Annotated in this window: 30 protein-coding genes (2 of these 30 cut by a window edge); 24 read left to right on the forward strand and 6 right to left on the reverse strand. The window is 76.7% G+C overall.

Translation table 11 applies throughout. The features are described 5' to 3' along the window. From CBOVI_RS00185 to CBOVI_RS00225, 9 genes are all read left to right on the forward strand, one after another. Positions 1 to 2,549, forward strand: partial view of a Gfo/Idh/MocA family oxidoreductase gene (locus tag CBOVI_RS00185; protein ID WP_125187239.1) — the 3' portion only. 52 nt of this gene lie to the left of the window's left edge; only the last 2,549 of its 2,601 coding nucleotides appear in the window; its start codon lies off the left edge, out of view; it ends in the stop codon at positions 2,547 to 2,549. Continuing rightward, positions 2,546 to 3,589, forward strand: a complete 1,044-nt coding sequence (locus tag CBOVI_RS00190) for a thioesterase II family protein (RefSeq protein ID WP_125187238.1) — start codon at positions 2,546 to 2,548, stop codon at positions 3,587 to 3,589. The genes CBOVI_RS00185 and CBOVI_RS00190 overlap by 4 nt, the downstream gene beginning before the upstream one ends. Further along, complete coding sequence (locus CBOVI_RS00195; protein WP_010267012.1) at positions 3,586 to 5,568, forward strand: ABC transporter ATP-binding protein; 1,983 nt, start codon at positions 3,586 to 3,588, stop codon at positions 5,566 to 5,568. Before CBOVI_RS00190 ends, CBOVI_RS00195 begins: the two co-directional genes overlap by 4 nt. Next, a complete protein-coding gene (locus tag CBOVI_RS00200) occupies positions 5,565 to 7,451 on the forward strand; it encodes an ABC transporter ATP-binding protein (protein WP_010267009.1) in 1,887 nt (628 codons plus the stop codon). The genes CBOVI_RS00195 and CBOVI_RS00200 overlap by 4 nt, the downstream gene beginning before the upstream one ends. 144 nt (positions 7,452 to 7,595) lie before the next feature. Further along, positions 7,596 to 8,270 carry an MptD family putative ECF transporter S component gene (locus CBOVI_RS00205; protein WP_010267006.1) on the forward strand — a complete coding sequence of 225 codons (675 nt, stop codon included), beginning with the start codon at positions 7,596 to 7,598 and terminating at the stop codon, positions 8,268 to 8,270. Then, positions 8,257 to 9,075 (forward strand): energy-coupling factor transporter transmembrane component T, encoded by an 819-nt coding sequence (locus CBOVI_RS00210; protein WP_232625739.1) that lies wholly within the window; start codon positions 8,257 to 8,259, stop codon positions 9,073 to 9,075. Before CBOVI_RS00205 ends, CBOVI_RS00210 begins: the two co-directional genes overlap by 14 nt. A 200-nt stretch (positions 9,076 to 9,275) precedes the next feature. Beyond that, positions 9,276 to 10,955, forward strand: a complete 1,680-nt coding sequence (locus CBOVI_RS00215; RefSeq protein ID WP_125187236.1) for an ABC transporter ATP-binding protein — start codon at positions 9,276 to 9,278, stop codon at positions 10,953 to 10,955. Positions 10,956 to 11,292: 337 nt separating this feature from the next. Next, positions 11,293 to 12,699, forward strand: a complete 1,407-nt coding sequence (locus CBOVI_RS00220) for an MFS transporter (protein ID WP_010271686.1) — start codon at positions 11,293 to 11,295, stop codon at positions 12,697 to 12,699. A 25-nt stretch (positions 12,700 to 12,724) separates the two neighbouring features. Further along, complete coding sequence (locus tag CBOVI_RS00225; protein ID WP_010271688.1) at positions 12,725 to 13,702, forward strand: helix-turn-helix domain-containing protein; 978 nt, start codon at positions 12,725 to 12,727, stop codon at positions 13,700 to 13,702. Between the two features lie 15 nt (positions 13,703 to 13,717). Here CBOVI_RS00225 and CBOVI_RS00230 read toward each other — a convergent pair whose 3' ends face one another. Next, positions 13,718 to 15,085, reverse strand: a complete 1,368-nt coding sequence (locus CBOVI_RS00230; RefSeq protein WP_183273680.1) for a prolyl oligopeptidase family serine peptidase — start codon at positions 15,083 to 15,085, stop codon at positions 13,718 to 13,720. A 481-nt stretch (positions 15,086 to 15,566) separates the two neighbouring features. On the opposite strand from CBOVI_RS00230, the gene CBOVI_RS00235 reads away from it, so the two are divergent. Beyond that, positions 15,567 to 17,111 carry an MFS transporter gene (locus tag CBOVI_RS00235; RefSeq protein ID WP_185741554.1) on the forward strand — a complete coding sequence of 515 codons (1,545 nt, stop codon included), beginning with the start codon at positions 15,567 to 15,569 and terminating at the stop codon, positions 17,109 to 17,111. A gap of 138 nt (positions 17,112 to 17,249) precedes the next feature. Further along, positions 17,250 to 18,692 (forward strand): condensation domain-containing protein, encoded by a 1,443-nt coding sequence (locus CBOVI_RS00240; protein WP_010271151.1) that lies wholly within the window; start codon positions 17,250 to 17,252, stop codon positions 18,690 to 18,692. Positions 18,693 to 18,785: 93 nt separating this feature from the next. Here the strand turns inward: CBOVI_RS00240 and CBOVI_RS00245 are convergent, their stop codons facing one another. Further along, positions 18,786 to 20,162, reverse strand: coding sequence for a glycosyltransferase (locus CBOVI_RS00245; protein WP_010271579.1), 1,377 nt, complete (start codon positions 20,160 to 20,162; stop codon positions 18,786 to 18,788). 258 nt (positions 20,163 to 20,420) lie between these two features. On the opposite strand from CBOVI_RS00245, the gene CBOVI_RS00250 reads away from it, so the two are divergent. Beyond that, positions 20,421 to 21,965, forward strand: a complete 1,545-nt coding sequence (locus tag CBOVI_RS00250) for a hypothetical protein (protein WP_183273682.1) — start codon at positions 20,421 to 20,423, stop codon at positions 21,963 to 21,965. 63 nt (positions 21,966 to 22,028) lie between these two features. Here the strand turns inward: CBOVI_RS00250 and CBOVI_RS00255 are convergent, their stop codons facing one another. Next, positions 22,029 to 23,705 carry a hypothetical protein gene (locus tag CBOVI_RS00255; protein WP_125187233.1) on the reverse strand — a complete coding sequence of 559 codons (1,677 nt, stop codon included), beginning with the start codon at positions 23,703 to 23,705 and terminating at the stop codon, positions 22,029 to 22,031. Positions 23,706 to 23,873: 168 nt separating this feature from the next. After that, positions 23,874 to 25,559 carry a condensation domain-containing protein gene (locus tag CBOVI_RS00260; RefSeq protein ID WP_010267556.1) on the reverse strand — a complete coding sequence of 562 codons (1,686 nt, stop codon included), beginning with the start codon at positions 25,557 to 25,559 and terminating at the stop codon, positions 23,874 to 23,876. Between the two features lie 715 nt (positions 25,560 to 26,274). Between CBOVI_RS00260 and CBOVI_RS00265 the strand changes: the two genes are divergently transcribed. From CBOVI_RS00265 to CBOVI_RS00290, 6 genes are all read left to right on the forward strand, one after another. Next, positions 26,275 to 27,153, forward strand: coding sequence for an SDR family oxidoreductase (locus CBOVI_RS00265; protein WP_010267558.1), 879 nt, complete (start codon positions 26,275 to 26,277; stop codon positions 27,151 to 27,153). 171 nt (positions 27,154 to 27,324) lie between these two features. Continuing rightward, on the forward strand, positions 27,325 to 28,581 hold the full coding sequence (locus CBOVI_RS00270) for an MBL fold metallo-hydrolase (protein WP_010267560.1): 1,257 nt from the start codon (positions 27,325 to 27,327) through the stop codon (positions 28,579 to 28,581). A 160-nt stretch (positions 28,582 to 28,741) separates the two neighbouring features. After that, positions 28,742 to 29,737, forward strand: coding sequence for a pyridoxal-phosphate dependent enzyme (locus CBOVI_RS00275; RefSeq protein WP_010270169.1), 996 nt, complete (start codon positions 28,742 to 28,744; stop codon positions 29,735 to 29,737). Positions 29,738 to 29,880: 143 nt separating this feature from the next. Next, positions 29,881 to 33,489, forward strand: coding sequence for an FAD/NAD(P)-binding protein (locus CBOVI_RS00280; protein WP_232625741.1), 3,609 nt, complete (start codon positions 29,881 to 29,883; stop codon positions 33,487 to 33,489). 377 nt (positions 33,490 to 33,866) lie between these two features. Beyond that, positions 33,867 to 34,487: a DNA oxidative demethylase AlkB gene (gene alkB, locus CBOVI_RS00285; RefSeq protein ID WP_010271779.1), complete on the forward strand. Its 621-nt coding sequence runs from the start codon at positions 33,867 to 33,869 to the stop codon at positions 34,485 to 34,487. A 204-nt stretch (positions 34,488 to 34,691) separates the two neighbouring features. After that, positions 34,692 to 36,086 (forward strand): SidA/IucD/PvdA family monooxygenase, encoded by a 1,395-nt coding sequence (locus CBOVI_RS00290; protein ID WP_183273683.1) that lies wholly within the window; start codon positions 34,692 to 34,694, stop codon positions 36,084 to 36,086. Between the two features lie 1,007 nt (positions 36,087 to 37,093). Here the strand turns inward: CBOVI_RS00290 and CBOVI_RS00295 are convergent. Both CBOVI_RS00295 and CBOVI_RS00300 read right to left on the reverse strand, forming a co-directional pair. Then, complete coding sequence (locus CBOVI_RS00295) at positions 37,094 to 37,627, reverse strand: hypothetical protein (RefSeq protein WP_125187231.1); 534 nt, start codon at positions 37,625 to 37,627, stop codon at positions 37,094 to 37,096. Positions 37,628 to 37,800: 173 nt separating this feature from the next. Next, complete coding sequence (locus CBOVI_RS00300; protein WP_125186444.1) at positions 37,801 to 39,546, reverse strand: AMP-binding protein; 1,746 nt, start codon at positions 39,544 to 39,546, stop codon at positions 37,801 to 37,803. 29 nt (positions 39,547 to 39,575) lie between these two features. Here CBOVI_RS00300 and CBOVI_RS00305 point away from each other — a divergent pair, with 29 nt between their 5' ends. The 6 genes from CBOVI_RS00305 to CBOVI_RS00330 form a co-directional block, all read left to right on the forward strand. Beyond that, positions 39,576 to 41,051, forward strand: coding sequence for a salicylate synthase (locus CBOVI_RS00305; protein WP_125186445.1), 1,476 nt, complete (start codon positions 39,576 to 39,578; stop codon positions 41,049 to 41,051). Between the two features lie 399 nt (positions 41,052 to 41,450). Beyond that, positions 41,451 to 42,689 carry an MTB12 C-terminal domain-containing protein gene (locus CBOVI_RS00310; RefSeq protein ID WP_183273684.1) on the forward strand — a complete coding sequence of 413 codons (1,239 nt, stop codon included), beginning with the start codon at positions 41,451 to 41,453 and terminating at the stop codon, positions 42,687 to 42,689. A gap of 121 nt (positions 42,690 to 42,810) precedes the next feature. Then, the gene (locus CBOVI_RS00315; protein ID WP_010265316.1) at positions 42,811 to 43,836 is read left to right on the forward strand and encodes an ABC transporter substrate-binding protein; all 1,026 of its coding nucleotides are present in this window, start codon (positions 42,811 to 42,813) and stop codon (positions 43,834 to 43,836) included. A gap of 350 nt (positions 43,837 to 44,186) precedes the next feature. Next, the gene (locus tag CBOVI_RS00320) at positions 44,187 to 47,933 is read left to right on the forward strand and encodes a non-ribosomal peptide synthetase (RefSeq protein ID WP_139016691.1); all 3,747 of its coding nucleotides are present in this window, start codon (positions 44,187 to 44,189) and stop codon (positions 47,931 to 47,933) included. Then, positions 47,930 to 49,252: a GNAT family N-acetyltransferase gene (locus tag CBOVI_RS00325; protein WP_125187228.1), complete on the forward strand. Its 1,323-nt coding sequence runs from the start codon at positions 47,930 to 47,932 to the stop codon at positions 49,250 to 49,252. Before CBOVI_RS00320 ends, CBOVI_RS00325 begins: the two co-directional genes overlap by 4 nt. Before the next feature lie 133 nt (positions 49,253 to 49,385). Further along, on the forward strand, positions 49,386 to 57,671 hold the 5' portion of the coding sequence (locus CBOVI_RS00330) for a non-ribosomal peptide synthetase (RefSeq protein ID WP_183273685.1). Its footprint extends 7,074 nt past the window's final position; 8,286 of the gene's 15,360 nt are visible here — the first part of the coding sequence; it begins with the start codon at positions 49,386 to 49,388; its stop codon lies beyond the right edge, outside the window.

Below are 57,671 nucleotides of genomic sequence, written 5' to 3' on the forward strand. Positions count from 1 at the left end.
ACCAGCGCCGGACCGTGCTCGTGAGCGGGGCGACCGGGGCGGTGGGTTCCGCGGCGGCGGCGCGGCTGCTCCGGGTGCTCGGGCCCGGGGACCGCGTGGTGCTCCTCGGGCGGGACGCCGGGCGGCTCGCGGCGACTGCGGCGGCGCTCGCCGACGGGCGGGACGACGGACGGGACGGTGACCGGGGCGACGGCCGAACCGACGGGCGGGGCGACGGGCCGACCGTGACGACGGCGCTGCTCGACCTCGCGGTGGATCCCGCCGCCGACCCGGGGGCGGACCCCGCGGCGGCGCTCGGGACCGCGCTCGACACCGCGCTCGCGGACGGCACCCCGGACGCCGCCCCGGACCCCGCCGACCGTGGCACAACTGTGCTCATCAACGCGGTGGGGCCGTCGTCGACAGTGACCGTCCCACTGGCACAGGCGGCGCTGTCGCGCGGGCTGCACGTCGTCGACCCCGGAGGGTCCGCGCGGATCACCGCCGCCCTCGACGGACCCGCGCGCCGCGCCGGGCGCACCGTGCTCCTCGGCGCGGGCGTGCAACCGGGGCTCACCGGGGCGATGCTCGCGGCGGCGCTGCGGCTCGTCACGGACCCGACGCGCGCCCGGGCGGAGATCGCCGTCGGCGGCCGCCAGCCGCTCACCGCGGCGACCCTGCGCGAGTACATGGACTCGCTCTCCGCCGACGGCGGCTGGCCCGGCGCGGTGTGGCGGGACGGTGCCGTCGTCAAGGAGGCGGCCGGCGCGGGTGCCGGCGCAGGTGCCGGGGCCGTCCGGTCCGCGGCGGGGTGGCGGCCCCCGGAGGGCGCGTCGCTGAGCGTGCACCTCGACGAGGAGTACGTGGACCTCGCCCGGTCGTGCGGGCTGCCGCACCTGCGGGGCGTCAACGTCATGGACGCGCCCGGCACCGTGCGGGAGCTGCGGCGGGTCATCGCCGGGGAGGCGACGGTCGACGACGTCGCCACGGCGTCGCGCCGGGAGGCCGGGCCGGACGCGGGGCGGTACTTCCGCATCGCCGTGCGCGTCCGGTCGGAGGTCCCGGTCCCGGACGGGGCCGCGGGTGCCGGGGATGCCGCCGGGTCCGGGCGACCGGTCGAGACCGTCACCGCCGACCACCGGTGCACCGACAGTTACCGCGTGACCGGCGAACTCGCCGTCGACGCCGCGCTGACGCTCCTCGCCGGGGCGGAACCGGCGGGCGCGCGGTGGGCGGCGGCGAGCGGGGCCGCGGCCGCGTGGACCGGCGGCGGGGCCCGGGCCGGGGGTGCCGGGTCAGGTGTCGGGGGCTTCGAGGGTGTCGACGGTGACGACGACGTCGCCGGCGTGACCCTCACCTACGACCTCGGCCCGGTGCACGAGGCTGACGACACCGCCGCGCCCGACACCGCCGACACCGCCGCGCCCGACACCACCGCCGACACCGCCGCGCCCGCCACCGCCGCACCCGACACCGCCGCGCCGCGGGGCGCGGTCGTCGTCGGCGCGGGCTTCGGCGCGCGCTACGCGGACGCGCTCGCGCGACCCGGCTCGCCGGCACCGCTGACGGCCGTCGTCGGCACCGGTGGACGCCCCGGCCGCGACCTGGCCCGCGACCTGGGCGTGCGCTACCTCACCACCGCGCCGGACCCCGCGACCGGCATCCCGCACCTCCCCGGCGTCCCCCGGGACACGGCGGCGGCCGTCGTCGCCGTCCGCAGCGGGATGATCGGAGGGCAGGGCGACGACCTCGCCGCGGGCCTCCTCCGCGCGGGCGTGCCGGTTCTCCAGGAGCTGCCGGTCGACCCGGGCACCGTCACGGCGCTCACCGCCCTCGCGCGGGAGCACGGCACGGCGTACCGGGTGACCGGCTTCTACGAGCACCTCGGCCCCGGCCGCGCGTTCATCGACGCCGTCCGGTCCCTCACCCGGCGCTCGACCGTCACGCACGTCCTCCTGCGCACGAGCCACCAGGTCCTCGACCGGGCGGGGCTGCTTCTCGCCGAGGCGCTCGGGGCCGTGCCGGTGGGGGACGTGCAGGTCATCCCGGGTGCGGGCCCGGGCCGGTGGCTCATCTCGGGGACGTGGGGCCGCGTGCCCGTCGACGTCGTCCTCGACCACCGGATGGACCCGCGCGACCCGGACAACCACTCCCAGCCGGTCGCCGCCGCGGTCGTGGAGACGACCGACGGGGAGCTGACGTGGGACGGCGTCGGCTCCCGTCCCCGCTGGTCGCAGCGGCCGCACGTCGTCGACGGCCGGCTGACCGACCCGGACGGCGCGGTCGCGGAGGAGTGGGGGCGGGACGTCGCCCCGGACGGGACGGTCCCGCCGACGTGGGGCGAGGTCGTCGACGCCGCGTGGCCGGAGGGTGTCCACCGGGCGGTCGCGGAGCTCGTCGCGGAGGCCGCGGGGGCCGGCGACCGGGGCGAGGCCGCGCGCCGGGCCCGGCGGACGGTGTTCGTGCTGCGCTGGTGGCTGCGGGTGTCCTCCGCCCTGCCGGCCCCGGTGGACATCCGGTCGACGCCGCCGGTGCGGATGGTGCCGCCGGGGGAGGGGGAGGGGCTGTGACGGGGTCCGACGCCGCCCGCCGCGTCCTCGTCCCCGTGCCGGGGTCGGTGGCGGGGCGTGACGCCGCCGGGTCGGTGGTGGGGCGTGACGACCGCCCGACCGTCGTCGTCTTCCCCCACGCCGGGGGCAGCCCGCGGCAGTACGCGACGTGGGCGGGCGTCGCGGCGGCCGCGGGAGCTGCGGGAGCTGCTGGTACAGCGGGTACTGCGGGAGCAGCGGGTACTGCGGGAGCAGCGGGTACAGCGGGAGCGGCGGGTACAGCGGGTGCGGCGGGTGCCGCCGATGCAGTGGATGCCGCGACGCCGCGGGTCCTCGGCGTGACGTACCCTGGCCGGGACCACCGGCTGGGGGAGCCGCACCCGGCGACGATGCGGGACCTCGCGGAGGAGGTCGCCGGGGCGCTCGCCGCGGAGGTCGGCCCGGGCGCCGGACAGAGCGCCGGCACCGGGTCCGCCGGCACCGGGTCCGCCGGCCCCGCGGCCCCGCCGGTCGTCCTCGCGGGGCACTCGCTCGGCGCGGTCCTCGCGTACGAGACCCTCCTCGCCTGGCAGCGCGCGGGCGGCGGCGCGGGGGCGACGCTCGTCGTCAGCGGCCAGACATCCCCGGACCGGGCGGGCGGCGGCGCGGTGCACCTCGGGCCGGACAGCGGCATCGTCGCGGAGCTCGCGCGGAGCGGTCCGGACTCGGCCCGGGCGCTCGCGGACCCGGAGCTCGCGGCGTTGTACCTCCCGGCGATCCGGGAGGACTACCGGCTCATCGAGACGTACGTGCCACCACCTCCGGACAGGGGCGTCACACAATCGACAATCGTTGCCGTGAAAGGGTACGCTGACACAGAACTGACTGCCGTTTCTATAACAGGGTGGCGACGCCTGTCGCCCGACGTCATCGGGCCCGTCACCGTGCCCGGGGACCATATGCACCACATCCGCCGCCCAGAACTGGCACAGATGTGCTGCGGCGGGCTCCGCCGCGACGCCACCGCGCGCACCGCGCCGGGAACCGCCGCACACACCCCACAGAGAAAGGCACGCCCGTGACCTCACCCGCCCACCCGGTGACCCCGGGGACACCGGACGACCCCGGCGGACACGCCGGGGTCACCGGCACCGCGACCGCGACCGCTCCCTCGTCGGCGACCGCGGCCGGCACCGCGTCCCCGTCCACGCCCCCGTCCGGCGCGACGACCCGCATCCTCCGCCCCGTCCTCCCCGCCCTCACGGTCGGCGTGGTCCTCCAGGTGCTCGGCTCGGCGGTCTCCGTCGTGACCTACCTGGCCCTCGCCGCGCTCGCCGACCGCCTCCTCCGGGGCGGGACCGTCGTCACCGGCCCCCTCCTGTGGTTCCTCACCGGCCTCGGGTTCAGCGCCCTGTTCGGCGCGCTCGCCCTGCTCGTCACGCACTTCGCGGATGTGAGCCTCCAGGCGCGGCTGCGGCTCACCCTCGCCGCGAAACTCTCGCGGCTGCCCCTCGGGTGGTTCGACGACCGCTCCTCCGGGCGGGTGCGACAGGCCGTCCAGAACGACGTCGACTCCCTGCACCAGCTCGTCGCCCACACCGTCGTCGAGATCGTCGCCGGCGTGCTCACCCCCCTCGCGGGCGTCATTGTCTGCTTCATCCTCGACTGGCGGCTCGGCCTCGTCGCCCTGCTGCCCGGCGTGCTCTACCTCGTCGTGTTCAGCGTCCTCGCCCGCGGGTCGAACCGCGAGGTCATGGACCGCATCCACGAGGGCCTGGCCGGGGTGTCCGACGCCGTCGTCGAGTACGTCAACGGCGTCGCCGTGCTCAAGATCTTCAACCACGGGGAGGAGGGCTCCCGCCGGTTCACCGAGCGCTCGGAGACCTTCCTCCGCGAGTTCGCCGCGATGGTCGCGCCGCAGATGCGCGCCCAGTCCGTCGCCGTGATCTTCCTCTCCGCGGCGTTCGCCGGGGCCGTCGAGCTCGCCGCCGGCACGTGGTTCGTCCACGCCGGGTGGACCCGCCCCGCCGACGTGCTCGTCGTCACGGTCATCGCGATGCTGCTGCCGGCGAGCCTCCAGACCCTCGCCCTCGGCAACCAGGCCCGCACCCAGGCCGTCGACGCCGCCGGGCGCGTCGTCGCGATCCTCGACGAACCCGAGCTGCCCGTCAGCGCCGACCCGCAGCGGCCCCGGCCGGACACCACGGTCGACGCGGCGACGACCGGGCCGCGGTACAGCGTCTCCCTCCGGGACGTCACGTTCTCCTACGGGACGGGCGCCGGCAGCGGCAGCGACGGGAGCAGCGGCAGCGCTGACGCCCCCGCCGCCCCCGCCGTCGACGGCGTCACCGCGGAGATCCCCGCCGGCGGCGTCACCGCGCTCGTCGGCCCCTCCGGGTCCGGCAAGTCCACCCTCGCCGCGCTCATCGCCCGCTTCCGGGACGTCGACGCCGGCTCCGTCGCCGTCGGCGGCGTGGACGTGCGCGACATCGACCCGGAGGTGCTGCGCCGGACCGTCGGCACCGTCTTCCAGGACACGGGCCTGCTGTCCCTGTCCGTCATCGACAACATCCGGCTCAGCGCCCCGGACGCCCCGGACGAGCAGGTCGTCGAGGCCGCCCGCGCGGCGAACATCCACGACCGCATCCTCGCCCTGCCCCGCGGGTACGACTCGGTCGTCGGCGAGGACGCCCGCCTCTCCGGCGGCGAGGCCCAGCGCATCGGCATCGCCCGCGCGCTCCTCGCCGACACCCCGGTCCTCATTCTCGACGAGGCCACCTCCGCGACCGACCCCGAGTCCGAGACCGCCGTGCAGGAGGGGCTCACGCGCCTCACGCGCGGCCGGACCGTCGTCGTCATCGCCCACCGCCTCACGACCGTCGCGGACGCCGACCGCATCCTCGTCATGGACCGCGGGGCCGTCGTCGAGTCCGGGACGCACGACGAACTCCTCGCCCGCGACGGGCTGTACGCCCGGATGTGGGCGGACATGGAGCAGACGAGCGAGCAGGCCACGGGCCAGAACACAGCCCCGACCACGGACCAGGAGGTCACCCGGTGATCCGCTCACTGCTCGCCCTCACCGACGGCCCGGACAGCCGGCGGATGCGCCGGGTCCTCGCCCTCGCCGTCGCCGCCGGGATCACGCAGGGCGTCGCCGTCCTGCTCATGGTCCCCGTCCTCACCGCGCTGTTCCGCGCCGACTGGTCCGCGACGGGCCGCGCGCTCGTCGTGCTCGCCGTCGCGGTCGTCGTCCACTCCGTCGTCATGGCCGTCGCGACCGGCGCCGGGTTCACCGGCTCGCTCGGGGTCATCCGGTCGATGCACCGGGGCCTCGGGCGGACGCTGCTCCGCCTGCCGCTCAGCTGGTTCGGCCCGGAGTCGCAGGGCCGCGCGTCCCACTCGGCGGTGCGCGGGACGCTCTTCGTCGCCACGGCGGCGATGGACGTCCTCGTCCCCCTCACCGTCAACGTCACCGCCCCGGCGACGATCGCCGTCGGGGCACTGTTCCTCGACTGGCGGGTCGGGCTCGCGCTCGTCGTCGCCGGGCCGGTCGTGTACCTGTCCTCCCGCGTCGCCGCCCGGTGGGAGTCCGCCGGGGAGGAGCGGGTGCGGGAGGTCCGCGCGGAGACGGACTCCCGGCTGCTCGAGTTCGCCCGGGGCCAGCAGGTCCTCCGCGCCTCGGGGATCGCCGCGGACTACCCGCCGCTGCACCGGGCGGTCGACCGGCAGCGGGCGATGGGCCGCCGGGCCCTGTGGCTGTCCGTCGGCGGGATGGTCCTCCAGGGGTTCGTCATCCAGTTCGTCCTCGGTGCGGTGTCCGCGCTCGCGGTGTGGACCGTCGTCGGCGGTGCCGACGGCGGGGCCGGCGCGGGTGGCGGTGACGCCGTGACCGCGGTGGCGCTCGTCGGCCTCGTCGCGCTCGCCGCCGGGCCGTTGCGGGTGGTGTCGTCGATGTCGACGGCCCTGCACCAGTCGAAGGAGGAGATCGACGACGTCCGCGCGCTCCTCGCCGAACCGGGGCTGCCGGAGCCGGCCGACCCGGTGCCCTTCCCGGAGCGGGCCGACGTCCGCCTCCGCGACGTGCGCTTCAGCTACGGCGGCGAGGGTGACGCCGACCGCGTCGGCCGTGACGGTGACCGTGACGCCGACCGCGTCGGCCGTGACCGCGACCGTGACGGGACCGCCCCCGCACCCCGCGGCGACGACGGCGTCGACACCCCCGGGGGCCACCGCGTCCTCGACGGCGTGGACCTCACCGTCCCGGACCGGACGTACACCGCGCTCGTCGGCCCGTCCGGCTCCGGCAAGACGACCATCGTCCGGCTCATCGCCCGGCTGTGGGACGTCGACGGCGGATCCGTCGAGATCGGCGGCGTCGACCTGCGCGACATGACGACGTCCGACCTGTACGCCCACGTGTCGATGATCTTCCAGGACGTCTACCTGTTCGACGACACCCTGTGGGCGAACATCGCCCTCGGCGACCCGTCGGCGTCCCCGGAGGCCGTCCGCGCGGCCGCCGAGCGGGCGCACGTCACCGAGATCGCGGACCGCCTCGCCGACGGCTGGGACACCCGCGTCGGCGAGGGCGGCAGCCTGCTCTCCGGCGGTGAGCGCCAGCGCGTGTCCATCGCCCGGGCACTGCTGCGCACGGCCCCGCTCGTCCTCTGCGACGAGCCGAGCAGCGCCCTCGACCCCACGACCCGCCGAGCCGTGACCGGGGCGCTCGCGGAGCTGTCGCGCGACGCGACCGTCGTGGTCGTCGCCCACCAGCTGGAGACCATCCGCGGGGCCGACCAGATCCTCCTGCTCGAGGGCGGGCGGATCGTCGCCCGGGGCACCCACGAGGAGCTCGCCCGGGACGACGCACGCTACCGGCGGTTCTGGTCCCTCCGCGAGGAGGCCGGGCGCTGGAACCTCGCCGCGGACCGGAAGGGGTGACGGCCCACCGGCACCGACCCCGACCCTGTCCCTGACAGCGACCTGACCCTGTCCCCGACCCTGACCCTCACCCCGACCCACCCCCGGGAACCCCGACCCCCGGGGATCCGACCACTGACCTGCCCCTCACGAAAGGATCCACCCGTGACCACCCCCGAGAACACCCCCTCCGGCGCCACCGGCGCCGCCGGAACATCCGCCGCCGCCTCCGGCTCCGGCGAGGTCCGCTCCGGCCGCTCCGGCGGCGGGATCTCCGGCCGTGACCTCGTCACCGTCGGCATCTTCACGGTGATCCTCGCGGTCATCAACGTCGTGTGCAACATGATCGGTGCGTTCGGCCCGGAGGTCCAGCCGTTCGGTGCCGTCGTCGCCGTCATCGTCAACGGCATCCCCTTCGCCCTGTTCATCCGGCGCGTCCACGGCTTCGGCCTCGTGACGATCACCGCCACGCTGCTGAGCCTCATCTCCGGCCTGGCCGGCGACGCGTTCGTCGGCGTGCCGATCGCGTTCGTCCTCGGCCTCATCGCGGACCTCGTCATCCGCAGCGGCGGGTACCGGGACGCCGGGCGCACGATCCTCGGCTACGGCATCTTCGGCATCTACCCGGTCGGGTCCCTGCTGCCGCTGCTGTTCATGCGGGACGACATCATCGCCCGGTACGCGCAGAACTCCGACCCCGAGTGGGCCCGCCGCTTCAGCGACTTCCTCTCGACGCCGATGGTCCTCGCGATGATCGTCATCCTCTTCGTCGCCTCGCTCATCGGCGGGTGGCTCGGTCAGCGCGTCCTGCGGACCTACTTCTCCCGTGCGGGCCTCTGACCCCGCGGCGGTGAGCGGCGCGTCCGCCCGGCCCGCGCAGCCGGCCCAGCCCGTCCGGCCCGGAGCCCCCGCGGTGCCGGCGACGGGCCTGGCCGCGCAGGTCGCGGACGCCCCCGGGCTCGACGCCCGCGTCGCCGTCGTCTCCCTCGTCATCATCAACATCTCCCTCCTCACCGTCGGCACGGAGCTGCTGGAGGTCGTCGGCGCGGTCATCGTCGTCGTGGCCCTGCTCGCCACGCGCCGCCCGGTGCCGGCCGCGGTCGTCGTCGTCCTCGAGGTCGTGCTGCTCCTCGCCGTGCACGTCGTGCTCCCCGCGCTCGGGGCCGGTGCGCTGAGTCTCATCGTCTTCGCCCTGACCTTCACCTACCGGTTCCTGCTCGTGGGGTTGCTGTCGTGGGTGCTGCTCAGCGGCATCACCACGGGGTCGCTCCTCGCGGCGATGGGGTGGGCGAGGGTGCCGCGGGTGGTGGCGGTCCCCGCGGTCGTCGCGGTGCGCTTCCTCCCGGTCGTCATCGACGACGCCCGCACCATCCGCGACAACCTCGTCCTCCGGGGCGTCGTCCCCTCGGGGGCGGCGCTGGCCGTCCACCCGGTGACGGCGGTCCGCCGCGCGGTGCTGCCGCTCGTGGCGAGTTCCGTGCGCACCGGCGACGAGCTCTCCGCCTCCGCGCTGCTCCGGGGCCTCGGGTGCACGCGGACGCCGACGTCCGTCGTGTCCCTGCGGCTGCGGTGGGTGGACGTGCTGCTGCTCGTCGTCGCGGTCGCGGTCGGCGTGCTCGCCGTGCAGCAGTCCCTCGCCGGCTGAGCCGGCTGAGCCGACTGCGCCGGCGGCGCCGACTGAGCCGGCCGTGCCCGCTCTGCCCGCCCTGCCCGCCCGCCCGGCGGCGCGAGGCCGGCCCCCGGAGGCGACCCCACCCGCTGAGCCGCCCGGCGGCGGAGGAGGCCGTCGTCGACACCCACACCCCCCACACCCCCCGTGACGCGGGGGACCACCCCAGGAGACCCATGACCACCGACCCCGCCCCCGCCACCCCGACCGGCCCGGTCGTCGACGTCCGCGGCCTCACCCTCACCACCGACCCCGGCGGCGAGGAACTGCACGGCGACGCGCCGCGCGTGGAGCCCGTCGTGCTCCTCGACGACGTCACCTTCCGGGTCGAGCCCGGCGAGACCGTCCTTGTCACCGGGCACTCCGGGGCGGGGAAGTCCTCGCTGCTGCGCGTGCTCAACGGCCTCGTGCCGCACGTGTACCCCGGGCGCGTGACCGGGCACGTCGAGGTCGGCGGCGTGGACCCCTCGACGGCCGACCTCGCCGCCGCCGGGCGCACCGCCGCGACCGTGTTCCAGAACCCGCGGACCCAGTTCTTCGCCACCGACGTGCTGTCCGAGATCGCGTTCGGGGTGTCCAACGCCGAGCTCCCCCGGGACGAGATCCTCACCAGGGTCGACGACGCCGCCCACCGCTTCGACCTCACCGGGCTGCTCGACCGGGGCATGGCCGAGCTCAGCGGTGGGGAACGGCAACGCGTCGCGCTCGCGTCCGCGGTGGTGTCCCGGCCGCGGCTCTACCTCCTCGACGAACCGACCGCGAACCTCGACGCCGCGGGCACCCGGCACTTCACCGAGGCCGTACGGCACGTGCGCGCGGCCGGCGCGACCGTCGTCATCGCCGAACACCGGATGCACCACCTCGTGGGCGTGGTCGACCGGGTCGTGCAGATGGAGGGCGGGCGCATCGTCCGCGACCGGCCCGCCGACGAGTTCTGGGTCATGAGCGCCGCCGAGCGCGCCGCCGGGGGGTTCCGCGCGTTCGACGAGCCGGCCGAGGACGCGCTCCCGCCCGTGCCCGTGCCCGTGGGCGGCGGTGGTGACGGTGACGGCGACGGTGGCGGCGACGGCCTGACCGTGGAGGACCTCGCCGTGCGCCGGGCGGGGCCGGGGCGGCGTCGCCGGTGGGGGCTCGGGCGTGCCGGGCGGTCCGGCGGCGGGCGGGGCGGCGACGGCGACCTGCTGTGGTCCATCCCCGCCGCGCGGTTCCCCCGGGGGGCCGTGACGTGCGTGACCGGCCGGAACGGTGCGGGGAAGTCCACGTTGCTGCGGGTGCTCGTCGGGCTGCAGAAGGCCGACGGCGTCATCCGGCTCGACGGGGAGGAGCTGTCGCCCCGGCGACGGCGGGCGGTGTGCTCGGCGGTGATGCAGGACGTCAACCGGCAGCTGTTCGGGGAGAGTGTCGACGACGAACTGCAGCTCAGCGTGCGCGGGGCGCGGGCCGTCCACGCGCGGGGCGACGCGCCGGGTGGGCAGGCCGGTGAGCCCGAGGGTCGGCCGGCGGGTGGGCCGGCGGACGACCACGCGAATGAGCCGGCGGGCGGTCCGGACGACGCGGTGCCGGGTGGCGGCGAGCTGCTCGGGTCGCTCGGGCTCGCGGGGATGGGCGACCGCCACCCGCTGAGCCTGTCCGGTGGCCAGCGGCAACGGCTCGCGGTGGCGACCGCGCGGATCGCGGGGTCGGACGTCATCGTCTTCGACGAGCCGACGTCCGGGCTGGACCTCGGCGCGATGGAGCAGATGGCCGCGGTCATCCGCTCCTGCGCCGACCGGGGTGCCGTGGTCATCCTCGTCACGCACGACCGTGAGCTCATGGAGCGCGTCGGCGACCACGAGCTGCGCGTCGGCGCGGAGTGACCGGGGGCGGGCCCGGCGTCGGTGCGCGTCGGGCTGCGTCCGCCTGCGTCGGCCTGCGTCCGCGGGCCGGGGGTAGGTTCCGTCACCACGTCCTGAAGTGATCCTGAGAAACGGGGCGTGACCTGCGCCGTTCGACGTTCCGACGGCCGGTCGGTGCACCGCTTGCCGGACCGTGGTGACCTGCGGTGGTGTTGGGGGACCAGCGGTGACGGACCACCGCCGTCCCGCGGTCGTCCGGTTCCCGTCGTCCCCGCGGCCGGTTGACCACGGACCCCGGCCGGGGGCCCGGGCTCCCCACGCGCGGACCGTCGCGCCCCATCGTCGAACGGAACGTCCCATGAGTGACCCCACCCCGCCCACCCCGCCCGCCTCGCCCACGCCCCCGCCCCCGCCGGACGCCACCACCCCGCCCCGGACGCTCGGCCCCCGCGTCACGACCGTCCTCCTGCTCAGCGCACTCCTGCCGCTCCTCGACTCCAGCCTGGTCAACGTCCTCCTCCCGCCGATCGGCGCGTCGCTCGGCGTCGGCGCGGCCTCGGCGCAGCTCGGCGTGTCGACGTACATGCTCGCCGCCACGGCGGGGATCATCCTCTCGACGACGTCGCTGCGCCGGTGGGGGTCCCGCCGGGTCTGGCTGGCGTCGGTCGTGGTGTTCGCCGTCGCCTCCGTCGGCGTGGGCCTGAGCCCGACACTCCCGGTCTTCGTCGCGACCCGCGTCATCCAGGGCCTGGCCTGCGGGTTCATCATGCCCGCGGTGCAGCACCTCGCGTCGCAGATCGTCGGCCGGGCCGGGATGCGCGCCGCGTTGGCGACCGTCGGGCTGCCCGCGGTCATCGCCCCGGCGTTCGGCCCGCTGCTCGGCGGGGTCCTCGTCGGTGCGGTCGGGTGGCGCGCCCTGTTCCTCGTCAACGTCCCCGTCGCGGTCGTGGCGGTGCTGCTGTCGCGGGGCACGCTCCCGGACACCCCGGGCCGGTCGACCCCGCTCGGCCTCGGCCAGGCCGTCCCGGCGGTGCTCGGGATGGTCGGCCTGCTGTGGGCCGTCAGCGGCGTGGGCTCACTGCCGGGCCCGGTGGTCGCGGTGATCGCCGGGGCCGCGGTGGTGTGCGTCGGGACCTACTGCGTGTGCGACGTCCGCGCGGCGACCCCCCTGCTCGGGATGGGCCTCTACCGGAACCCCGCGTTCGCCACGGTGATGGTGCTGTGTCTCGTGGTGGGTGCGGTGTTCTACGGCACGTTGCTGTCGTCGTCGCTGCACGTCCAGGGGGATCTCGGGCAGCCGGCGTGGACGGCGGGCCTGCTGCTCGGGGTGCAGGGGGCGGGGGCCTGGGTGGCGCGCAGTCTCGTCAAGGGGCCGTGGAGGGAGGCCGACGCGTTCGTCGTCATCGCCGCCGGGCTCGTCGTCGCGGCGGTGGGGACGGTGGGGATCCAGGCTGTCACGGCGTGGTCGGCGGTGACGGTCGTGGTCGCGGTGGTCGGTGCGCTGCTCCGCGGCCTCGGGTTGGGGGCGTGCACGCTCCTGGCGCTGTCCGCGGCCTACGAGGTCGTCACCGACGACGACGCCCCCGCCGTCGGCGCGCACACCCGGCTCATGCTGCAGTTCGGCGGTGCGCTCGGCGCGGCGGGGGTCGGCGTGTGGGGCGGCGGTGCCCTGGCGTTGGGGCTGGGTGTCGCGGTGGTGGCGCTGTGCGGCGCGGCGGCGGCCGGGGTCCTGGTCCTCCGGCGGCGGTCCGTGGTGCCGTCGTGACGGTCGGCGGGTAGGCTCCCCGGTCATGGACGACGCGGACGCCCGGGAGCCGTACCCCGGGGACCGGTCCGGCCCCCGGGCGGGGTCGCCGTCAGGGGAGAGGTCCGGCGGCTTCGCCCGCCGCCTCCGCCACGCCCGGTGTGACCGGGGACTGTCGCAGGCGGGGCTCGCGTCGGGGATCTGTTCACCCAGCGCGGTGTCGCGGTGGGAGAGCGGCCGGGGGGTGCCGCAGCCGGAGGTGCTCCGCGCACTCGCGGACCGGCTGGGGATGGCTGTCCCGGTGCTGACCGGGGAGGGGTTCGACTCCCGCCTCGCCGAGTCCCCGGACGGCTTCGGCGCGGTGGTCGCGGCCGCGTTCGGCGGGGACACCGGTGGGTCGCAGTCGGCGATCGCCGGGTGGGTCGGCCGGGTCAGGGAGGTTCTCGACGCCGCCACCTCCGCGCCGCACGCCCGGGGGTCCCGGTCGGGTCAGCCGCCCGGCCCGCTGTCGCTGCGCGACGCGCGTCACACCGTCGACGACCTCATGGTCGACCCGCTCACGGCCGCGACACCGGTCGCCCTGGAGACCGTCGAACTCCTCGACGCCCTGGTCACGCTGGAGGAGGAGCCGACGGCCGGGAGCGTGGACCGGCTCGTGGACACCCTCACGTGGACCGGCGACGCGCCGGAACCGCTCCGTCGGACGGCCGTGGAGGTCGCCGTCGCGGCGCTCGTCGAGGCGGACATGCCGGTCGCGGCCCACGCCGTCGTGACGCGGGTCGCCCCGCCGCAGGTGACGCCGACGACCGCGGTGCTGCTCACGTGGAGCGGGATGCGCGCCGGGGACGTGCCCCCGGCCGCCGGTCGCGGCAGCGCGCGGGACGGTCTCGTCGCCCTGCTGGCGACGCTGCGCTCCCGCGGGGGCCCGGTGCCGCCCGGGGTGGTCGACGCGGTGGTGGAGGCGTCGCAGGGTGACCGCCTCGTCGCCCTGCTGGCGCAGCGCCTGCCTCCCGCCGCGGACTGACCCGGCCCCGCCCCGTCACCCCACCCCGAGGAACCGGGCCTGCGCGTCCCAGCTCGCGTCGACGGACTGCCGGTGGTCGGCGCCGGGGACGTCCTCGTAGCGGACGTCCACCCCCGCGTCCCGCAGTGCCGCGGCCGCGTCGGTGACGTTGTCGCCCTGCACGGTCGTGTCGTCGGTGCCGTGGAGCATGAGCACCGGACCCTGCGGTCGCATCCGGGCGATCTGCTGCCGGTCGAGGTAGTCCGTGACGGCCGTGAGGTCCGCGTCGGGGGCGAGGAGGTCGGCGCCCGTCGTCGTGTCCGGGATGTCGTCGCGGAGTTCGTCGATGCAGTCGTGCGCGGCGGTGGCGACGAGGTCGCGCCCGGCGTCATTCAGGAACGCGTCCCCGTCCAGCGCGGGGTCCGCGGTGAGCGCCCCGCCGAGCATGACGGGGAAGAACGCCAGGTTGGGGCCGGTGACCGCGCCGAGGACGTCCGCCGCCCCGAGGCCCGCCTGCTCCGCGCGCGGCGGCACGAGGGTGCTGTCCCCGGGGGCGACGGCGACCGTCCGGTCGAGCCCGGGCGCGGGCCGGTCGGCGGACGCGGCGGCGAGGGCCGCGAACCCGCCCTGGCTCCACCCGATGTTCTCCCACCGTCCGGCGAGGTGGAAGTGGTCGGTCGCGGCCGTCACGAGGTCGTTGACCGACGACGCGAGCGAGCCCCGGTCGAGGTAGGTGCCCGTGGGGCGGGCGGCGTCGTCCCCCCGGTCGTCCCCCTCGCCCCCGCCGACGCCGAGCCCCTCGAAGTCCGGCTGGACCACCGCGTACCCGCGGTCCGTCCAGCGCGTGAGGTACCCGGCGACCATCTCCAGCGCGTCCCCGTTCGGCCCGCCCGGCCGGTACACCGACGGCGCGCACCGCCCGCCGACGCCGGTCGTGCCGTGCGCCCAGCTGACCACGGGGAAGCCGCCCTCGGGGGCGGGGCCGTCGGGGAGCGTGACCAGCCCGGACATCGTCGTCGGGGAGCCGGCCGCGCCCGTCGCGGAGTACGTCACCCGCCACGTGTGCCCGCCGGCGGGGGCGGCGGCGCTGGTCACGGGGTCGGCGCCGAGGATCCGGCCGGGGTGGTCGGGGGAGGGGGTCCCGGGGGACGACGCCGCCCCCGTGGCCCGCGCCCCCGCCGACCCGGACGTGGTGGCCGTGTCCCCGGGTCGGGCGGGGTCCGGCGCGGACGAGCACGCGGCGGTGGCGAGGGTGAGTGCGCACACGCCGGCGGTCGCCGCCCGGCGGAGACGGTAGGGGTGGCGGGCGCCCGGCGGGGCGGGACGGGGCGACGTGACGGGACGGGGTGACGTGGTGGTGCGGGGTGACGTGGTGGTGCGGGGTGACGTGGTGGTGCGGGGCATGGCGGGGCTCCTTCGGGTGGCGGGGTGGCAGGGTGACGGGTCGGCAGGGTGACGGGTCGGCAGGGTGGCGGGGTGGTCGACACCTCCTGTCGTAGTCGGAGTCGCACAGTCGTGCCAGTAGCGGGAGCGGTGCCGGACCCTGAGGACGCCCCGGGGACGCGCCGGGACGCCCCGGGGACGCGCCGGCGGGGCCCGCCGCGGGGTGGGACGGGCCCCCTGGCTCCGGACATCCGGCATCACTGAATCGACGAAAGATGCCCCACGCCGGTGCATCCGGGTCGAACGGGCATGGCGACCGGCGCTCCGCCGCGCCATGATGGAGCCCATGCCACGCCGACCTCGCGATCCGGGACCGCCCGCCGACGCCTCGACCGCAGTCTCCGGCACACCCGCACCAGGGGCCCCGGCCCCGGGGACCCCGGCCCGCGGCACGGTCGCGGCGTCGACACCCCCCGCCGCGCCGGGCGAGGACCCCGACCCCGTGGACGCCGGCCCGGCCCCCGCCCCCGGCACCCGGATCCTCCCCGCGTTCATCGGCCTCGCGATGGCCATGTTCATGTTCTCGGCGAACCAGACGATGCTCAGCACCGCGCTGCCCACGATCGTCGGGGAGCTCGACGGCGGCCGCCAGCTGCTGTGGATCTCCACGGCGTACATGCTCGCCGCGACGGTCTCCGTGCCGGTGCTCGGCAAACTCGGCGACGTCTTCGGCGTGAAACGCATCTTCATGGGGGCGGTCGTGCTGTTCACCCTCACGTGCGTCGCCGGGTCGCTCGTGCCGACGATGAGCGCGCTCATCGCCGCCCGCGCGCTCCAGGGCGTCGCCGGGGGCGGGCTCGTCGTCCTGTCGCAGGCGCTCGTCGCCACCCTCATCCCGCCGCGGCGGCGGGGCACGTACATGGGCGCGATCGGCGGTGTCTTCGTGCTGTCGACGGTCGCCGGGCCGGTGCTCGGCGGGCTGCTCGCGGAGTCGGTCGGGTGGCGCTGGTGCTTCGGCGTGAACGTGCCGCTGGGCGTCCTCGCGTTCGTCCTGTGCTGGCGGTACCTGCGGCTGCGCCCGCCGGGGACGGACACCCGGCCGCGGCTCGACATCGCGGGGATGGTGCTGCTCAGCGTCGTGACGACGGGGATCGTCCTCGTCACCGCGTGGGGCGGGCGCACGTTCGCGTGGACGAGCCCCGCCGTGTGGTGCACCGCGCTCGTCGCTGTTGGTGCGGTCGTGCTGCTCGTGGGCGTCGAGCGGCGGGCGGAGGACCCGGTGCTCCCGGCGGTCATCCTCACGGACCGGAACTTCATCATGTCGACGGTCGTCGGCGTCGTCCTCGCCCTCGGCGCGTTCGGCGTGACGACGTACATGCCCACGTACATCCAGGTCGCCCGCGGCGTCGGCGCGTCCGTCGCCGGGCTCATCCTGCTGCCCATGATGGTCACGATGTTCGCGTTCTCCCTGCTCTCCGGGGCGGTCGTGAGCCGCACCCAGCGCTACCGGGTGAACCTGCTGATCGCCGGGGCGGTCTCGGCGGTGGCGTTCGTGCTCGTCGGCACCCTCGGGCACGACGGCGGCCTCGTGCCGCTCATGGCGGTCCTCGGGCTGCTCGGGGTGGGTCTCGGGTTCGGCACGCAGCTGACGGTGCTCGTCGTCCAGAACTCGTTCCCCGTGCGGGTCGTCGGGTCGGCGACGGGGCTGAACAACCTCTTCCGCGACCTCGGCGGCACGCTCGGGATGTCCGTCGTGGGCTCCCTGTTCACCGCGCGACTCGTCTCCGGCCTCGCCGAGACTGGTACGGGTGTAGAGGTGGACTCTGTCACGCCCGCTCTGGTGCGGGGGCTTCCCGACGCCGCGCGTGAGCTCGTGGCGCAGTCGTACGACAACGCGCTCATCCCGGTGCTCGTGCTCCTCGCCCCGCTCATGGTCGTCGCCGTCGTCGCGGCCCTGTTCATCGACGACGCGACGGTCCGCAGCGGCGCCTCCCGGCCGCTCGACGGCGGGGCCGGGGAGGACGGCGTCGACCCCGACGGAACCTGAGCCCGCACGGACCGTGACCCGGACCCGGACCCTGACCCCGACCACCGACCTGACCCCGATCCTGACCAGACCACCGACCTGACACCCCGACCCCGACCACCGACCTGACCCCGCCACCCACCCCACAGGAGGACACCGATGCGCATCATCGAGAGCTCAGACTGGCAGCCGGAAGGGCGCGTCGTCGCCTGGGCCGCCGCCCCCGCCATGACCGCCGCCGTGGAGGCCGCGCCCGACGACCCGACGCCGCCGTCGTTCCTCCAGCGCGACCACATCCTCTCCTGCGCCGCCGCCCGCGCCGCCGGGGGCACGCACCGCGCGTACACCGCGTCCATCGCGACGGTGAACGCGCCGCTCGACACCGCGCGGATGACGGCGGTGGTGGACGCGTTCATCGCGTCGCACGAGGGGCTGCGCAGCGTGTTCAGCACGGACGGCGAGTCGGTCCGGCGGCGGACCCTCGGCCCCGACGACGTCGCGATGGCCCCGACCGTGATCTTCGACCCGGCCGGCGACGCGGCGGGCGACGCGACCGGCGACGCCGCCGGTGACACCGCGACCGGCGACCCGGCCCCCGCGACGGCGGCCGAGGCGATCGACGCCCTCCTCCCGCGGCACGCCGTATTCGACCACGTGCCGGGCTGCGCGCTCGTCGCCGTCGACCGGGGCGACAGCTTCGAGCTGCTCTACGCCCTCGACCACGCGTTCGGCGACGGCATCTCCCAGGTCACGGGCATCCTCGAGCTGCTCGCCCGGTACGCCGGCGCGGACGTCCCGCCGCTCACCGACGACGAGCACCCGGGGTTCCTCGGCTACGTCCGCGAGGAGTACGCGCGCGCCGCCGCCGTCACCGACGACTCCCCGGGCGTGCGCCTGTGGGGTGAGCTCTTCGACCGCGTCGGCGGCACGCCGCAGTTCCCGCTGGACACGGGCATCGTCGACGGCGAGCCCCAGTGGGTGGGCGGCCTCTTCTGCGACCCGGCGCCCGCCGACCTCGACCAGGTCGCGGCGCTGCGGCGGCTCGCGGCGCAGCGCGGCGTGAGCTTCAGCACGGTCGTGTACGCGCTCATGGCGCTCGCCGAGCGGCGGACGGCCGGGACGTCGGAGTACGCGACCGTCGTCGTGTCCGCGACCCGGGGCGAGCGCTACCCCGTGTCGCAGGGCTGGTTCTGCAACTTCTCCCCGCTGTTCTTCGAGATGACCGGCGACACGGTCGAGGACATTCTCGACGCCGTCAGTGCAGCCCAGCACCGCATGAAGGAGGCCCTGTCGGACCCGGTGCACGCGTGTGTCGGCCGTCTCATCGAGCAGGGGAGGGTCGACGCCAGCGTCATGGCGAGCCCGCAGCTCATCACGTACATCGACCTCAGCTGGTTCCGCGAGCCGGGCGACCACGACATCCGCCTGTTCACCGGACTCGGCAAGACCCGCAACGCGAGCTTCTGGCTATTCCGCGACGAGGACGGGCTGACGCTCGGCTGCCAGGCGCCGGACAACCCGACCGCGGTGGCGTCGCTGGAGCGGTACTTCACGGCGCTGCGGGAGATCGTCGCGGAGACCGCGGCGCGCTACCCGGCGTAGGCCGGACCGCCGCGGCGGCCCGGTGGCGGCCGCGCAGCGCGGGGCCGGCGCGCGGCGGGCGTCCCACTGCGGCGCGGAGTGGCCCGCCGCAGGTCAGAGCGTCAGCTGGGCCTCGACGATGTCGGCCGACCGGCGCACCGCGTCCGCCGGGGACACCATCGCCCGCGCGACCTCCGCCGCGCGCCGGACCGTCTCCGGTGCCAGGGCGCGGTCGAGGTCCGCCCGGAAGGTGGCGGCGTCGAGACCCGAGAACGAGCCACCCGTGCCGACGCTCAGCTCAGCGACCCGGGCGGCCCAGAACGGCTGCTCGAACCCGAACGCGTAGATCATCGTGGGCACGCCTGCGCGGAGGCTCGCGGCGGTCGTCCCCGCGCCGCCGTGGTGGACGGCCGCGGCGCACCGCGGGAGGAGCGCGGACTGGTCGACGGCGCCGACCTCGAAGACGTCCGCGTCGTCACCCGCGCCGCGACCCGCGCCCCCGCCGAGGCTGAACAGCACGCGCACCCCGCGCCCGCGGCACGCGTCGAGCACCTGCCGGCGCACGAGGTCCGGGTCCGGCACGGGCATGGACCCGAAGGTCACGAACAGCGGCGGGTCGCCGGCGGCGAGCCACGCGGCGAGGTCGGCGTCGTCGGGCATGGCCTCGCCCATCGCGGCGCGCACCGACGGCGGGACGTCGAGGTACCCGGTGAAGATCCGGTCGGTGCCCTCCCACTCGCGGGCGATCTCCGGCACGACGACCGGGTCGCACAGCTGCAGCTGCGGCACCCGCCGGTCGGCGAGCCGCCGGGGCACGGTCCGCAGCGTCCTCGGCAACCCCACCGACCTACGGAAACGGTGCTCCCACACGCCGTTGAACAGGAAGTCCACCCACGCGCGGACGACCCACGACCAGCGCCGGGCCGGGCCCGGGAGGTGCCGGGTCAGCGGGTCGATCCACCCGATCGTGCTGTTCTCCGAGACGGGCGCGTAGCGCAGCACGACGAGCGGCACGCCGAGCCGTTCGGACACGTTGAGCCCCTGCCGCTGGCACATCGGGTTCGCGACGATGAGGTCCGGCGCGCCGACGGGCCCCGCCGCCGGGTCGTCGAGGGGCCGCCCGCCGGGGAACATCGCGTCCGTGATGTCCCGGTCGAGGTCGACGGTCGCGTGGCGGAGGAAACTCAGCCCGAAGCGCAGCACCTTCACGGGGTGGCCCTCGCCGAGGATGCGGCGCGCCCGGTCGGTCATCTCGGAGATGTTCACGCCGGCGGGGCGGGCGTCGGGGATCCCCATCGAGCGGACGAAGTCCACCATGTTCGGGGTGCACAGCACGGCGATGTGGTGGCCGCGCTCCCGGAGTTCGAGCGCGAGGCACGCCGCGGGCTGGATGTCGCCCCGGCTGCCGGAGAGGAGGAAGACGATGTTCCGGCTCGTCGGCGCGTGGTGGCGCCGGGCGGGTCCGCGGGAGGTGTCGGGGGTCTCGGTCATCGGTCACACCGCTTTCGGGTTCTCCGTCGTGCTGTGCCAGTTCTGCGCCGCTCCCGGGACGCGCGGTGGTCCCGGTTCGCGGGGGAATGGTACCACCGTGCCGGGGTCGGTGACCGGGTACGACGGCCCCCTCCACCGCGCCGGCGGGTGGGTCCGGGGGAGGGACGGTAGCCTGTGGTGGCCGGACGGCCGCGGCGGCCCGGCGGCAGCACCGGGCGTGACGCGGCAACGAGACGACGGGAGCGGGACGACGTGGACGTGACCTTTCTGGACCTGACCGACCTCGCGGGGCCGTTCACGCGGCTGGACGTGGAGTGGCACGGAACGCCGGACGGCCCGGAGTGTCCGTTGTCGTTCAATCAGGTCAATCATCTCGCCGCATTCCGTGCCACGGGGCGGTCGACGTGGATCGGCGGCACGCTCCCCGTCGCGGGCGTGGAGCCGGACGCCGTCGCCGACGCCCTGCGCCGGGTGCTCGCGCGCCACGAGGCGTTGCGGTGCGTGCCCGCGGAGATGCTCGTCGGGACCCCTGATGACTCCGGGGACGGCGGGGCCGCGGGGAGCGCGGGGACCGCGGGGGACGGTGGGGCCGCGGCGCCGGGCGCGCCGCTCCAGCGGGCGTACGGCCCGGGGCAGGTGACCGTGGGCGTCGGCGGGCCGGGGCGGGACCTGGAGGCCGCGATGGACGCCGCGTGCGTGCCCGGGCGCGTGCCGGGGCTGTTCGCCGGGCTGGTCGACGGCACGCTCGTCGTGGGCGTCGACCACTTCCACGTGGACATGCTCAGCGTGGAGATCGTCCTCCGGGAACTGCACGGGCTGCTCGGTGCGGGCGGTGACGGCGGTGACGGCACAGACGGCGGTGACGGCGGTGACGGCGGTGAGGGCGCTGAGGGCACAGACGGCGCTGACGGCGCATCCCCCGCAGCCCGCGCCGACGAGCCGGAGGTCCCCTCGTTCACGCAGGTCAGAAGCGTCGGCGAGGTCGCGGCCGCCGCCGGGGCGGCCACCCCGACCACCCCGACCTCCCCGTCCGGCGGCGACCCGTCCACCCCCACCCCGGACCGCACGCACCCGGACCGCACGCACCCTGACCGCACGGACGCCGACCGCCGGGCGCTCGACGTGTGGCGGCGGTTCTTCGCGCGGACCGGCGGGCGCATCCCGGCGGTCCCCGTCGAACTCCTCGACCCCGTGCCGGTCGACGGCCCGTCGTCGGCGACGGCCGCGTCGGCCCTGCCCGCGCCGGCGCACCGGGTCATCGACCTCGTCCCGGCCGACCGCATGACCGGTGACCTCGGCGAACGGACCTTCGCCGTCGCGCTCACGGAGCTGGCCCGCGCGCTGGAACCGGAGACCGGGCGGGCGGAGCTGCCGGTCGTCATCCCGGTGCACACGCGCGGCGGCCGACGCTCCCCGCTGCACGACCTCGTCGGCTGGTTCGTCACGAACGCGCCGGTCATCGCGGACGCCCGCGACGTCGACGCCACCCGCGCCTGGCTCCGTGACGCCGTCGCCGTCGCCGGCCTGCCCCTGGAGCGGGTCTTCGCCGAGTTCGCCCCCGACCTGCCCGCCGGCGGGATCTTCATGGTCTCCTCGGTGGATTTCCGCGCCCGCGGCCCGCGCATCCCGGGCGCGCGGTACATCTCGGCGACGTCCCCCACCGCCACCCTCCAGCTGTGGTTCTCCAGGACGGACGACGCCGGCCTCTCCGTCCGCGTGCGCCACCCCGGGACGCGGCGCGCGGACGAGGTGGTGACGCGGATCCTCGAGCGGCTGCGGCGCGGCCTCGCCCGGCACGCGTGAGCCGGCCGGCGCGTGAGCCGGCTTGGCCGGGTGAGGGTACGCCGGTGGCGGTGTCCGCGCAGGTCAGAGCCAGCGCGTCGCCGGTACGTCCCAGCGGTCGAGCTCGGCGGAGACGAGGGCGGTGAGGCGGTCCTCGTCGGGAATGAGCGACGTGTCCAACGCGGTGAAGCACAGTGAGAGCCTCGTGCCCGCGAGGGTCGCCCACGCGCTGATGCCCCCGGAGCGGAGCAGGTCCCCGTCCGCGGCGGGGCCGTCGCCGCCGTCCGCGGCCGCGTCGCCGTCCGTGTCCACGTCCGCGGCCCCGTCCGGGACGGACACCGAGCGGATGGCGGTCCGCCCCTGGTCAGGGCCCCCGAGCGACGCGAACAGCGGGTCCACCACCCCGAGGTTCGACGCGAGGCACAGCGGCGTCGACGCCGTGCCCGCGAGCCGCCGCACCACACCGTCCGGCAACGCCTGGGCGATGCGCGTCATCGCGTCGACGGCGGAGAACTCGCCGGCGGTGATCCGGCGGAAGCCGGCCTTGCTCGCCGCGCGGATCGGGGTGAGGTCCGTGTACCGGTCGGGGGAGACGACGACGTGCGCCGTCGCCCCGGACGTCGCGTTCGCGCGGAGGTCGTGGTCGCCACGCAGGGACACCGGGAGGGACACGGGGACCGTCTCGCCGTCGGTGACGCGCCCCGACGCCGCGAGAACGCCCAGCGTGACGGCGGCGAAGAGGGTGTTCGTGGTGCCGCCGGCGGCGGCCGCGGCGGCGGCGAAGCGCGGGCCGTCGACCTCCACCGCGATGGTCGGGAGGAGGCCGGGGTGCGCGGCGGCCGGGGAGTCCGTCCGGGGGGTCGACGCGTCGGCGGCGGTGAGCGGGGCGGCCGGGGAGTCCGCGCTGTCGTCGGCTGCCGCAGCCGGCACGCTCGGCGACGCGGCGGTGTGGGGGGCCGCCTCGGCCGCGCTGTCATCGGCCGCGCTGTCGTCGCCCGTCCCCCCGCGACCCGCCCGGAGGCTCGACCGCACCAGCCGCACCGCGGACACCGCCGCGTCGCCGACCAGCGACGCCGCGTCCCGCAGCGACGCGGCCACCGTCGGCCCCGGCCCCGCCGGGAGCGCGGCCTCCGCCTCCCGCCCGGTCAGCGCCTCGACGACCGCGGTGACCGCCCCGAGCCCGTCCGCGATGACGTGGCTGAAACTCAGGCTGACGAGGCGGCCCCCGTCGGCGGTCGGGGCGGTGGTCAGCGCCCACGCGGGCCCGGCGACGCTGTCGAGCCGCAGTCGCAGCTGGTCACGGATCCACCGGCCCTCCCCGCCGGCGGGGACGGTCGGTAGCCCGGTGCGCACGAGCCCGGCGCCGGCGTCGTACACCCACCGGTCGCGGGTCGGGCCGTGCGACCGCCGGACGAGCCGCGCGAGCCGGCCCCGACGCAACGCCGCCCCGAGCTCGGCGACGGCGGCGTCGTCCACCGGCCGTGCCCCGTGACGGGCCCGGCCGCCCGCACCCGTCGCGGACCCCGCACCCGCCGCGTGATCGTCGCCGGCCGGGTCGCCGGCCCTGTCGCCGGCCGCGTCCTCCTGCGGCGCGGGCAGCCGCCAGATGAGCTGGTTCGTCACCGGCACGCCGAGGACGCGCTCCATGACGACGAACAGCGCGTCGTCCGAGGTCAGCCGGGTGATCCGCCCGTCGCGCGCCCCACCGGTCCCTGCCGGGGGTGCCGACGCTGTCGTGCCCGATGTCGTCTCGTCCGTCACGGTGGACCTCCCGGTCTCGTCCTGGAGACAGCGGTGGTGCGCTGCCGTGGATGGTGCGGTGGTGCGGTGGTGCAGTGATGCTGTGGTGCAGTGGTGCGGTGGTGCGGTGGTGCGGGGCTGTGCCGCCCGCGTCCCGCGCGGACTGTGCCGCGCGGACGCCCGCCGCACTCAGCCCAGCGGGGACAGCACCCGGGCGATCGCGTGGTCGCCGGTCGCCACCACATCCTCCACGACGGAGGTGAACGCCGCGAGGAACCGCTCCACGGACTCCGCCGCGACGGCGGTGTCCGGGTACCGCATGGAGACGTTGAGTCCGCCGAGACCCCGGTTGATCCACAGGTAGACGTCGTCGTCACTGTGGATCGAGCTCCGCAGCGCCCGCTCGTGCGGGGTCCACGCCGTGGCCCCGGGGATGTGCCGGGTGTCGACGTAGGAGACGACGAACCGCGGCGGCTCCGTCACGTCGAGGATCTGCGCGACCCGGGCGTACGGGTGGCCGACGAGGTCCCGGTTCGCCATGACCGACGCCGTCGTCTGCGACAGGGCCTCCGGGAAGGACGTCGCGTCGCCCAGCGGGTCGGCGACCGGCATGAGGCCGACGAACCACCCGGCGGCGAGCGCGTACTCCGGGCTCGTGCGCGTGTGCATCGGCATGATGTACCGCACCTCGGACCCGCCGGACAGGGAGGTCAGGGCGATCTTCAGCGCGGTGAGGAACCCGCCCATCTGCGACGACCCCAGCTCCTTCGACCGGTCGGCGAACGCCTTCGCCGTCGCGTCGTCGAAGATCCACCGGGACAGGCTGCGCTGCCGGAGCTGACCGTGGCGGTCGAACTTCGCGTCGAGCGGGTCGATGACCGTGTCCCCGGCGGGGTCGGGGGCGACGCTGCCGTCCGCGCGGTGACCGCCGTCGGCGTCCGCGGGGTCCCCGTGCACGGGCAGGGGGAAGCGCGGCGGGGCGAGGACGGCGTCCGTCCCCGGCGCCCCGGAGAAGCCGTTGGTCTCGGCGAGGAACTCCCGCCACCGGGCGACGGCGGGGTGGTCGGCGTCGAGCAGGTCGGCGGCGGCGCGCTCGATCGTGCTGAAGTCCACGTAGGAGCCGGTCGGGGGCAGCTCGGCCGCGGTGCCGTCGAGGACGGACCGGTAGAGCTCCGTGAGCTCGGCGATGGAGAAGATCTGCGTGTACGCGTCCATGATCGCGTGGTCCGCGCCGAAGACGACCGTGAACCAGCCGTCGCCGGGGGCGGCGACGTCGTCGGTCGCGAGGGCGTCCTCCGCGTTGGCCTCGCCGGCCGCGGCGTCCCAGCCGTGGGCGTACGGGTCGATCGTCGCGACGGCGAGGTGCGGCCACCGGAGCACGGAGATCTCCCGGGAGAACAGCTTCCGGATCGCCTTCTGGATGTCGAGGTCCGGGGCGGGGGCGTCGGCGGCGTCCGGGCCGGTGGCGTCCGCGGTCGCCGGGGCGTCGGCGGCGGAGGGGTCCGTCGTCCCCACCCGTCCGAGATCGAGCGTCCGCACGTCGACGGCGTCGGCCGGGAGGGTCTTCCGCTGCACCCCGGTGCCGTCGCTGCCGCGGACGGCGGTGGTCCGGTAGGCCTCGTGGCGGGCGTGCCACCGGCGGAGGGTCTCGGCGAAGGCGTCGTGGTCGAGGGGGCGGCGGATGCGGAACGCGGTGCCGATCCAGTCCTCGGGGGCGACCTGCTCCTCACCGGCCAGCGAGTCGAGGACGTGGGCCTCGTGGTTCGCCGACAGCGGCCGCGGGTCCTCCCGCCACTGCGAGGGGTCCGCCGCGCCGACCCATCCGGTGAGGATGCCGGGGTGCAGCCGGTAGTCCGAGAGCTCTGTGTATTCCATGGGGCGTCTCCTTCTCGTCGTTCCGGGGCGGTTCCCGGACCCCGGGTCAGGTCCGGGGGTGTGCGGTGGGCGGTGGAGCTGCGACGCATCCCGCTGAGGGGGTGTTCCTCCGGGGGTGGTCGGTGTTCTGACGGGCGTGCGGTCGTGCCGCCGTGTGGGTTGTGGGTTCCTGTGGGGTTGCTGTGCGGGTCTGTCGTGCGTGGACCGTGTGCGGAGCTCCCGTCCGTGGGGGTGGCGGTGTGGAAACCGGTCATCCCGGACGTGGACATGGGTGGAAAATTATGTGAGGGATTTACTTATTCCCGGAGTTTCACGTAAAATTTTCACCAGGAGTCCGGCGGGCCGGTTGTGTCGTACGGAACGACAGTTTAGGGGCCGGGACCAGCGGTTTTAAGTCACCTTTGTATAGTGAAGGCGGTCAATATTTCGACGAAGGTCTATCGACTTATTGATCTTTAGTGTACGGGCGAAGATAGTTTTGGCCGGTGATTCTCAGGTACGTCGCGCGGGGCGGGTGCGGGCACCGGGCACGCGTCGTGCGAGGCAGATGCGGGTGCGGGGCACGCGCCGGGTGGCGGCGGGGTGCCGGCGGGGTGCCGTCCGGTGCCGTCGCCCGGGTCGCCGGGGGTGTCGTCCGTCGGGTGCCGACGCCCGGGTCCGCGGTGGTCTCCGCGAGTGCGCCCGGCACGCCCGGCCGGGGGATAGGCTCGGCGGCATGACGCACTCCACACCCGCCGGCGCGACGGGCCCCGGCAGTCCCGACAGCCCCGACGCCGCCGGCGCCGGCGCCCCGACCGGCCGGACGGTCCTCATCTCCGGGTCCGGCCGGGGCATCGGCCGCCTCACCGCGCAGACCCTCCTCGACCGCGGATGGACCGTCGGCGTGTACGACATCAGCGACGACGTCGACTGGGTCGACACCCTCCCCGCCGCGACCCGCCGCCGCGCGCACCGGGGCCACCTCGACGTCACGGACCCGGAGTCCTGGACCGCCGCGCTCACCGGGTTCACCGCCGCGACCGGCGGCCGGCTCGACGCGCTCGTCAACAACGCCGGGATCCTCTACGGCGGCCCGTTCATCACCGAGGGCAGCCACGAACGGGACGCCGCGCTCGTCGACGTCAACGTCAAGGGCGTCCTCCACGGCGCCAGCGCCGCCTACCCGTACCTCCGTGCGACCCCGGACGCGCGCCTGGTCAACCTCGCCTCCGCGTCCGCGATCTACGGCACCCCGGACATGGCCGTGTACTCCGCGACGAAGTTCGCCGTCCGCGGCATCACCGAGGCGCTGAACCTGGAGTGGGAGGAGGACGGGATCCTCGTCACCGACGTCTGGCCGCTGTACGTCCGCACCGGGATGCTCGACGGCGTCCGCACGACCGGCACCGACCGCCTCGGCGTGCGCCTCACCCCGGAGACCGTCGGCCGCGCCGTCGCCGATGTCGTCGAGGCCCCGCGCCGGGTGCCCGCGGCGGTCCACCACCCGGTCGGTCTCCAGGCGAAACTGCTGTACGCGGCGTCGCACTTCTCCCCGGCGTGGCTGGGCCGGTACGTCAACGCGAAGCTCACGACGTCCCGGCGCGTCCGGATCTGACGGCCCGCCCGGGGCGGCCGGACGCTCCGGGGTCCCCCGGGTGGGGACGTGGCCGCGGGGTGGCCCGGGCCGGCGGCGGGGGCGGTCGCCTGTATTTTCGCGAACCTAACCACAGGGGTACGTCGTCGTTCTAGGGTGAGGGCAACCACGGCCTCTGGAAGGACTCCGACAATGACCGCCACACCCGCGAACACCACGGCCACCGGTGCGGAACCCGGCACGACCACCGCGACCGGCACAGCGACCGGCACAGCGACCGCTACCGCGCCCGCCACCACGACCCCGTCCGGGCGACCGCTGCCCTACAGCCACACCCCGGGTCTCGCCGAGGCCCGGAACCTCGCCGACCACCCCACGTTCCGCCCCATCCCCGAGTTCGAGGGGGTGCACGAGATCTGGCCCCGGGGGGACCGGCTCAAGGCCGTGCGGGAGGGGGCACGACGCTACCGCGAGCGCTTCCTCACGCAGGGGAGGGTGCTCGGCGTGAAGTCGTTCGACATCGCCGCCGCCCCCTACCCGTCGCGCTTCGCCTTCCAGGGCTACTCGCTCAACATCAACCCGCTCATCAGCATCATCAACCGGATGCTCGTCATCCAGTACGAGGACTTCAACGGCGTCCCCCGGACGCTCGTGTGGGAGCCGACGGTCGCCGACGGGTCGAAGAAGTCCCCGTTCTACAACAAGCTCGCGAAGTTCGGCGAGAAATTCGGCGGGGAGCGGCTGCTCGCGAGGTACTACAACGACCCGGAGGACATCCTGCCGTCGCTGGGGATGGACAACTCGGACGTCGACTACGTGTCCTTCGACCACCTCCACGTCCAGGACAGCCGCATGATCATGGGCTCGACGGATGACCCCGAGCCCGGGGAGGCGCCCTTCGAGCCGCTGTTCCCCCGCGCCCGGATGATCGTCCACGAGGCGGAGCTCGGCACGTTCGAGTCCCTCCACCCCATGCAGACGGCCTGGTACGTCGAGGAGGGGATGAACGGCGTCGACCGGGACGTGCTGAGCACGTTCAGCGGTGACGTCGAGATCGGGGTGGGCATTTCCCTCCTGTGGACCCCCGGCCACACCGACGGCAACCACTCGCTGTGCATCAACACCCCGGACGGCATCTGGATCTCCTCCGAGAACGGCATGGCCGCGGACTCGTGGCAGCCGGAGCTGTCCCGGATCCCGGGGCTCAGCGCGCAGGCGAAGTTCTACGAGCGGGAGGTCGTGCTCAACGGCAACACCCTCGAGGACTCGCTGGACCAGTACGACTCCATGATCAAGGAGAAGGAGATGGCCAGCAACGCCCGGAAGGACGCGCGGTGGAAGCAGATCCTCCCGTCGTCCGAGTGCGCGCCGTGGAAGCGGCAGTGGCCGCTCATCCCGGGGATCACGCACGGCGGCATCGACTACGGGGAGCTGCGCCGGCGGCGGTAGGCCCGGGGCGGGGGCGCGGGGCGGGGGCCGCGCGGTGGGTGCGGCTCCCGGCCCCGGGGGTGCGGCCCGGCGGGGGCCGCGGCGGCGCGGGCGACCCGACGCCACCCGCCCGGCACCGCTCTAATGCAGACGTGCCAAAACTGTCTTACGCTGGGCGGGCATGAGCGCCGCACCACCGCCACCGGCCCCGGGCATCGGGGCGACGACCGGGAACACCCCGCTCGTCAGGTTCCCCACCTTCTGCCCGCGCGCCGGGGTGAGGGCCTGGGCGAAACTGGAGGGGTTCAACCCGGGCGGCAGCGCGAAGGACCGGACCGCGGCGGCGCTCCTCGAGGACGCCACCGCCGCCGGCCGCGTCCGCCCGGGCGGCAGCGTCGTCGAGTCGAGCTCCGGCAACCTCGGCGCGGCGCTGGCCCGCGAGTGCCTGCTCCGCGACATCGACTTCCACTGCGTCGTCGACCCCCGGGCGAACCGCCAGACCGTCGCCGTCATGGAGGCGCTCGGGGCCACGGTCCACCGCGTCACCTCCCCGGACCCGGAGACCGGTGACTGGCTCGTGGCGCGGCGTCGTCGCGTCGCCGACCTCCTCCGCACCCTCCCCGGGTCCGTGAACCTCGACCAGTACTCCAACCGGGCGGCCTTCCGCGCCCACGCGGAGGGCACGATGCGCGAGGTCACCGAGCAGCTCGGCCACGCCCCGGACCACCTCTTCGTCGCCGTGAGCACAACCGGCACGCTCGGCGGGTGCCTCCGCCACCTCCGCTCCATCGGCGCGCACACACGTGTCACAGCTGTGGACGCGGAGGGGTCCGTGCTCTACGGGGGTCAGCGCGGTGACCGGGCTCTTCCCGGGTTCGGCGCGGGTGTCGTCCCGGATCTCGCCGGGGACACCGATCCTGACACAGTTGTGCGAGTGGGGGCGGCGCGGTCGATCGCCGGCGCGCGGCGCGTCGCCCGGACGGAGGGCTACCTCCCCGGGGCGTCGGGGGGTGCGGTCGCCGCCGCGTTCCTCGGGGCGGTCGACGGGTTCGGGGAGGGGGACGACGCCGTGCTCATCCTCCACGACCAGGGCAACGCCTACCTGGACACCGTGTACGACGACGACTGGGTGCGCGCCACCGTCTGCGACCCCGACGAGCTGGAGGACCTGCTGTGACCCACGACCGTTCGACCGCGGGCGCGGCCGCCGCGGGGGCCCCGACGCCGGGGACCGCGCGTGACGGTGCGCCCGACGCCCACCCGGCCGCAGCCTGTCCTGAGACCGGGCCTGAGACCCGTCCCGCGCCTGGTCCCGCGCCCGTGACCGTCGCCGTCGTCGGCGCGGGGCCGCGCGGGCTGTGGGCGGCGGAGTGCCTCGCCGACGAGGCCCGGGCGCACCGTGTCCCGGTCGCCGTCGACGTGGTCGACGACGCCCCGCCCGGTGCCGGCGCCGCGTACGGCCCGGGGCAGCCGGACCACTGGACGCTCAACGTGGACTCGCGCATCGTGCGCACCGGGGTCGGCACGTTCGCCGACTGGGCCCGGGGGCACGGCCCGGGCGCGGGTGCAGGTGGCGCGGGTGACGCGGGACAGCCCGCGGGCGACGCCGGACAGCCCGCGGCCGACAGAAACGCCGCGGGCGACGCGGCCGACGGGAACGCCGCGGGTGACGCCGGACAGCCCGCGGGGGACGCGGTGCCGTTCCCGCCGCGCAGCGTCGTCGGGGACTTCCTCGCCGACTCCTGGCGCGCCCTCGCCGCCGACCCGGACCGCGCACCGTGGTTCACCCTCCGCCACGTGCGCCGACGGGTGCGGGACGTGCGGCAGGTCGCCGGCGGCTGGTCCGTCGACGGGGTCACGTACGACGACGTCCTCCTCGCCACCGGCCACGCCGCGACCTGGCCCGGGGCGCTGCCGCGCGACGGGGAACGCCGCGACGGGGACCGCGGCGACGGGCGCGACGGGGAACGCGGCGACCGCGACGGCGCTGACGGGGCACGCGACGGAAACCGCCGCGACGGGGACCGCGGCGACGGGCGCGTGCGGACGGTGGGCGTGTACCCGCCGGACGGGCTGCGGTCGATCCCCGCGGGCGCCCGGGTGCTCGTCCGCGGCGCCGCGCTGACCTTCATCGACGCCGCGCTGGAGCTCACCGTCGGCCGCGGGGGACGGTTCGTCGGCACCGGAACCGGCCTGACCTACCGACCCGGCGGCGGGGAGCCGGCCGTCATCCGCCCGGTGTGCCGGTCCGGGAGGTTCATGGAGGTCAAGCCGGACCCGCGGGGGCGGCTGGCCGGGATCAGGGACGACGCTGCCGCGCGCCGGGCCCGCGCCGCCGTCGTGACCTGCGCGGACCTCGCCGGGATGACGGCCGCGCTGGAGGGTTACGCCGTCGCGCTGCTCGACGCGGCCGGGGCGGGCGGCGGTGACGGCAACGGCAGTGGCAGCGACACTGGCAGCAACAGCGGCGCGGCGCTGCGGGCGGTCCGGGCGGTCGTCGCCGGGACGGACGCGGGACGGGACGCCGTGGCCGCGCTCCGCCGGTCGCGCGACATCGCGGTCGGCGCGGCCCCGCCCGGGGCGGCGTGGGCGGTCGGCCAGGCGTTCCGCCAGCTCTACCCGGCGATCGTGGGCCGCGTCGCCGACCGGACGCGCCCGCCGCTCGTCGGCTTCGGCGCGCTCGCCCGCACGCTGGAGCGGGTGGCGTTCGGGCCGACGCCGGACAACGCGTCGCGGCTGCTCGCGCTCATCGACGCGGGCGTCGTGGACTGCGCCGACCTCGCCGACCCGACGGCCGTGGACCGCGCCCTCGCCGGTGGTGCCGCGCCGGGCGACGCCGCCACCCCCGACGCTGTCGTCGCAGGTCACGGTGCCGCGGCCGCCGCCACCTCTGACGCCCCCACCCCCGCCGCCGCGGACGTCGTCGTCGACGCCGTCCTCCCGCCCGCCGGCATCGTCCCCGGCACGCTCCTCGCGGAGACCCTCGCCCGCCACGGCGTCGACGCGGCGGAGGTGTCCGTCGACCCCGACGGTGCCGTCGCCGGCCTCCCCGGCCTCGCCGTCGCCGGGCGCGACACCGAACACCTCCTCCCCGGTGCGGACACCCTCTCGCGCGACCTGCACGATGTGGTGCCCCGCTGGGCGCGCGGCGTCGTCACCCGGCACCGCACGACCGCGGTGCGTGACCCGCGCGCGGCGGCGACCGTCCCCCTCACCGGGCGCCTGGAGCCGTGGGCCGTCGAGCTGCTCGAGGACCCGGGGCGGTGCGACCGGCTGCTCGTCGGGCACGGGTCGCCGGTGAACGTCCTCCGGCCGGCGCCGGTGCTCCGCGCCGTCGACGAGCTCATCGCCGCCGGCCGCGACTGCGGCGTCGACGTGCGCGTGTTCATGGCGCGGAAGGCGAACAAGGGGCTCGCGTTCGTCGACGCGGTGCGCGACGCCGGGCACGGCGTGGACGTCGCCGGGGAGGCCGAGCTGCGGCAGGTCCTCGCGCGCGGCGTGCCGGGGGAGCGGATCATCCTCAGCGCGGCGGTGAAGCCGGCGGCGCTGCTGGACCTCGCGGTGCGCGCGGGGGTCGTGGTGTCGGCCGACGGGCCCGAGGAGGCCGACCGCATCGCCGACGCCGCCGCGCGCGCGGGGACGGTCGCGCGGATCGCACCGCGGCTCGCGCCCGACCCGGGGCTGCTGCCGGCGACGCGGTTCGGTGCGCGCGCCGGCGCGTGGGGGCGGTGGCTCCGCGGGGGTGGGGGTGCGTCCGGTGGTGGTGCCGGTGGTGATGCTGGTGTCGGTGGCGGTGCTGGCGCGCGCGGTGCCGGCGGCGCGGCTGGTGGCGCGGTCGCGGTCGTCGGCGTGCACGTCCACCTCCACGGGTACTCCGCCTCCGACCGCCGGGTCGCGCTCGGTGAGGCTCTGGGGGTTGTCGACGCCGCGCGTCAGGCCGGCCACGTCCCCACCTTCGTGGACCTCGGTGGCGGGGTGCCGATGAGCTACGTCGACGACCCCGCGCAGTGGGCGGCGTTCCTCCGGGCGCGGGAGGCCGTGAGCGGTGCGGGCGGTGCGGGCGCTGACGGCGCAGCGCACACGGACGGCGCGGGCACGGACGCCGTTGGCGCCACCCACGCCGACGCCTCCGACATGACCGGCGAGCGGTTCACGTGGAAGGACGACCCGTTGCGCACCATCTACCCCTTCCACCAGTCGCCGACCCGGGGTGACTGGCTCCGCGACCTGCTCACCGGCCCGGTCGAGGTCCGCGGCGTGGACGACGGCGCGGCGGACGGCGACCCGGCGGACGGCACGGACACGCCCGCTGCAGCGGGCACCGCGAACACGACCGGTGCGACCACGGCCGGCGGGGACGTGGGCACGCACTGTGGTGCGGGCACTGCGAACACGGCCGGCGCGGACACGGACACGCCCGCGGACGGGGAGGCGGTGTCGGCGGCGGATGCGCTCGTCGTACGAGGTCTCCGCCTGCACCTCGAACCCGGGCGGTCCGTGCTCGACGGTGCCGGGCTGACCCTCGCGCGCGTGGCGTTCCTCAAGGAGCGCAGTGACGGGGTGCCGCTCGTCGGCCTGGAGATGAACCGGACACAGTGCCGGACGACCGCCGACGACCTGCTCGTCGACCCGGTGCTCGTGCCGTGCGTGTCGGCGGGGGCGCCGGCGCCGGACCGGGGGCCCGGGTACGAGGGGTTCCTCGTCGGCGCGTACTGCATCGAGGACGAGGTCATCGTGCGACGGCGGATGCGCTTCCCGCGCGGGATCTCCGTCGGCGACGTCATCGCGCTGCCGAACACCGGCGGGTACTTCATGCACATCCTGGAGAGCGCGTCCCACCAGATTCCGCTGGCCAGGAACGTCGTGGCGGTGGACGCCGGCGCGTCAGGGCGGTTGGACTTCCGGGTGGACCCGGTGGACGAGCGGTGATGCGGCGCGGGTAGGCGCGTGTCGGCGACCGGCAGCTGGGGGTCAAAAATCGCCCTGAAATTGACCCGGCGCTGCCAGTTGCTGACACCGCGAGGGCGCGGGTGACCCGGCGCTGCCAGTTGCTGACACCGCGAGGGCGCGGGTGACCCGGCGCTGCCAGTTGCTGACGCCCGCCGCCGCTGACGCGCACCGCCCACGTGCACCCCCGCCCACGCGCACGCCCGCCCACGCCCGCCCACGCACACGCACACCGCCCACGCGCACGCCCGCTCACACGCACCACCACCGCCGCCCCGCGGGCGCGCGGGCGGGAGCGGAGGCGAGGGTAGCGTCGGGAATGAGACGACCCGGGACCCACCGACCGGAAGGAGACCACCGTGCAGCTTCCCCTCGGCGACCAGGCGTTCCTCTTCAGCGGCGAGCTCGACCTGCCCGACCGGCGCGTCGGCGAGCTCATCGCGGCCGTCGCCGCCGACGCCCCCTTCCGGCACATGGAGGTGCCCGGCGGCCGGCGCATGTCCGTCGCCATGACCAGCTGCGGCGACCACGGGTGGGTCACCGACCGGTCGGGTTACCGGTACTCGCCCGTCGACCCGACGACCGGCCGCCCCTGGCCGCCGATGCCGCCGGAGTTCCGCGCCCTCGCCGCCGACTTCGCCGGGCGCGCGGGGTTCCCGGGGTTCGAGCCGGACTCGTGCCTGGTCAACCGGTATGCGCGCGACGCGAAGATGGGCCTGCACCAGGACCGCGACGAGGAGTCCGGGCGCTGGCCCATCGTGTCCGTGTCGGTGGGGCTGACCGGGCGGTTCGCGTTCGGCGGGCACGCGCGGACGGACCCGGTGCGGCGCGTGGACCTGCACAGCGGGGATGTCGTGGTGTGGGGTGGGGTGGACCGGTTCCGGTTCCACGGCATCGACCGCGCCACGGGGCCGACGGACCCCGTGTTCGGCGATCACCGCTACAACCTCACGCTGCGGCGGAGTCGTGAGGGGGCGTGACGGGGGGCGGGGGCGTGACGGGGCGCGTGGGCGTGGGCGTGGGCGGCATGGGCGGCGTGACGGGGTGCGTGGGCGTGGGCGGCATGGGCGGCGTGACGCGGCGCGGCGCACCCACCCGGTTGTCTCCACGAAAAAACATCGGCTAGCCTAACCTTGTCCCGTTCGCAGGCGGGGCATCGCAGACACCCCGGCAGGAAGGCCAGCGTGACCCCCGACGACCCCGCGGCCCCCGCCGCGCACGTCCACGACGTCGTCGGCGTCGGCTTCGGCCCGGCGAACCTCGGCCTCGCGGTCGCGCTCGCGGAGGGCGCCGGCCCGGGGGAGCGCGGCGTCGACACCCTCTTCCTCGAGTCCCGCCCCACCTTCGCCTGGCACCCCGGCCTCCTCCTCCCTGACACACCTGTGCGCAGTTCGTTCCTGCGCGACCTCGTGACGCCGCGCACCCCGCGCAGCCGCTTCACTTTCATCAACTACCTGCACGAACACGGTCGGCTCGTGGAGTTCATCAACCGCCGGACCGTCGCCCCCGACCGCGGCGAGGTCGCGGACTATCTCGCGTGGGTTGCGGGGCTGGTGCCCGCGCGGGTGGCGTACGGGAGCGTGGTGCGGGGGGTGGAGGTTCTCGACGGCACCCCCGCGCGGTTCCGCGTCACCGTCGATGCCGGCGCGGGGTCGGGGCGGCGCGGCGAGCCCCGGCGCGGCACGTCCCGCCCCGTCGACCCCCGCCGCGGCGACCCCCGATCCGGCCGCGCGGGGAGCGGCGGGCGCGTGCACCGGTACCTCGCGCGGAGCGTGGTGCTGGCGTGCGGGTCCGCGCCGGTGCTGCCCGCGTGGGCGGAGGACCCGGCGCTCGGCGGGACGATGCGGGTGGTCCATGCGTCGGACCTCGTGCCGCGGATGGCCTGGCTCACCCGGCGCGGCATGGTCGGGCCGGGGTTCCGCGCGCTCGTCGTCGGCGGCGGGCAGTCCGCCGTGGAGACCGTGCGCCACCTGCACGACCGGGGCGTGCACGTCACCGCCGTGACCGCGGGCTACGGCTACGCGCGGGCGGACACCGGCCCGTTCGCGCACCGGGTGGCGGACGCGGCCGGGGCGGACGCCGTCGCCGCGGCCCCGGCCGACGTGCGCGCGGACCTGCTCGCGCGCGCCCGGGCGGGGCTCACCGGCGGGGTGGACCCGGCGCTGCTCACGGACCTGCACGACCGCGAGTACCGGCAGCGGTGGTCCGGCCGCCGGCAGCTGGAGGTGCTCCGCGCCTCCGAGGTCACGCGCGTGGGGTCGACGCCCGCGGGGCTCGTGGAGGCCGACGTCACCGACCGGATGACCGGCGCCGTCACGACCGTCACCGTGGATGTCGTCGTGTGCGCCACGGGGCTCCGCCCGCGCCCGGTCGGGGACGTCCTGCCGGCCGGGGTGGAGTGGACGGTGGGCCGGGACCACCGCGTCGCCGCCGACGGGGTGCCCGTCCCCGGGCTGTTCGCGCAGGGTGCGGCGGAGGACCCGTCCGGTCCGGGGTCGACGCTGCTCTCCACCGTGGCGACGCGCGCCGGGGAGGTGGCCGGGGCGCTGCGGGACGACCTCCGCGCCGCGGCGGGGTGAGCGCGGCGGGGTGGTGGTGATCCGCCGGGCGGCGGTGGTGAGATGCGGGCTGCCGTCAGTCCGCTGGAGTGGCTAAGGTTTTTGCACGTTTTGGCCCTGATTTGTGCAAAAAGCTTAGCCACGCTGTGGGGCGGGTGGCTGGGCCGGGCGCCGCGGGACGACCTCCGCGCGGCGGCGGGGTGAGCGCGGCGGGGTGGTGGTGATCCGCCGGGCGGCGGTGGTGAGATGCGGGCTGCCGTCAGTCCGCTGGAGTGGCTAAGGTTTTTGCACGTTTTGGGCCGGATTCGTGCAAGAAACTTATCCACGCAGTGGGGCGTGTGGCTGGGCCGGGCGCTGCGGGACGACCTCCGCGCGGCGGCGGGGTGAGCGCGGCGAGGTGGTGGTGATCCGCCGGGCGGCGGTGGTGAGCGCGGGCTGCCGTCAGTCCGCCAGGAGTTCCACCGGTAGCCCGCCGGTAGCCCGCCGGTAGCCCGCCGGTGTGGCTAAGGTTTTTGCACGTTTTGGCCCGGATTCGTGCATGAAACTTATCCACGCTGCGGCGAGGTGGTGGGTTGGCGGTGTGGTGAAGTGCGGTCTGCCGTCAGTCCGCCAGCATCCCCACCGGTAGTCCGCTGGTGTGGCTAAGGTTTTTGCACGTTTTGGGCGTGATTTGTGCAAAAAGCTTAGCCACGCTGCGGGGTGGTGGTGGGTCGGCGGTGTGGTGGTGTGCGGGCTGCCGTCAGTCCGCTGGTGTGGCTAAGGTTTTTGCACGTTTTGGGCCTGATTTGTGCAAAAAGCTTAGCCACGCTGTGGGGCGTGTGGCTGGGCCGGGCGCCGCGGGACGACCTCCGCGCGGCGGCGGGGTGGTGGGTCGGCGGGGTGGTGGTGTGTGTGCTGCCGTCAGTCCACTGGAGTGGCTAAGGTTTTTGCACGTTTTGGGCCTGATTCGTGCAAAAAGCTTAGCCACGCTGTGGGGCGGGTGGCTGGGCCGGACGCCGCGGGACCGGTGGCCGGGGCGGGCCGGGGCGTCAGCGGACGGGGATGGTGCAGGTGACCGCGCCGCCGTCGGTCGCGCGGGCGGCGACGGCGACGGAGGCGAGCTCCGTGAGCGGGACCTCCGAGGAGAACATCGTCCCCGCGCCGGGACTGCCGACGGTGAGGTCGCCCGAGTCGACCGCCGTCCCGTCCGTGGAGAGGAACCGCAGGGTCACCGTCGACGCCGCGCGGGAGATGTAGCGGACCACGGCTGTCCGCTGCGACCGGTCGAGGTCGATGACCGCCGGGTCGCACGTGCCGTCCGCCCGGACGGCCCCGAGGACGGCGGTCCCGCCGTGGGGCGTCGGTGCAGGTGGGAGGGCGGACGACCCGCCAGGGGACGGCGCTGTCGGTGCAGACGAGTGCGTGGACGACCCGGGCGGCGTCGGCGTGGCGTCGTCCCCCGCGGGTCCGCCGTCACACGCGCTGAGCGTCAGCGCGGCCGTCACGACGACGGCCACCCCCGCCCTGACGACCGGTGTGACTCCGACGGTCGGCGTGGGGGAGGGGCGTCGTGAGGGGGACATGGCCCACCACCTTAGAGCCCGCGCCCCGGCAACGCCCCGCCCCGGCTACGCCCCCGCCCTGTCCCTGCCTCGGCCGTGTCGCGGTTACGCCCCGCCCCGTCCCCGCCCCGGCAACGACCCCACCTCGCCCGCGCCCCGGCAACGCCCCCGTGCCCACCCCGCCCCCGCCCCGGCTACGCCCCCGCCCCCGCCGAGGCCGCGAGCGCCGCGGCCGCCCGCCGGTCCGCCTTGCCCACCACGGTCAGCGGGATCGCGCCGACCGCCACCACCCGGTCCGGCCGCTTGAACCCCGCCAGGCCCGCGTCCGTGACGTGGTCGCGCAGGGAGCGCAGCGTCGGCACCCCCGGCGGATCCGCCACGACGACGGCACACACGGCCTCGCCGAGGGCGTCGTCGGGAACCCCTACGACAACCACGTCCCGGACCCCGGCCGCGCCGGCGAGCACCTCCTCGACCTCGGTGCAGTCCACGTTCTCACCCGCGCGGACGACCACATCCTTGATCCGCCCGGTGACGACCACGTGCCCGTCGTCGCGGATGTCCACGCGGTCGCCGGAGATGTACTCCCCGTCGGCGGTGAAGGACACGGCGTTCGCCTCGGGCGCGCGGTAGTACCCGCGCAGCGTGTACGGCCCGGCGACGACGAGCCCGCCGTCCGGCCCGGTCCGCAGCCGGTCGAGGGGGCTCGCGGGCACACCCTGGGTGGTGCGGACACGGTCGCGGTCCGGGTCGTCCGGGGCGGTGAAGCACAGGAGTCCCTCGGCCATGCCGAAGACCTGCTGGAGCCGCCCGGGGAAGGCGGTGTCGACGGCCGTCGCGGCCTCCGGGCTGAGCCGCGCGCCGCCGACCTGGAGCAGGCGCAGGCTGGTGAGGTCCGCCGGCTCCCAGTCCGTGGCCTCCGCCCACACGCCGGCGAGCGACGGCACGGTGGCGGTGACGGTGACGCGGTGGCGGTCGATGAGGGGGAAGACGGCGTCGGGACTGGCCTGGGTGGTGCACACGACCGTGCCTCCGACGGCGAGGGCGCCCAGCACCCCGGGCGACGCGAGGGGGAAGTTGTGCGCGACGGGCAGGACAGCGAGGTAGGTGTCCCGGTCGGTGAGGTGGCACGCGGCGGCGGCGCGGCGGATGTCGTAGCGGTAGTCGCGGTGGGTGCGCGGGATGAGTTTCGGCAGGCCGGTGGTGCCCCCGGACACGAGAAGCACGGCGGGGAGGTCGGCGCGGAATCCGTCGGGGGTGTTCGGTGCGGGGTCGGGCAGCAGGTCCGGGTCCCGGGGGGACGACGCCGCCCTGCGCCCGGGCGCTGCCGCCGGCGTGGGGGTGTCGGGCGCGGTGGGCGTGTCGGTGGTGCCGGACGCTTCGGACGTGCCGGCTGCGTCGGGCGCGGTGGACGGCAGGCCGGTGAGGTGGACGGTCGGGCGGGGGAGTGCGTCGGCGTCACCGGCAGCGTCCCCCGCCGCGACGGCGTCGGCGACGGCGGCCAGCAGGTCGGCGTCCGTCCCGACGAGCTCCGCTGCGCCGGACAGCCGGGCGAGGTGGCTGAGCTCGCGGAACCGGTGGCCGGGCAGGGTGAGCACCGGGACGCACCCCGCGCGGAGGGTGCCGAGGACGGCGGTGACGAGTTCGAGCGTGCCCGGCAGGTGGAGGAGGATCCGGTCGCCCGGGCGGCGGCCGCGGGCGAGCAGCGCGGCGGCGGTGGCGTCCGCGTCGCGGACAAGGGCGGCGTAGGTCCGGGTGCGGTCGCCGTCGATGACGGCGGTGGCGTCCGGGGTGCGGGCCGCGCGGTCCCTGACGAGGGCGTCGAGCGGGGCGTCGGGGTCGTCACCGGCGAGGATGTCCGGGTGGGACGTGAGGTACGGGGTGAGCGGGCACCCGGCGAATCCGGTGGCGAGGTCCTGGGAGGGGTCGTCGTTGCGCATCCTGTTTAGCCTAGCCTAGGCTCACCGCCATGACTGTCGCAGAGTCCCCCACCGTGTCCGCCCCGCCCCTGTCCCCGTCGGACGCCGACGCCCCCGCGGAGGGGAGGGGGTCGCGGTCCGCCGGGGCCGGGCTCACCCCGGTGGCGCGGGCCCTGGCCGACGCCGCCGCGCGCGCCCGCGACGACGGGGCCCTGTACGCGGTGTACGAGGACGCTGAGGGGGGGTACGTCGGGCGTGGGGAGCGGGCGCGCGTGGTCCTCACCGACGACGGGGCGCACGTGACCGTCGGGGACACGACGCTGCTGCTGCCGGGCCAGGGGAGCCCGGTGCCCCTGCTGCGTCGGGCCGTCGCGGAGGTCGAGGAGCGGCTCGGCGGCGACGCGGCCGCCGGTGGGGCGGGACCCGCGCTCGGGTGGGTCGGCACGGAGTGGGCGATGCGGCACCACGGCATCGGCCGTCACGGGGGTGCGGACACGGGCACGGGCGCCGCCGCCGGCGCCGAGGGGCACGCGCGCACGGACGCGGGTGAGGACCCCGCCGCCGCGCTGCCGCTCGCGGTGCTGCGCTGGCCGGAGACCGTCGAGCGGATCACCGCCGACCCCGCGACCGTGCCGGTCGGAGGCCCGGCCGCGGAGGGGGCGTCGACCCCCGGTACCGCGGACCCCGCCCCGGACCCCACCCCGAGCCCCGTCGACGTCAGCGGCGGCGGCGACGCCTACCGCGCGACCGTCACCCGCGCCGTCGAGGAGATCCGCGCCGGGCGCTACGAGAAGGTCATCATCTCCCGCCGCGTCACCGTGCCGGGGCGGCCCGACATCCCCGCGACCTACCGCGCCGGCCGTGCCGCGAACAGCCCCGCGCGGTCCTTCGCCTTCGAGTGGCCGGAGCTCTCCGCCGCGGGGTTCAGCCCGGAGATCGTCGTGTCCGTCGACGCGGACGGCCTCGTCACGACGGAACCTCTCGCCGGTACCCGGGCGCTCACCGGCGACCCGGAGGAGGACCGGCGGCTCCACGACGACCTCGTCACCGACGACAAGGAGATCGCCGAGCACTGCCTGTCGGTCCGCGACGCGATGGAGGAGGTCGGCTCCGTCTGCGACGGGGCACGCGTCGACGAGTTCATGGCCGTGCGTCGGCGGGGCAGCGTGCAGCACCTCGCGTCGACGGTCCGCGGCCGGCTCGCCGGGGGCCGGGACCGCTTCGACGCGCTCGGTGTGCTGTTCCCGGCGGTGACGGCGTCGGGGATCCCGAAGCGGGAGGCTCTCGACGCCGTGCACCGCCTCGAACCCGTCGCCCGCGGCATGTACGCCGGGGCGTTCGTCGTGCTCGGGGCGGACGGGTCGCTGGAGACGGCGCTGTCGCTGCGGACGGTGTACGCCACGGACCGGGCGGCGTGGGTGCAGGCCGGGGCGGGGATCGTGCGGAGTTCGCGGCCGGAGCGGGAGTTCACCGAGACGTGCGAGAAGTTGGGGTCGGTCGCGCCGTACGTCGTCGTGCGGGGGTGAGCGGGCGGCCGGGGCCCGTGTGCGGCGGTGGCCTGTCGTCGTGCGGGGGTGAGCGGGCGGCCGGGGCCCGTGTGCGGCGGTGGCCTGTGGTCGTGCGCGGCCGGGCGGACGATCCGCCGAGGTCAGGTATTGACTAGTACACCTACGTCAGACATAATGTAATCCTACCCTTACCGGAACGGTCTGTGGTGTGGCGCAGCGACTGAGGTCACCCTCCGCTGTAGTGGTTCACTCCGCTCACCCGGGGACGTGGCCGACGCCCCCCGGCGGCGCTGCTCCCCGCCGACACCCACCGGCGGGACGCCGTCGCGCGTCCGCGCCACCCGCGCCACCCGTGCCGGCCGAGGGGGCTGCCGGCCGCCGCCGGGGCCGACGACCCGCACACGTCAGGAGGAGTACATGAACCAGCACCCGACCCCCGGTTCCGGCCGGGGTGGAGAGACGCCGGGGGGCGGACCGGAGGACCCCACCCGGCACATCCCCCGGGTCCGGGGCGCGGACAGCTCCGCCGGCGGCCCCGGCGGTCCCGCGGCCCCCGCCTCCGCCTCCCCCGGCGGCAGTCACGCGGCCCCCGCCTCCGCGGCGGGAGGGGCGGGCGGCCCCGGCGCGCCCGGTGGCCCCGACGCCCCCGACGACGCCCCGACGGGCGATGCCGCCGGTGCGGACGGCGGTGACCGGCCCACGCGTCGCCGTCGGTCCGGGTCGGACCGCAACGTCACCGTCCTCGTCGCCGTCGCCGCCGTCGTCGCCCTCGCCTCGGCGGTCACCGCCGGTGCCGCGGTGACGATCGCCGCGCAGTCCCACGCGCACGAGCAGGAGTCCCGCGACCGCGTCGCCGAGATCGTCGCCGCGATGCAGGAGCAGACCGGCCGCGTCGCCGTGCCCGGCACCGCGAGCTCCAAGGGCGACCCGGCGAAGAAGGCCGGCGCGACGAGCAGTGCCGCACCCGCCCCGTCCGCGCGGGGCGGCGGCTCGGCGTCGGCCGGTGGTGGCTCGGCGTCGGCCGGCGGCGGTGCCGCAGCCGGCGGTGCCGCAGCCGGTGGGGCGGCCGCCGGCGGTGCCGCAGCCGGTGGGGCGGCCGCCGGAGGTGCCGCAGCCGGTGGGGCGGCCGCCGGAGGTGCCGCGGCCGGTGGCGGCGCACCGGCCCCGCAGGCCCCCGCCGAGGACGGTGCCCCGGCCCCCGCCGAGGGTGACGACGCCGCCGCCCCGGCCCCCGCCGACGACGCCGCCCCGGTCGACGACGGCGGCGCCGGCGAGATCCCCGTGCCCTCCGCACAGGAGCTGCTCGACGCCACGATGGCGGCGTCGGACGCGAACCTCAGCCCCGAGGAGCGCACCGCGTGGACCGTCGACGGCCCCGTCACCTCGAACACGCTCAGCCAGGTCGCGGACGTCCGCGCGAAGGCCGCGCCGCCGCCCGGCCAGGAGGCCAAGGGCATCGGCTCCCCGAGCTTCGAGATGAAGGACGTCGTCGCGAACGGGGACACCGCCACCGCGACGCTCGTCCTCGTCTTCCCCGGCGAGTGGGGCTCCTGGACCTACCCGGGCTCCACGTTCCGGTACATCGACGGGCAGTGGAAGCTCGAGAAGGCGTCGGTGTGCAACCTCGCCAAGATGGCCTGGGTGTCCTGCTACTGACCCGGCCCGCCGATCCCCCGCCCGCGCCGGACGCCCGGCGTGCGGGGGATCAGGTGTTCCGGGGCCGCGCCGCCCGCCCCCACGACGACGACACAACCCCCACGACACGGAAGGCACACACGTGACCACCAGCTGGAACGCAGCGTCGACACCCTCCCGCCACCGCACCCACCGCACCCCCCGGATCACCCGGACCGTCACCGCGGCCGTCCTCACCGCCGCCGTCGGCCTCCTCGCGGCGTGCGGCTCCGGCGACAACGGCATCGACGGCGACGTCACCGTCGACCACGCCTACGGGCAGACCGCGCTGCCCTCCGACCCGGACACCGTCGTGTCGCTCTCCCCCGGGTACACGGACGCCATGCTCCAGCTCGGCGAGCAGCCCGCCGCCGTCACCGGCTTCGCCGGCTTCCCCAGCGCCGTCATGCCGTGGGAGGACGGGAAGCTCTCCGTCGCCCCCGACGGGCCCACCCGGGCACTGCAGATGATGAACCCCTCCGACGTGCCCATGGAGAAGATCGCCGAGGTCGCACCCGAGGCCGTCCTCGCCAGCTCCATGGTCACCGACCGGAGCATGTACGACGAGCTCACCAAGATCGCCCCCACCGTCCCCGCCCTCGTCGACGGGAAGCTCGACGTGTGGCAGGACCAGACCCGGGTCGTGGGCCGGATGTACGGGAGGGAGGACGACGCCGACCGCCTCATCGCCGACACCGAACAGCACGTGCGGGACGTCGGCGCCGCGCACCCGGGGCTCGCGGGGAAGACCGTCGCCGTGGCGCTGTACGGCGGGCCGGACAACATCCAGGTCGTCACCGACCCGGAGGACCCGACCATGAAGACCCTGTCCCTCCTCGGGCTGAGCGTCCCCGAGCAGCTCAAGGGCCTCGGCGGGGGCGAAGGCGGCGTGCAGGGCAAGCTCTCCCTGGAGAACGTCGACCAGCTCGACGCCGACATCATCATCCTCGGGTCGATGGGCGACGCCACGCCGCTGACCGACTCGCCGCTGTGGTCGTCGCTGCCCGCCGTGAAGCAGCACCGCGTCGCGGAGCTCGACGCCGCCGGGGTGACGGCCTTCCGCGTGCCGACCGCGCTGTCCGTCCCGTGGAGCATCGACACGCTCGCCCCGGTGCTGGACACGTTCTGACCTGCGGCGGTGGTGCGGGCGCCCGGGTGGCCCGCGGTGACGCGCACCGGGTGGCCGGGGTGCCCGCGGTGACGCGCGGGGCGCGCCCGCCGTCCGTGCCGACGGCACGAGTGGGCGGACCCACCCGCCGCCCGTGCTCGGCCCGCTCCACCCGCTCCACCCGCTCCACACGACGACCCCACGGCACGACTGATCCTCACTCACCTGCAGTTCTCGACCTCGCCGGCGGCCCGGCACGACCTCGCTGTGCCGTCGGCCGACCAGAGACACGTCCCCCGACGACACCGCGCCCCCGGGCGCGGACGGCTCGGCGGCTCCGGCCGCATCCCGAACGAAGACAGGTGGTCCAGATGACAGTGAACCCGACACCTCCCGGCCGGCCGACCGCGCCGACGACGGACGAGATCGTGGCGCAGATCCGCGCGGCAGTCCCCGACGTGCCGGTGGACGCGGACACCGACCTCGTGGGGGCGGGGCTGGACTCGCTGCGCATCATGCGTCTGGCGGGGGGCTGGCGGAAGGCCGGGTTCGACGTCTCCTTCGCCGAGCTCCTCGCCGCCCCGACCCCGGAGGGCTGGCAGGAGGTCCTCGCCGCCGCGGCACCCGGCGACGGAACGCCGGGGAGTGCCGGTCAGCCGGCCGGGGCGCCGGGCAGTGCCGGTCAGCCGGCCGGGGCGCCGGGCAGTGCCGGCCAGGCCCCCGTCGACCCGGACGCGCACGAGCCGTTCCCGCTCGCCCCGCTCCAGCACGCGTACTGGGCGGGCGGCGCCCAGGAGACGCTGGGAGGGGTGTCCGCGCACCTGTACGTCGAACTGGACGGGCCGGACACGGACCCGGAGGCCCTGGCCGGGGCCGTCGACCGCCTGCTCCGCCGCCACGGAATGCTCCGTGCGGAGATTGTCGACGACGGCACCCAGCGCATCGCCGCGGAACCCCCCGCCGACGTCCTCCACGTCGACGACCTGCGGGACCTCAGCGACGGGGCGCGGGACCAGGTGCTGGAGGAGACGCGCCGCCGGACCGGGACGCAGCGCCTCGCCGCCGACCACGGCCGGATGATCGACATCCGGCTCAGCCGTCTGCCCGGGGGCCGCGCGCGGCTGCACGTGGACTTCGACATGCTCGGCGGGGACGCGATGAGCTACCGCGTCGCACTCGACGACCTCGCCGCGTTCCTCGACGGTGACGATCCCGCGCCCGTCCGGACGAGCTTCCGTGAGTACGTGCTGGACCCGCAGGTCGCCGAGCCCCCGCACCGGGAGCGCGACCGGGCGTGGTGGCGCGACCGGCTCGACGACCTCCCGGTCCCGCCCCGCCTGCCCGTGCGCGGGACGGGCGGGTCGGGCGGGACGGGAGGGTCGGGCGCCACGTCGACCCCGCCCGCCGCCGACCACCCCCCGGCCGTGCGCCGCCACCTCACGCTCGACCCGGCGGAGAAGGACGCGCTGCGCCGCCACGCGGCGGCGAACGGCGTGACCCCGGCCGCCGCGCTCGCCGCCGCGTTCGCCGAGGCCGTGGGCCTGTGCGCGGATTCGCCGCGGTTCCTGCTGAACCTGCCGCTGTTCCACCGGCAGCCGGTGCACGACGACGTCGACCGGCTCGTCGGCGACTTCAGCTCGCTCATCCTCGTCGAGGTGGACCTCACCTGCCCGGCGGCGGTGCTCGACCGGGTGCGGGCGCTGTCCGCCTCGATGCGGGACGCGGCGGGGCACGCGGACTGGAACGCCCTCGACGTGCTGCGGGACCTCGGCCGACGGGACGGCGGGCAGGTCATCGCCCCGGTGGTGTACACGTCGGCGGTGGGCCTGGGGGAGTTGTTCTCCCCGCGGGTGCGCCGCCGGTTCGGCGACCCGGTGTGGATCATCTCGCAGGGCCCGCAGGTGCTTCTCGACGCGCAGGTCACGGAGCTCGACGGCGGGTTCCTCGTGAACTGGGACATCCAGGAGCACCGGTTCCGGCCCGGGGTGGTGGACACGATGTTCGACGCCTACCGCGCGAACGTCCGGGCGCTCACCGCGTCGGCGGACTGGTCCGCCGCGTTCCCCGGGGGTGTGCCCGCCGGGCAGCTCGCGGCACGGGACCGGACGCACACGACCGCGCCCGTCTCGGGGCGGATGCTCCACGAGGGGTTCTTCGACACCGCCGCCGCCGACCCGGGGCGGCCGGCCGTGCTGTGGGGCGAGGACGGGGTGCGCACGTACGGGGAGGTCGCCGACGCCGCCAGGCGGGTCGCGGGTGCGGTCCGTGCGGCCGGGGCGGGTCGCGGCGACGTCGTCGGCGTGCGCCTGCGCAAGGGGCCGGACCAGGTGCCGGTGCTGCTCGGGGTGCTGGCCGCGGGGGCGGCGTGGGTGCCGTTGGGGGTGGACCAGCCGGTCGAGCGGCTGCGGCGGATCCTCGGGACGGCGGACTGCACGCTCGTCCTCGCCGACGGGGAGGGCGGCCCCCTGGAGGTCGAGGGGGTGCGGGTGCTCGACGTCGCGGACGCGTTCGCCCACGACCCCGTGCCGGAGGCGGCGCGCACACCGGAGGTGGACCCGGAGGACCTCGCGTACGTCCTGTTCACCTCGGGGTCCACGGGGGAGCCGAAGGGCGTGGAGGTCCCGCACCGGGCGGTGATGAACACCCTCGACGTGGTCAACGGGATCACGGGGATGACGTCCGCGGACCGGACGCTGGCCCTGGCCTCGGTGGAGTTCGACCTCTCGGTCCAGGACGTGTTCGGCCCGCTGTCGGCCGGAGGGGCGGTCGTGTGCCTCGACGCCGACGAACGCCGTGACCCGGAGGTGTGGGCGCGCCGCATCGACCACCGCGGGGTGACGCACCTCTACTGCGTCCCTCCCCTGCTGGACATGCTGCTCGCGGGGAGGTCGGCGTCGTCCCTGACCGGCCTGCGCTGGTGCCTCCTCGGCGGCGACCGGGTGACCACCGACCTCCCCGGGCGCCTGTGGGCGCGGGCACCGCGGTGCCGGGTCGCGGGGCTCGGCGGCGCGACCGAGACCGCGATCCACGAGACGGTCCACGAGGTCACGGGCCCGGACGCGATCGACCCGGAGTGGCAGGCCGTGCCGTTCGGCACCCCGCTGCCGACGATGCGCTGCCGGGTCGTCGACGCCGCCGGACGCGACCGGCCCGACCACGTGCCCGGTGAACTGTGGGTCGCCGGGCCGGGGCTCGCCGACGGGTACCGGCACGACCCGGGGAAGACCGCCGACCGGTTCCCCGTCGTCGACGGGGTGCGCTGGTACCGGACGGGCGACCGCGTCCGGTACCTGCCCGGCGGGTGCATCGAGTTCCTCGGTCGCGCCGACGACCAGCTGAAGATCCGCGGCTACCGGGTGGAGACCGGGGAGGTCGAGGCGGCGTTGCGGGCCGTGCCGGGCGTCGCCGCGGGGGCGGTGAGCGTGTACCGCGACCCGGGCGTGCACCTCGGGGCGGTCGTGCAGCCGGAGCCGGGGACCGGCGTCGACGCGGACGCGGTCGCCCGGTCGATGGCCGGAGCGGTGCCGCCGTACATGGTGCCGGACCGCATCGTCACGGTCGCGGCGGTGCCCGTGACGGCGAACGGGAAGATCGACCGGCGGGCGTGCGCGCGGATCGTCGCGGACGGCGGGGTCGGCGGTGCGGGTGCCGCCGGTTCGCCCGGAACGGGTGGCACGGGTGTGCCGGGGGCGGCCGGTGGTGCCGGTGGTGGAGCCGCCGCGGGTGGCACAGCCTGTCCCGGGGTGGACCGACTGCCGACGCCGGGCACCCTCGAACACCTCGTCGCCGGGGTGCTCGAGGAGGTGCTCGACCTCGACCCGGGGACCGTCGGGGCGGACGACGACGTCATCGCCCTCGGTGGGGACTCGGTGCTCATGGTCAAGGTCGTGTCCGTGCTGCGGGAGCTGCTCGACGACACGACGCTGCCCGCCGCCGTGCTCTTCGAGAACCGGACCGCCCGGACCGTCGCCGAGGGGCTGCGGCGGTGCGAACGGCAGCCCGGGTTGTTCGACCGGACCGCCGGGATCCTCCACGAACTCGACGGTGAACTCGACGGTGAACTCGACGACGGACTCGACGGTGAACCCGCCGACGGACGCGGGGAGGAGGGCCTGTGAGCACGTCCGACAGGGAGCTCACCGCGCAGATCGTGCGCCTGTGGGCCACCGAGACGCACCTCGCCCCGACCGCCGCCCCCGGGGAGACGGTGGAGGTCGTCTCGCCGCACCTCGCCGCGGACGCCCGCTCCGATGCGGCGGCGGACGCGCCGCGGCTCGCGTTCAGGTGGACCGTGCCCGCGCGGGCGGGCACGGGTGGTTCAGGGACCGCCCGGAACCCCCGTCCCGACGTCCCCGTGCACGCTCCAGCGGGCATCGCGGACGTCCGCCTCGTCGACGGCCCGTCCGTCCCCGGGGAGCGCGTCGGTGACGCCGGCCGCCCGGTGGACGACCCGCGCGACCTGCTCGACCTGCTGTTCCGGGTCGCGGACTACCGCACGGTCCCGGGCGGCGACGGCACCAGCCTCAACCGGACCACCCGCCGCGCCCGCCCGCGGACCGGCCGCGACGGACACGCCCCGGACGGCACCGACGCCGCCGTCGCCGCGGTCGTCGCGGCGCACGAGGCGCTCGTCGACACCCTGGACGGCACCCTGGGCGGCACCCTGGACGGCACCGGCGACCGACCGGACCCGGCGGCCGGCGACCCCGCGACCGCCGGGCACACCCCCGGGGCGTGGGCCGTCGTGCCGTCGCTGTTCTTCCCGGGGCTCGACGGCGTCGGCACCCCGGACCCGACCGGGCACCCGCAGCCCGGCCGCCTGTGGGCCGCGACCGCACCGTGGGGCGGGCCGGCCGCCGGGGCCCCGGTCATCCCCCTCGACGAGCTGGAGTTCGACCGGGCCCTCACCGACGACCCCGCCTTCCCCGGCATCGCCCTGCGCCCCGCCGACCCGGACGCGGACGCGGACCTCGTCTCCACGTGGATGCGGCTGCCGCACCTCGCCGCGACCTTCCGCCAGGCGTGGGGGCCGGAGGTGTGGCACGCCGAGCTGGAGCACCTCGCGGCGCACCCCGGGTTCCAGCCGATGATCCTCACCCGGGACGGGGAGGGGATCGGGTACATCGAGCTCTACCGGCCGGCCCACATGTCCATCGGCGCGGCCCGCCCCACCGACCCGCGCACGGCCGGCGGGCACATGGGCCTGGCGGACCTGACGCAGATCAGGACCGGCCTCGGCCGGAGGGTCGTCGACCGGTTCATCCGGCAGGTGCACGCGCGGCGAGACACGGGGCGGTTCACCCACCTGCTCAGCGAGCCGGACATCCGGAACCCGGCGATGGTCGGCGCGATACGGCACACGGTGGCCTGGGAGCAGGCCCTCGTGAGCTTCCCGCACAAGTCCGTCGTCCTGTTCTCCAGCGCGGGCGTGGACTGACCGGGCCCGCCCGGCTCGCCCGACCCCGCCCCCCGATCACCCGGCCCGATCCCCGGCCCCGACGACGCCCGATCCCCGGCGCCCTCATCCGATCTCTTCCTCCGGCCCCTTCGTCCGACCCCCAGGAGCGACCATGTCCGACAGCACCAGCCCCGCCGCCCGCCGCCGCGCCCTCGCGGCCCGCCGCCGCGAACTCCTCCGCCGGACCCTCGCCGCGGAGGGCTTCACCCCCGCCGGTGACGGTGCCGGTGAGAGTGCCGGGGACGGGCCGGTCACCGGGGCCGTGGGTCGGGGTCGGGGGGACGACGCCGCGCTCCCGTCGTCGCCCGCCACCCCGGCCCGGACCGGGGAGGTCACCGACCGGCGCATGAGCACCCGGCTCGCCGGGGACCCGCGCGACGCCACGGGCATGTTGACCTGGGTCTTCGATGTCCCCGGCGACGCGGAGACCGGGGAGCGGATCCGGCGGGCGGCCGTCGCCGTCGCCGAGGCCCGACCCCGGCTGCGCACGACCGTGGGCCTCCCGGCCACGGCCGCCGCGCCGGACGCCACCGCGCCGGACGCCACCGCGCCTGACCCCGGACCCACCGCGCCGGGCGTGGAGCGCGCGGTCCTGCCGGCGACGGCCGTCGTCGAGCCCCGGGCGGACCATCCGGAGCCGACGACCGCCGCCGCCCTCGCGCGGCACGCCGTCGACCCCTCCTCCGAGCCGCCGCTGCGCGTGCGCACCCTGCCCGCGCCCGACCGGCCGGGTCGGGCGGACCTCGTGATCTCCACGCACCACTGCGCCGCCGACGAGCACACGTGGGTGCTGCTCCTCGACGGGCTCGGGACCGCCCTCGCCGGCGGCACCCCCGCCGCGAGCACGGGCGTGACCGGGGAGGACGCGACCCCGGAGCTCGTCGACACGGCGGCGCGGCGCCGGGCGGAGGCCCTGCGCGGAGTGCCGGTCGGCCCCGACCGCCCCGACCCGTTCGCCGCCGACCGGGGCCGCGCGGACACCGCGTCCCGGCGGGTCGAACTGCCCGTCGACGCCGCGTGGGCGGACGCCCTCCGGCGGGGCGCCCGGGAGGCGGGGACGACGCCCCCGGCCGTGCTCGTCGACGCCGCCGCGCGGGTGCTCGCCCGCCGCGGGGCCGGGGACGTGCCGGTCGTCGGCACGCCCGCCGACGTGCGGGTCATGCTCGGGGCGGGGGCCTGGGACGACGACGGCGACCGCGTGTCCGTCATCCCCGTCGCCGTGGACACCCGGCGCCCGGTCGCCGACGGGGTCGCCGCGGTGCAGGAGGCGGTGCGCGACCGGTGCGCCGGGCTCGACGATGTCCTGCGGCTCCTCGACCTGCCGACGTCCCCGGACCGCCACGCGCTCGTGGACGCGGTCGTCACGCACCGGAGCGGCCGCCGGACGCTGACGCTCGACGGCGGGGAGGTGACGGGGACGTACGCGGCGTGCGGGTCGTCCGCGTTCGACCTGGTCCTCGCCCTGGAGGACGACGGGACGGGGGCCGGCGGGGCGGTGCTCAGCGCGGAGGCGCGGTGCAGCGCGCCGGGGCCGGACGTCGCGCGGCTCATCCTCGCCGAGTGGCGGGACGCCGTCGCGCGGTCCGTGGGCGCGGAGGGCCCGGCGGGGACGGGCCCGGCGGGGACGGGTGCGGAGGGCCCGGCCTCCCCGGGGGAGGTCGGGGGCACGACGCCGACCGCCGCCGCGCCGGTCACCGCCGCGCCGGGGTCCGGGTCGCCGGTGGGTGGTGCCGGGTCGGCGCCGGTGGACGTCGCCGCCGCCGTCGCCCGCGCCGCCCGTGACGCCGCGACGGCGGGGGCCGTCGCCGTGAGCTGCGGCGGGCGGACACTGACGTACGCGCAGCTCGACCGCGCCGTCGACGCGACCGTGGGCGTGCTCCGCGACGCGGGGGCACGGCCCGGGGACGTCGTCGCCCTCCGCCTGCACCGGGGGGCCGGGGTGCCCGTCGCGATGCTCGCCGCGCTGCGGGCGGGCACACCGTTCGTCGCGGTGGACCCCGGGCAGCCGGCCGGGCGCGCGGCCGCGGTCCTCGCCGCCGCCGACCCGCGGGCGGATCTCGACGACGCGACGGTCGAGGCCGTCCTCGACGGCGTCCGCGACGCGGCCCCCGGGGGCGCCACCGACGGGTCGGCCGCCACCGTGGCCGCCGCGCCCGCCGCGGCGGGGACGCCGGCCCCCGGGAGCGCGGCGTCGTTCCCCTCCGACGGCGCACCCCACCCCGACAGCCCCGCCTACCTGGTCTTCACCTCCGGCACGACCGGCACGCCGAAGGGCGTCACCGTGCCGCGGCGCGGGCTGGACGCCGTGCTCGGCGCGGCGGTGGACATGCTCGGCCACGGGCCCGGGGTGACGTCCCTCGCCGGGTCGACGCTCGGCTTCGACATCTCGGTCGTCGAGATGCTCGGCGCGTTCGCCGCCGGCGGCCGCGTGCACGTGGCCCCCGCGACGTTCGCCTCCGACCCCGCCGCGGCCGTGGCGGAGCTGCGCGCGGTGCGGCCGCACATCGTCGAGGCCACCCCCTCCCTGTGGTCGGAGATCCTCGCCTGCGACCCGACGGTCGTCCGCGGTGTCCTCGCGTGCGCCGGCGGCGAGGCCCTGCCCGCCGCGACGGCCACCGGGCTCCGCGCGGCCGGGGCGGACGTGCTCAACCTCTACGGGCCCAGCGAGATGAGCGTCATCGCGACCGCCCACCGCGTCACCGGGGACGGCACCCCGCCGCTCGGGGCGGTGCTGCCGGGTCTCCGCGCGGAGGTCCTCGACGCGCGGCTGCGGCCCGTGCCCGACGGTGCGGTGGGGGAGCTGTACCTCAGCGGACCGCAGGTCGCGCTCGGGTACCTGGGGGCCCCGGGGACGACGGCGGCGGCGTTCGTCGCCGGTCCCGGGGGCCGACGGCGGTACCGGACGGGGGACCTGGTCTCCCGGCGGGTGCCCGACGGTGCGTTGCGCTTCCACGGGCGCGCCGACGACCAGCTGTCCCTGCGGGGGCTGCGCATCGAACTCGTCGAGGTCGAGGCGGCCCTCACGGCCGCGCCGGCTGTCGCCGCGGCGGCGGTGCGGGTCACCGGGGCACCCGGCCGGGAGGTGCTGCTGGGGTATGTGGTGACGACGGCCACCGGTGCAGACCCGGTGCCGGGGATCCGCGCGGCCCTCACCGCGACCCTGCCCTCCGGGGCGCGGCCGGCGCGGATCACGGTGCTCGACCACCTGCCCCGGAACGCGAACGGCAAGGTCGACCGGGCGGCGCTGCCCGTCCCGGCGGACCTCGGCGCGGACACCGGCGCGGGCCCCGACGCCGTCGGCGGCGTCCACCCCACCCCGACGGAGCGGACCGTCACCGCGGCGGTGCGCGACGTCCTCGGCCTCGCCGACACCCCGCCGACCGGCGCCGACGTGCGTTCCCTCGGCGGACACTCACTTCTCGCCCACCGGCTGGCCCTGCGGCTCAGCGCGGACCTCGGGGTCACCGTCCCCGCCCGGGAGGTCCTCGCGGACGGGACCCTCGCCGACCTCGCCCGGACCTGCGACGACCTGCTCGCAGCCGGGGGCGCGGGCACCCCGGCGACCGGTGACGCCGCCGCGGGACCCGGGCCGACCGGCGGCGTCGCGGCGTCGTCCCCCGACCACCAGGACACCCCCGGCCCGGTGGAGCCCCTGCCGGGCCAGCGGCGCATCGTCACCGCCGAGGCGCTCGACGACACCCCGGGCCTGTACACCCTCCCCGTCATCGTGGAGTGCGACACCGCGCCCGCACCGGAGGCACTCGGCCGCGCGCTGCAGGAGGTGTGCCGCCGGCACCCGGTGCTGCGCACCCGCCCGCGGCTCGACGGCGGGAGGGTCGTCTCCACGCTCCTCGCCGCCGGCGACGTGCCCGCGCCGCCCGTCACGGCGATGACGACGACGCGCGAGCTCACGCCGGTCGTCCTGCGGGACCTGCTGGCCACGCCGTTCACCGCCGCCGACGGGCCGGTCCGCGCCGCCGTCGTCACCCGGCGGGACGCGCCGCCGGTCGTCGCGCTGCTGCTCCACCACGCGTGGGCGGACGAGTGGAGCCTCGGTCCGTTCTTCGCCGACCTCGCCGCCGCGCTCGGCGCGGACGGGCGGCACGACGGCGACGCCGGCGACGCCGGGGACCCCGGGCACGGCTCCACCGCCGGCCGTCCGGAGGGGCCGTCGTACGCGGCGGTCCGGGACGCCCTCGGCGCAGGGTCGGCGCAGGACCGCGCGTTCTGGGCGGGGCGCCGCCACGCCCTCGCCCCGGCGGAGACACCCCTGCCGTTCTCCCGGTCGTCCCGTCCCGACGGGGCCGCGCGGGGCGCCGGCGACGCCCCGGCCGGTGCCGGTGCCGGTGCGGGCGGCACGACCGGCGCGGGCGGGGACGTGCACCTCACCGCGACCGTCCCGGCCCCCGGCCTCGCCCGCGGTGACGCGGCGGCGGTGGTCCGCGCGGCGGTGCTGCTGCTCCTCGACCGGGCCGGGGCGGAGCCGGTCGTCGGGGTGCCCGTCGCGGGCCGTCACGACGCGCGGCTCCTCGACGTCGTCGGGTACCTGGGCAACACCCTGCCGGTCACCGTCGGTGACCCGGGTCGGGGGGTGCTCGCGCCGGGTGCGCCGGTGCGGGGGGTTGTCGACGCCGTGCGGGCCGAGGTCACCGACGTCGCCCTCCGGTCGTCGGTCCCCCTGGAGGAGCTGACCGACGGCGGGGTGCCCTTCCGCGTGCTCGTCGACCACCGGGTCGGCGACGTCCCCGTGCCCGACGTGCCGGGGTGGAACGCGCGCCCGGTCGACCCGCCGACGGTCCCCGCGAAGTTCCCGCTCACCGTCATGGTCACCGAGCCCGGTGCCGACCCCGTCGCCGCCGGCCACGACGACAGCGGGGCCCGCGACGACGCCGCAGACATGCGCCTCGACCTGCTGTTCTCCGGGGCGGAGTTCGACGCGGACGGGGCGCGGTCCTTCGCCGCCGCGCTGCGGCGCGTCGTCACGACGGTCGCCCGCGCGGTCACCGCCACCGCCGGGGACGACCGCGCGCCGGGGCGGCGGGAGCCGTGGGTCGCGGACGTCGCCCTCGGCACGGTGCCCGCGACGGTGACGACGCCGGAGGGCACGGGGCGGGCGGCCACGCTCGCCCGCCGCCACGGTGTCGCCGCCGCCGTCGACGACGCCCTCCGCCGGTGCCGTGACCTGCCCGTCCTCACCGGCCGGGGGGAGACCCTCACCGGTGGGCAGGTGCTCGCCGCCACCGCGGCGGTCGCGGATGCGGTGACGGACGCGGTCGGGGGTCCCGACGGAACCACCGGGACGGTCGCCGTGCACCTCGGCGCCCGCCGGGACGAGGTCCTGGCGCTTCTCGGCGTGCTGCGCACCGGCCGCCCCTTCACGGTGCTCCGCCAGGACGACCCGCCCGGGCGGCTCTCCGCGGCCCTCGCGGACGCGCAGGTCACGGCCGTTCTCACGGACCGGCCCGGGCTGCTGACGGGTGCGGTCGCGGAGGGGGTCGTCGTCGTCCCCCTGCCCGGGCTCCCCGGGACCGGGACCGACCCCGCGCCCGGCACGACCCGGGACCCCGCCGCGGTGCCCGTGCCCGCCCGGCCCGCCGACGGCGACCCGGCGTACGTGTGCTTCACCTCCGGGACGACCGGGCGGCCGAAGGGGGTCATGGTCGGCCACGGGGCGCTCGCCGGGCTCCTCGACGTCTCCGACGCGGTCTTCGCGCCCGACGGTGACGCCGCCCTCGCGCGCGGCGTGCGGCCCCGGTTCGTGTCCGTCGCCCCCATGCACTTCGACGTCGGGGTCCTGGAGGTCCTGGCCACGCTCACGACCGGCGGCCACCTGCTCGTCGCGGACGACGCCGACCGCGTCGGCACCGCCCTCGCCCGGACCGTCACCCGGCACCGGGCGACGCACATGTCCGTCACCCCGACCGTCCTCGCCGGGCTCGGCGACCCGGCGGGGATCGGCGAGGACGTCGTCGTCTTCAGCGGCGCCGAACCCCTGCCCGTCGACCTGGCCCTCGCCTGGGCGGACCGGCACCGGCTCATCAACCTCTACGGGCCGACCGAGGCGACGGTCAACGCCCTCCACGGGGACGTCGACCCCGCCACCGTCCGCCGGACCGGGACCGTGCCCGTCGGGGAGGCGGACCCCGGCACGGCCGCGCTCGTGCTCGACGCGGCCCTCCGACCCGTGCCGGACGGGATGCCCGGCGAACTGTGGCTCGCCGGCACCGGCCTGGCGCTGGGCTACCCGGCGTCGCCGGGGCTCACCGCCGCCCGGTTCACCGCCGTGCCGGACGAGTGGGGCCTGGCCCCCGGGGCGCGGATGTACCGGACGGGTGACCTCGCGGTGCGCGCCGCCGACGGGACGGTGACGTGCACCGGGCGGATCGACGACCAGTTCAAGATCCGGGGGTTGCGCGTCGAGCCCGGGGACATCGAGGCCGCGTTCCGGGCCGACGGCCGTGTCGCCGCCGCCGTGGCCGTGCCCGTCGCGGGGAGGCGGGACACGCTCGCCGCGGGGGTCGTGCCGGCCGCGGGGGCGTTCACGGACGCGGACCTGGAGGAGCTGCGCCGCGGGGTCGCCCGGGTGCTGCCCCGGTACCTCGTCCCGCAGCGGGTCGTGGCGTTGGCCGCGCTGCCGGTGACGCCGAACGGGAAGACGGACCGGCGGCAGGCGGCGCGGGACGTCGCCGCCGCGCTGGAGGCCGGGGGCGGGGTGGCCGGCACCGCGGCCGCCGCGACGGTCGCGACCGGCGGTGCCGCGCCGGCTGCCACCGCGCCGGTCGACGCTGCCGCCGCGCCGGACGATCCGGCCCTCGCGGCGCTGGTCACCGCCCTCACCGCGGTGCTCGACCCCGGCAGCGGGGTGCCGACCGCGGAGGACAGCGTGCTCGGCCTCGGCGGGGACAGCATCGGTGCGCTGGAGATCGTCGCCCGGCTCCGGGACGCGGGGTGGACGGTCACCCCGCGGGATGTCCTCGACGCGCCGACCCTCGCCGCCCTCGCCGCGACCATGCGTCGCACCGGGGGCGGGGCCGACGGGTCCGACGGGCCCGACGACGGAGCAGCACGCGCCGCCGCCGCCACCGCCGACGCCGACGCCACGGCGACGGCGCCCGGCGCCCCGGGGGACAGCGCGGACGCGGCCGGAATCGCGCCGACCGGCCGCTTCACCCCGGGTCGCGTCGCCGGCGAGTTCGTCGCGGAGTCGCCGGAGGCGCTGCTCACCCAGACCATGCTGCTCGCCGTCCCGTCGTCGGCCGTCGGCCGGGTCGCCGGGATGGTGGAGCGGCTCGTCGACCTCCACCCCGCCCTGCGCACGCGGACCGTGACGGGGGCGGGTGGCGTCGACCCCGTCGTGGACCGGACCACCGACCCGACCGACCCGACCGACCCGACCACCGACCCGACCGACCCCACCCCGGTCCCGCTGTGCGAGACCCTGCCCGCCGGCACGCCCGGGACGCTCCACGTCCACCCGCCGGTGACGGCCACCGGGCCGGACGCGGCCGACACCATCGCCGACCTGCGGCGGGAGCTGGACGCGGCGCTCGACGTCACCGCCGGGCGGCTCACCGCCGTCGCCGAGGTGGAGACGGACGCCGGGCCCGCCGTCGCACTCACCGTCCACCACCTCGCCGTCGACGCCGCGAGCTGGTCGCGCCTCATCGCGGACCTCCGCGCGCTGGCCGGGGGCCGCGACCCGGGGCCGGCGGGCACGTCGCCGCGGGCCGGTGCGGTCCGGACGGGGGCGGCGGGTCCGTCGCCGGAGGTGCCGGGCGGGTCGGGGGAGGGGGCCGACGCCGCCCTCACGCCCCCGACCGCCCGGATCGCCTCGGGGCCGGTGGGCCCGGGGGACACCGCCGCGACGGCGGAGCGGGACGTCGTCACCGTGCCCGCCGCGGTGGCCGGGGCACTCGTCGCCCGGCACGGCACCGGCGCGGACCTCGGCCGGGCGGTCGAGGAGGCGGTCGTCGCGGCCGTGCGGGCCGTCGACCCGTGGGGTCCGGCGGCGGTGGCCGTGGACGTCGAGGGGCACGGCCGGGGTGACGGCGTGGACCCGCGCGCGGTCGGGTGGTGGACCCGGGCGACGACGCGCCGGCACGTCGCCGCCGGTGCCGGTGCCGGTGGTGCCGGTGTCGACGGGGCCGACGCCGCGACCGTCGTGGAGACCGTCGCCGAGCGGCCGGTGCCGCGGGACCGGCGCGCCGACGTGCTGCTCAACCACCTCGGCACGACGGGCACCGTCGTCGACCCGGGGGCCTTCACCCCGCTCGCGCTGCCGGGCGTCCCCCCGGTCGACGCCGGGGTCGGCCCGGACACGCCGCTGCGCAGCGCGCTGACCGTCACGTCGTCGGTCACCCCGGCGGCGGACGGCCCGGTGCTCACGCTCACCCTCGTC

It is taken from the genome of Corynebacterium bovis DSM 20582 = CIP 54.80 (genome assembly GCF_030408615.1).
Classification (GTDB): domain Bacteria; phylum Actinomycetota; class Actinomycetes; order Mycobacteriales; family Mycobacteriaceae; genus Corynebacterium; species Corynebacterium bovis.

Excerpts from the sequence above, each read along its gene's own strand:
- CBOVI_RS00320 (WP_139016691.1), top strand. The coding sequence starts at position 44,187 with ATGACAGTGAACCCGACACCTCCCGGCCGGCCGACCGCGCCGACGACG.
- CBOVI_RS00245 (WP_010271579.1), bottom strand. The coding sequence starts at position 20,162 with ATGACCGAGACCCCCGACACCTCCCGCGGACCCGCCCGGCGCCACCAC.
- CBOVI_RS00275 (WP_010270169.1), top strand. The coding sequence starts at position 28,742 with ATGAGCGCCGCACCACCGCCACCGGCCCCGGGCATCGGGGCGACGACC.
- CBOVI_RS00230 (WP_183273680.1), bottom strand. The coding sequence starts at position 15,085 with ATGCCCCGCACCACCACGTCACCCCGCACCACCACGTCACCCCGCACC.
- CBOVI_RS00295 (WP_125187231.1), bottom strand. The coding sequence starts at position 37,627 with ATGTCCCCCTCACGACGCCCCTCCCCCACGCCGACCGTCGGAGTCACA.
- CBOVI_RS00265 (WP_010267558.1), top strand. The coding sequence starts at position 26,275 with ATGACGCACTCCACACCCGCCGGCGCGACGGGCCCCGGCAGTCCCGAC.
- CBOVI_RS00310 (WP_183273684.1), top strand. The coding sequence starts at position 41,451 with ATGAACCAGCACCCGACCCCCGGTTCCGGCCGGGGTGGAGAGACGCCG.
- CBOVI_RS00220 (WP_010271686.1), top strand. The coding sequence starts at position 11,293 with ATGAGTGACCCCACCCCGCCCACCCCGCCCGCCTCGCCCACGCCCCCG.
- CBOVI_RS00215 (WP_125187236.1), top strand. The coding sequence starts at position 9,276 with ATGACCACCGACCCCGCCCCCGCCACCCCGACCGGCCCGGTCGTCGAC.
- CBOVI_RS00300 (WP_125186444.1), bottom strand. The coding sequence starts at position 39,546 with ATGCGCAACGACGACCCCTCCCAGGACCTCGCCACCGGATTCGCCGGG.
- CBOVI_RS00270 (WP_010267560.1), top strand. The coding sequence starts at position 27,325 with ATGACCGCCACACCCGCGAACACCACGGCCACCGGTGCGGAACCCGGC.
- CBOVI_RS00260 (WP_010267556.1), bottom strand. The coding sequence starts at position 25,559 with ATGGAATACACAGAGCTCTCGGACTACCGGCTGCACCCCGGCATCCTC.
- CBOVI_RS00240 (WP_010271151.1), top strand. The coding sequence starts at position 17,250 with ATGCGCATCATCGAGAGCTCAGACTGGCAGCCGGAAGGGCGCGTCGTC.
- CBOVI_RS00225 (WP_010271688.1), top strand. The coding sequence starts at position 12,725 with ATGGACGACGCGGACGCCCGGGAGCCGTACCCCGGGGACCGGTCCGGC.
- CBOVI_RS00305 (WP_125186445.1), top strand. The coding sequence starts at position 39,576 with ATGACTGTCGCAGAGTCCCCCACCGTGTCCGCCCCGCCCCTGTCCCCG.